At 62.1% G+C, this 57,671-nt stretch carries 51 protein-coding genes and 1 pseudogene (1 of these 52 running past the window's edge); 39 read left to right on the forward strand and 13 right to left on the reverse strand.

Annotated elements, in window-relative coordinates; all coding sequences use genetic code 11:
• Window positions 1–169: 169 nt before the first annotated feature.
• On the reverse strand, window positions 170–355 hold the full coding sequence (locus JFN91_RS19050; protein WP_199390735.1) for a hypothetical protein: 186 nt from the start codon (window positions 353–355) through the stop codon (window positions 170–172).
• A 323-nt stretch (window positions 356–678) separates the two neighbouring features.
• Complete coding sequence (locus tag JFN91_RS19055; RefSeq protein WP_199390736.1) at window positions 679–822, reverse strand: hypothetical protein; 144 nt, start codon at window positions 820–822, stop codon at window positions 679–681.
• 171 nt (window positions 823–993) lie between these two features.
• Here JFN91_RS19055 and mobF point away from each other — a divergent pair, with 171 nt between their 5' ends.
• From mobF to JFN91_RS19070, 3 genes are all read left to right on the forward strand, one after another.
• The gene (gene mobF / locus JFN91_RS19060) at window positions 994–4,188 is read left to right on the forward strand and encodes a MobF family relaxase (protein WP_199390737.1); all 3,195 of its coding nucleotides are present in this window, start codon (window positions 994–996) and stop codon (window positions 4,186–4,188) included.
• A gap of 270 nt (window positions 4,189–4,458) precedes the next feature.
• Window positions 4,459–4,812: a hypothetical protein gene (locus tag JFN91_RS19065; RefSeq protein WP_199390738.1), complete on the forward strand. Its 354-nt coding sequence runs from the start codon at window positions 4,459–4,461 to the stop codon at window positions 4,810–4,812.
• Between the two features lie 2 nt (window positions 4,813–4,814).
• Complete coding sequence (locus tag JFN91_RS19070) at window positions 4,815–5,375, forward strand: hypothetical protein (protein ID WP_199390739.1); 561 nt, start codon at window positions 4,815–4,817, stop codon at window positions 5,373–5,375.
• 36 nt (window positions 5,376–5,411) lie between these two features.
• Here JFN91_RS19070 and yjjJ read toward each other — a convergent pair whose 3' ends face one another.
• From yjjJ to JFN91_RS19090, 4 genes are all read right to left on the reverse strand, one after another.
• Window positions 5,412–6,770 (reverse strand): type II toxin-antitoxin system HipA family toxin YjjJ, encoded by a 1,359-nt coding sequence (yjjJ, locus tag JFN91_RS19075; RefSeq protein WP_199390740.1) that lies wholly within the window; start codon window positions 6,768–6,770, stop codon window positions 5,412–5,414.
• 138 nt (window positions 6,771–6,908) lie between these two features.
• Entirely contained in the window at window positions 6,909–8,150 is a 1,242-nt protein-coding gene (locus JFN91_RS19080) for a tyrosine-type recombinase/integrase (protein WP_199390741.1), read from the reverse strand.
• Between the two features lie 389 nt (window positions 8,151–8,539).
• A complete protein-coding gene (locus tag JFN91_RS22555; RefSeq protein ID WP_456237439.1) occupies window positions 8,540–8,947 on the reverse strand; it encodes a hypothetical protein in 408 nt (135 codons plus the stop codon).
• 18 nt (window positions 8,948–8,965) lie between these two features.
• Window positions 8,966–9,349 (reverse strand): hypothetical protein, encoded by a 384-nt coding sequence (locus tag JFN91_RS19090; RefSeq protein ID WP_199390743.1) that lies wholly within the window; start codon window positions 9,347–9,349, stop codon window positions 8,966–8,968.
• A gap of 827 nt (window positions 9,350–10,176) precedes the next feature.
• Here JFN91_RS19090 and JFN91_RS19095 point away from each other — a divergent pair.
• Window positions 10,177–10,314 carry an entericidin A/B family lipoprotein gene (locus JFN91_RS19095; protein WP_199390744.1) on the forward strand — a complete coding sequence of 46 codons (138 nt, stop codon included), beginning with the start codon at window positions 10,177–10,179 and terminating at the stop codon, window positions 10,312–10,314.
• Between the two features lie 205 nt (window positions 10,315–10,519).
• Here JFN91_RS19095 and JFN91_RS19100 read toward each other — a convergent pair whose 3' ends face one another.
• Window positions 10,520–10,915 carry a hypothetical protein gene (locus JFN91_RS19100; RefSeq protein ID WP_199390745.1) on the reverse strand — a complete coding sequence of 132 codons (396 nt, stop codon included), beginning with the start codon at window positions 10,913–10,915 and terminating at the stop codon, window positions 10,520–10,522.
• Between the two features lie 306 nt (window positions 10,916–11,221).
• Here JFN91_RS19100 and JFN91_RS22115 point away from each other — a divergent pair.
• Together JFN91_RS22115 and JFN91_RS19110 are read left to right on the forward strand one after the other, a co-directional pair.
• Window positions 11,222–11,473: pseudogene (locus JFN91_RS22115) on the forward strand (arsenic resistance protein); the annotation flags it as partial.
• Window positions 11,474–11,582: 109 nt separating this feature from the next.
• Window positions 11,583–12,875 carry a DUF2029 domain-containing protein gene (locus tag JFN91_RS19110; RefSeq protein WP_199390746.1) on the forward strand — a complete coding sequence of 431 codons (1,293 nt, stop codon included), beginning with the start codon at window positions 11,583–11,585 and terminating at the stop codon, window positions 12,873–12,875.
• Between the two features lie 62 nt (window positions 12,876–12,937).
• On the opposite strand, the gene JFN91_RS19115 is transcribed toward JFN91_RS19110, so the two are convergent.
• From JFN91_RS19115 to JFN91_RS19130, 4 genes are all read right to left on the reverse strand, one after another.
• Entirely contained in the window at window positions 12,938–13,216 is a 279-nt protein-coding gene (locus tag JFN91_RS19115) for a hypothetical protein (RefSeq protein WP_199390747.1), read from the reverse strand.
• Between the two features lie 54 nt (window positions 13,217–13,270).
• Entirely contained in the window at window positions 13,271–13,558 is a 288-nt protein-coding gene (locus JFN91_RS19120) for a hypothetical protein (RefSeq protein ID WP_199390748.1), read from the reverse strand.
• A 122-nt stretch (window positions 13,559–13,680) separates the two neighbouring features.
• On the reverse strand, window positions 13,681–14,505 hold the full coding sequence (locus JFN91_RS19125; RefSeq protein ID WP_199390749.1) for a mechanosensitive ion channel family protein: 825 nt from the start codon (window positions 14,503–14,505) through the stop codon (window positions 13,681–13,683).
• Window positions 14,506–14,756: 251 nt separating this feature from the next.
• Window positions 14,757–15,554: an alpha/beta hydrolase family protein gene (locus JFN91_RS19130; protein ID WP_199390750.1), complete on the reverse strand. Its 798-nt coding sequence runs from the start codon at window positions 15,552–15,554 to the stop codon at window positions 14,757–14,759.
• Between the two features lie 370 nt (window positions 15,555–15,924).
• On the opposite strand from JFN91_RS19130, the gene JFN91_RS19135 reads away from it, so the two are divergent.
• A complete protein-coding gene (locus JFN91_RS19135; RefSeq protein ID WP_199390751.1) occupies window positions 15,925–16,155 on the forward strand; it encodes a hypothetical protein in 231 nt (76 codons plus the stop codon).
• A 127-nt stretch (window positions 16,156–16,282) separates the two neighbouring features.
• Complete coding sequence (locus tag JFN91_RS19140; protein ID WP_199390752.1) at window positions 16,283–16,612, forward strand: hypothetical protein; 330 nt, start codon at window positions 16,283–16,285, stop codon at window positions 16,610–16,612.
• Here JFN91_RS19140 and JFN91_RS19145 read toward each other — a convergent pair whose 3' ends face one another.
• Both JFN91_RS19145 and JFN91_RS19150 read right to left on the reverse strand, forming a co-directional pair.
• Window positions 16,613–17,875 (reverse strand): glycerate kinase type-2 family protein, encoded by a 1,263-nt coding sequence (locus tag JFN91_RS19145; RefSeq protein WP_199390753.1) that lies wholly within the window; start codon window positions 17,873–17,875, stop codon window positions 16,613–16,615.
• Between the two features lie 217 nt (window positions 17,876–18,092).
• Window positions 18,093–18,491, reverse strand: a complete 399-nt coding sequence (locus JFN91_RS19150) for a hypothetical protein (RefSeq protein WP_199390754.1) — start codon at window positions 18,489–18,491, stop codon at window positions 18,093–18,095.
• Window positions 18,492–18,766: 275 nt separating this feature from the next.
• Here JFN91_RS19150 and JFN91_RS19155 point away from each other — a divergent pair, with 275 nt between their 5' ends.
• From JFN91_RS19155 to mtnA, 31 genes are all read left to right on the forward strand, one after another.
• Complete coding sequence (locus JFN91_RS19155; RefSeq protein ID WP_199390755.1) at window positions 18,767–20,389, forward strand: methyl-accepting chemotaxis protein; 1,623 nt, start codon at window positions 18,767–18,769, stop codon at window positions 20,387–20,389.
• Window positions 20,390–20,597: 208 nt separating this feature from the next.
• Window positions 20,598–21,362, forward strand: coding sequence for a substrate-binding domain-containing protein (locus JFN91_RS19160; RefSeq protein ID WP_199390756.1), 765 nt, complete (start codon window positions 20,598–20,600; stop codon window positions 21,360–21,362).
• A gap of 68 nt (window positions 21,363–21,430) precedes the next feature.
• Window positions 21,431–22,189, forward strand: a complete 759-nt coding sequence (locus tag JFN91_RS19165) for a substrate-binding domain-containing protein (RefSeq protein ID WP_199390757.1) — start codon at window positions 21,431–21,433, stop codon at window positions 22,187–22,189.
• A gap of 42 nt (window positions 22,190–22,231) precedes the next feature.
• Window positions 22,232–24,682 carry a methyl-accepting chemotaxis protein gene (locus JFN91_RS19170; RefSeq protein ID WP_199390758.1) on the forward strand — a complete coding sequence of 817 codons (2,451 nt, stop codon included), beginning with the start codon at window positions 22,232–22,234 and terminating at the stop codon, window positions 24,680–24,682.
• A gap of 84 nt (window positions 24,683–24,766) precedes the next feature.
• A complete protein-coding gene (locus JFN91_RS19175) occupies window positions 24,767–25,441 on the forward strand; it encodes a heavy metal response regulator transcription factor (RefSeq protein WP_199390759.1) in 675 nt (224 codons plus the stop codon).
• Window positions 25,419–26,858 carry a heavy metal sensor histidine kinase gene (locus JFN91_RS19180; RefSeq protein WP_199390760.1) on the forward strand — a complete coding sequence of 480 codons (1,440 nt, stop codon included), beginning with the start codon at window positions 25,419–25,421 and terminating at the stop codon, window positions 26,856–26,858. Before JFN91_RS19175 ends, JFN91_RS19180 begins: the two co-directional genes overlap by 23 nt.
• Window positions 26,845–29,055 (forward strand): hybrid sensor histidine kinase/response regulator, encoded by a 2,211-nt coding sequence (locus JFN91_RS19185; protein WP_236015252.1) that lies wholly within the window; start codon window positions 26,845–26,847, stop codon window positions 29,053–29,055. The genes JFN91_RS19180 and JFN91_RS19185 overlap by 14 nt, the downstream gene beginning before the upstream one ends.
• A gap of 96 nt (window positions 29,056–29,151) precedes the next feature.
• Window positions 29,152–31,053 carry an LTA synthase family protein gene (locus tag JFN91_RS19190; protein WP_199390761.1) on the forward strand — a complete coding sequence of 634 codons (1,902 nt, stop codon included), beginning with the start codon at window positions 29,152–29,154 and terminating at the stop codon, window positions 31,051–31,053.
• Between the two features lie 391 nt (window positions 31,054–31,444).
• Window positions 31,445–31,732 (forward strand): hypothetical protein, encoded by a 288-nt coding sequence (locus JFN91_RS22120; RefSeq protein ID WP_328747645.1) that lies wholly within the window; start codon window positions 31,445–31,447, stop codon window positions 31,730–31,732.
• Between the two features lie 42 nt (window positions 31,733–31,774).
• The gene (gene larB / locus JFN91_RS19200; RefSeq protein ID WP_199390762.1) at window positions 31,775–32,530 is read left to right on the forward strand and encodes a nickel pincer cofactor biosynthesis protein LarB; all 756 of its coding nucleotides are present in this window, start codon (window positions 31,775–31,777) and stop codon (window positions 32,528–32,530) included.
• On the forward strand, window positions 32,527–33,684 hold the full coding sequence (gene larC / locus JFN91_RS19205) for a nickel pincer cofactor biosynthesis protein LarC (RefSeq protein WP_199390763.1): 1,158 nt from the start codon (window positions 32,527–32,529) through the stop codon (window positions 33,682–33,684). Before larB ends, larC begins: the two co-directional genes overlap by 4 nt.
• Complete coding sequence (locus JFN91_RS19210; RefSeq protein WP_199390764.1) at window positions 33,681–34,130, forward strand: phosphatidylglycerophosphatase A family protein; 450 nt, start codon at window positions 33,681–33,683, stop codon at window positions 34,128–34,130. The genes larC and JFN91_RS19210 overlap by 4 nt, the downstream gene beginning before the upstream one ends.
• Complete coding sequence (locus JFN91_RS19215) at window positions 34,127–35,371, forward strand: competence/damage-inducible protein A (RefSeq protein ID WP_199390765.1); 1,245 nt, start codon at window positions 34,127–34,129, stop codon at window positions 35,369–35,371. Before JFN91_RS19210 ends, JFN91_RS19215 begins: the two co-directional genes overlap by 4 nt.
• A gap of 37 nt (window positions 35,372–35,408) precedes the next feature.
• Window positions 35,409–37,379 (forward strand): ATP-binding protein, encoded by a 1,971-nt coding sequence (locus JFN91_RS19220; RefSeq protein WP_199390766.1) that lies wholly within the window; start codon window positions 35,409–35,411, stop codon window positions 37,377–37,379.
• Between the two features lie 327 nt (window positions 37,380–37,706).
• Window positions 37,707–38,723: a recombinase RecA gene (gene recA, locus JFN91_RS19225; protein ID WP_199390767.1), complete on the forward strand. Its 1,017-nt coding sequence runs from the start codon at window positions 37,707–37,709 to the stop codon at window positions 38,721–38,723.
• A gap of 3 nt (window positions 38,724–38,726) precedes the next feature.
• Window positions 38,727–39,890, forward strand: coding sequence for a type IV pilus twitching motility protein PilT (locus tag JFN91_RS19230; RefSeq protein ID WP_199390768.1), 1,164 nt, complete (start codon window positions 38,727–38,729; stop codon window positions 39,888–39,890).
• A complete protein-coding gene (locus tag JFN91_RS19235) occupies window positions 39,891–40,352 on the forward strand; it encodes a regulatory protein RecX (protein ID WP_199390769.1) in 462 nt (153 codons plus the stop codon).
• 119 nt (window positions 40,353–40,471) lie between these two features.
• On the forward strand, window positions 40,472–43,099 hold the full coding sequence (alaS, locus tag JFN91_RS19240; RefSeq protein ID WP_199390770.1) for an alanine--tRNA ligase: 2,628 nt from the start codon (window positions 40,472–40,474) through the stop codon (window positions 43,097–43,099).
• A gap of 205 nt (window positions 43,100–43,304) precedes the next feature.
• Complete coding sequence (locus JFN91_RS19245; RefSeq protein ID WP_199390771.1) at window positions 43,305–44,444, forward strand: hybrid sensor histidine kinase/response regulator; 1,140 nt, start codon at window positions 43,305–43,307, stop codon at window positions 44,442–44,444.
• 96 nt (window positions 44,445–44,540) lie between these two features.
• A complete protein-coding gene (argB, locus tag JFN91_RS19250; RefSeq protein ID WP_199390772.1) occupies window positions 44,541–45,419 on the forward strand; it encodes an acetylglutamate kinase in 879 nt (292 codons plus the stop codon).
• A 172-nt stretch (window positions 45,420–45,591) separates the two neighbouring features.
• A complete protein-coding gene (locus JFN91_RS19255) occupies window positions 45,592–46,785 on the forward strand; it encodes an acetylornithine transaminase (protein ID WP_199390773.1) in 1,194 nt (397 codons plus the stop codon).
• A 212-nt stretch (window positions 46,786–46,997) separates the two neighbouring features.
• Window positions 46,998–47,909 carry an ornithine carbamoyltransferase gene (gene argF / locus JFN91_RS19260; RefSeq protein ID WP_199390774.1) on the forward strand — a complete coding sequence of 304 codons (912 nt, stop codon included), beginning with the start codon at window positions 46,998–47,000 and terminating at the stop codon, window positions 47,907–47,909.
• 54 nt (window positions 47,910–47,963) lie between these two features.
• Complete coding sequence (locus JFN91_RS19265) at window positions 47,964–49,184, forward strand: argininosuccinate synthase (protein WP_183350261.1); 1,221 nt, start codon at window positions 47,964–47,966, stop codon at window positions 49,182–49,184.
• Between the two features lie 61 nt (window positions 49,185–49,245).
• The gene (locus JFN91_RS19270; protein WP_199390806.1) at window positions 49,246–49,677 is read left to right on the forward strand and encodes an NUDIX domain-containing protein; all 432 of its coding nucleotides are present in this window, start codon (window positions 49,246–49,248) and stop codon (window positions 49,675–49,677) included.
• 215 nt (window positions 49,678–49,892) lie between these two features.
• Window positions 49,893–51,032, forward strand: a complete 1,140-nt coding sequence (locus tag JFN91_RS19275) for a hypothetical protein (protein WP_199390775.1) — start codon at window positions 49,893–49,895, stop codon at window positions 51,030–51,032.
• Between the two features lie 227 nt (window positions 51,033–51,259).
• Window positions 51,260–52,636, forward strand: coding sequence for an argininosuccinate lyase (gene argH / locus JFN91_RS19280; protein ID WP_199390776.1), 1,377 nt, complete (start codon window positions 51,260–51,262; stop codon window positions 52,634–52,636).
• A complete protein-coding gene (locus JFN91_RS19285) occupies window positions 52,637–53,407 on the forward strand; it encodes a fibronectin type III domain-containing protein (protein ID WP_199390777.1) in 771 nt (256 codons plus the stop codon).
• Between the two features lie 90 nt (window positions 53,408–53,497).
• Complete coding sequence (gatC, locus tag JFN91_RS19290; protein ID WP_199390778.1) at window positions 53,498–53,785, forward strand: Asp-tRNA(Asn)/Glu-tRNA(Gln) amidotransferase subunit GatC; 288 nt, start codon at window positions 53,498–53,500, stop codon at window positions 53,783–53,785.
• Between the two features lie 62 nt (window positions 53,786–53,847).
• Window positions 53,848–55,305 carry an Asp-tRNA(Asn)/Glu-tRNA(Gln) amidotransferase subunit GatA gene (gatA, locus tag JFN91_RS19295; protein WP_199390779.1) on the forward strand — a complete coding sequence of 486 codons (1,458 nt, stop codon included), beginning with the start codon at window positions 53,848–53,850 and terminating at the stop codon, window positions 55,303–55,305.
• Window positions 55,306–55,434: 129 nt separating this feature from the next.
• Complete coding sequence (gene gatB / locus JFN91_RS19300; RefSeq protein WP_268898723.1) at window positions 55,435–56,889, forward strand: Asp-tRNA(Asn)/Glu-tRNA(Gln) amidotransferase subunit GatB; 1,455 nt, start codon at window positions 55,435–55,437, stop codon at window positions 56,887–56,889.
• A gap of 161 nt (window positions 56,890–57,050) precedes the next feature.
• On the forward strand, window positions 57,051–57,671 hold the 5' portion of the coding sequence (gene mtnA, locus JFN91_RS19305) for an S-methyl-5-thioribose-1-phosphate isomerase (RefSeq protein WP_199390781.1). Its footprint extends 420 nt past the window's final position; the window shows 621 of its 1,041 coding nt (coding positions 1–621); its start codon is at window positions 57,051–57,053; its stop codon lies off the right edge, out of view.

Genomic DNA, 57,671 nt, shown 5'->3' on the forward strand with positions numbered 1-57,671 from the left:
TTTTCTTGGTCCCACCATCTTTGCCATTTCCGACACCTCCGTTTGGTTGAGGTGTCTACATTAGCGGGGGAGCTTCCGTCCTGGTCTACGCGCTTGGTTGGGACATCTTCTTCCTACTTATCAATTTATCAATGCCCGGCCCCACCTTTCCCCGGTACCACCCGTTAAGTCACCTAAACGTGAGCCACAATTGAATTACTGATGCTCCGGTTTGAACGATAGCAAGAATAACGGCAGCCCAAGTAAGCCGGGTCATGACTATTGACTGCTTATCTGTTGAATTCGTTTGCGCTTCAATTGCTTTTTTCAAGCCAGCCAAAGCACTTAATTGTGGTCCAAGATCAAAATGGCCCATATATCATTCCTTTTTTTACCTAATTTTTATTTTTTGCGACTGCCGTTGAAGGTGCGCTCCAAATAAGCCAACAACGTCAACTACGTTCCTCTAGCACCTTTGTCCAACGAGGTCGGCCATAACCGGCGCGTAGTTATGCATCAAGTTAGTCGTCAATGTATGGTCGCTTGTTTATGATTTGATAAAGGTCTCTTTTTATTCCTTTGCAAAAATGTTGAATATTAAAAAGCAATATCGATATCACTATTAAAATCGCAAATATTGCATACTCCATTGTTTTACCTCCTGTGGTTAATGGGGCAACTTGTTAGCTTTTCTCGTTTTCAGGTAGGGTTCTCCACCGTCTTAAGCCTGACGCCGCGCTCCTCGTCGTAACGATACCGGACGTAGAGCAGCGCAGCGCCGTACTTCTCCACCAGATGCTTCGTCCCTCTCTGCCCGGGCTTGAGGTTCAGGCGCGATTTCATGTCTCCCCCTGGCGGGCGCAGCATAGCACGCAAGGTTAATGAATAACAATAATAATCTACCCCTGCGGCACCCATTGGAATACCCTCGCTGTTTGTTAAAGTTTGCCAATGCCGTATAGGGCTTTGGAGTACACTCTATCAGCTTTTGGAACGGTGGATGGAGATCCAGCGATGATGTCGGTATCACCGGGGATGGCTGCAGGGCAGGCGGGCGGGTACTTCTCCAGGGAGGATTACTACCTGCGGGGCATCGATAACGAGGGGGCGAGCCTCTGGTACGGCCGTGGGGCGCAGGCCCTGGGACTCGACGGCCCGGTCGGGGAACAGGAGTTCCGGGCCCTGTGCCGCGGGGAGGACTTGCAGGGAAACCGCATCGTCGCCCCCAAGCTGACCCGGGACCGGGAGAGCGGTTTGCCCGTCGAGACGCACCGGGCAGGCAACGACTGCACCTTCTCCGCTCCCAAGTCGGTCTCCATCGCCTATGCCGCAGGGGTGAACGGCGTCAGGGAGGCACACGACGCGGCGGTGCTCTCGGTTCTGTCACACATGGAGGAACATTACTCCCATTACCGTAGCCCCGAGGGTATCAGGTGCGGCGGCATGGTGGCGGCCAAGTTCGACCACGCCACCTCCCGTAACGTCGACCCGCAGCTCCACTCCCACGTCTTCGTGGTGAACGCGGTGCACACCGGGGACGGGATCTTCAGGGCAAACGAGCCCAAGGCCATCTTCCAGGACCAGAAGTCCCTGGGGCTCTTGTACCGGCAGGAACTCACCCGCGAACTTTCCGAGCGGGGCTTCGGGGTGGAGGTGCGGGACCGCGCGCAGATGTTCATCGAGTTGAAGGGGATCTCCCCGCAGCTCGTCGAGCACTTCTCCTCCCGGCGTCTCGCCATCGAGGAGCAGGTGGAGCGCTGGAGGACTGCGGGGAGGTTTGCAGAGGTGCCCCACGCACGGCTCTACGAGATGGCGGTTCTGGAGAGCCGGGACCCCAAGCGCAGCATCACCAGGGAGGAAGTGACCCGGATCTTCGAGCGGGGGTTCGAGGAGTGCGGCACCTCTTTTGCCCAGGTGAAGCGGGAGCTGGAACGTGGCCGGGAGCTTGCCATCTCCCGCACCGCTCCCGAAGCCTCGCGCGTGGTGGAGCTCGCGGTCCGGGATCTCACCGAGCGCGAGGCGGTGCTGGACCGGGCGCGCCTTCTGGACCAGGCGGTCCTGATCTCCGGGGGGGAGCACTCCGTTGCCGAGCTGAACCTCGCCATCGACGGCGGGATTCCCGAAGTGCGGCGGCTCGGGCGCGACGCGCGGGGACGGGAGCTCTACACCACGCGGGAGATGCTGCAGCTGGAGTCCCGGAACCTGGAGAGGATCAGGGAATTTCCTCCCTTTCAGAGTGTCGCGCGCGTCCCGGAGGTTGAGGCGTACCTGGAGCTTTGGCAGGAGGAAAGGGGCGTCCGGCTGACGGCCGGACAGAAAGCCGAGGTTCTCCTGGAACTGACCGGGGGCCGCGGCGTCGCCCTCACCATCGGGGATCCGGGGACCGCCAAGACTTCGACCCTGGAGATCGTCGAGCGCTTCAACGAGGAGGTATTGCGCCCGGAGGGGAGGGAGCATCTCTCCGTCAACCTCTCCTACACCGGAAAGGCGGCCCGGGAGTTATCCCTCGCCACCGGGAGGCCCTCCCTCACCATCAACAGTTTCGAAAATGGGAATCCGGCTTCCAAATTTGCCCTGCAGAGGCAAAACGGGGAGCCCCCCATGCTGGACATCTTGGGTGAAAAAATTCTCATCCCTGAAGGGCGGGAGGCACAGGTGGTGCTCCGGGTGGACGAGGCGGGCTTTCTGGGCGCGAGGCAGGCGGAGCGTCTGCTCGACGTGGCGGATGAGCTGCGGCAAAGGGGCCTCAAGGTGAAGCTCCACCTCCTCGGGGACCCGAAGCAGATGCAGGGGATCCAGGCCGGGGACCTGCTCGACCAGGTGCGGGAGCTGGGGCTCAATCGGGAGGTCGACTACGCGCACCTGACCGAGATCCTGAGGCAGCGCGACCCGGGGCTTCTGGAGATCGCCAGGGGACTGAACCGGGAGGACCGCGAGCTTGCCGTGAACGCGAGGGAGGCGCTCCGCTCCCTGGAAAGGCGACAGGAGGTGCTGGAGAACCCCGACCCCGTTGAGCTACGCCGGGCCGCCGTGGAGCACTACCTGGAGGAGAGCCGGAAGCTCTCGCGCATCCCCGAGCGGGCGGCTGTGGGAGAGACGCAGCAGGTGCTCCTGGTGACGACGACCAACGAGGCGCGCAGGGATCTGAACCGCGAGATCCGTCGGGCACGCGTCACGGGACGCGAGATCGAGGAGGGGAGGAGTTTCCCGGTACTGACACCGGTGCGCCAGGGGCTCACCGTCGAGGGGTACCAGCTCGGGGACACGCTGCACTTTTCCGGCGAGCGGACCGGGGACGGGCGGACGGTCGCCTGGGGTGCCCGGTTGCACGCCGAGGGAAAGGTGGTCGGGCTCGACCGGGAGCGCAACCTGGTGCGGGTCGACTTGTCCTTCGAGACCCTGGACCGGCAACGGCGCAAGGTGGTCCGCGAGGTGACCAAGGAGTTCTCCGCCGCAGAGCTGCCGGGACGGACCACCCTGTTACGGGAGGAGGAGCGGAGCTTTTCGATTGGGGACCGGATCGTCACGCTGAAAAACGACCGGGGACTCGGGGTGCAAAACGGCTCGCTCGGGGTGGTACGGGAGATCGATGCCACCGGGCGGATGCGGGTCGACCTGGAGGGGCGCGAGGTGACGCTCGACCTGGACAAGTACCGGCACCTCGATCACGCCTACGCGGTCACCATCCAGAAGAGCCAGGGGGCGACGGTGGAACACTCCATCCTGTACGCACCGGTACGTCCGAGAAAAGGGGTGGAGCTGGAGCCGGGAAACGAGCTCGGGGAATGCTACGGGCGCATGAGCTACAACGCGCTCAACGTCGCCGTCACCCGGGCACGATTCGCGACCCGCGTCTTCACCAACTCCATCGAGGATCTGGAGCTGTCGGTGGAGTTCGTCGACGGCAAGAGTTCCACGCTCGACAAAGCGAGGGAACCGGTGCGGGAGATCACGCGCGCTCAGCATAGGGGCATCGACGGACCGGAGCACGATCTGCACAGGAGCATCGGAGACCTGAAGCGGGTCATGCTGAACCGTGGGGACGGGGTGCGCAAGGCTCCCTCGCTCGAACATGTCGCTGCGCTCGTGCGTGCTCCGGGGCTGAGAATTCCGGAGCAGGTGCTGCAGGTCAGGCAGGTGCAGAAGGTGGTGGAGCGGCAGCTGGAGTTGAAGCTCCCGAAGCTTCCCGGCATGGGCTTTAAGATCTGAGTGCAGGGAGGTTCCGGGGAGCTGCGGTGCGCTTTACCTTCGTGCCGGCAGCGGTCAGGCGGGCCTCGCTTCGCTCGGCTGATTTTCCTTTCACACCACACGCAGCCCTTCGGGCTGCGCCGCGCGTCCGCTTCGCGAAATCCCCTGTGCTTTCGCGCCGGACGGCGTGGGACGCTCTGGCGCCAGAAAGGGTGAAACTGCTGGAAAACCGGGAGTTTGCCTGGCACCACGCCGTCCGCCGTCGTCCGGCGCACAAAGAAGGAGCCCGCCATGGCCAAAACAAGCGTCCGGCTGCCGCCGGAAATCTGTAAAAAACTGGAGAGCGAGGTGCGCAAACTTGGTGAGATCGGAGGCGGGACGGTAACGGTTTCGGAGCTGATCCGGGCGTGCATCGTCGAGCATTTTCCCGAAATTTCCACCCGCGCCCGGAAGGAAAAAACCTCCCTGGCCGAGTTGCGGGACGAGATTTCCCAACTGAAGGATCGCCACATTCTCCTGGCGCGGGATGTGGAAAATCTGGTGCAGACCCTTTCCGAGGTGCTGCCGCTTTTGGCCACGCGCGAGCAGGTCGATTCGCTCACCGACGGCATAGCGGCTGTCCTCAGGTCGGCCAAGGTGAGGTGAACATGGACGGAAAATCCCCCAAGGACAAGTTGCTCGATGCCTGCGGCGTGCACGATACCCGGGTCCCCTCGCCGCCGCCCAAGGATCAGGAGAGCAGGAAATATTACCAGGCCCTGCTGGACCGGGCGGAAAACGCCTCGGCCTGGGCACAACAGGCGCAGGATCAGACCGAGCGGTCCTACCGGAGACTGAACGACTATCTCCTCAAGGACCTGCCACCTCAACTGGTGCGGGCATTTGGAGAAGTGGCGCAACAGGAGATCGCCTGCACCTTGCGCCCTCTCCAGGACAGCCTCGGTAAGGAAGCGGCGCGGATCGATTCCTGCGCGGAAGAACTGGCCCGGATGTCCCTGAACTGGCGCCTCATGCTGGTTGCGGTCGCGGTGGGAATCGCCACCGTTACTCTCGGCGCGGTGATGGTGCGCTACACCCTTTTGGACAGCTATTTCGAGGAGGAAAAGCGCTACGAGATCTGGGGGCGCGACGTGGCGGCCAGGCTGGAAAAGTCTTCGCCCAAGGAGCGGGAACGGATCCTCAAGTGGGTCCGTGGGGGGCCGCTTTGATTCTTTTTCCCAGGTGGTTCACCCCCTCCCGGAAGACTAAACCACCAGACGCGGCCCCGAAGCCAGGGCCTTAAGCTTCTCAAGGTTCGACCGGCAGAAGCCTCGGAACTCTTCCGAAATGCGGGGCTCCTCAACCGTCCGCTCCCAGAAAAGGAGGGCCCGGGCGAGCGCCGAGGCGTAGGCCTCGGGAGCACCGGAAGCGAAGCCGGGAGGGGTAAAAGTGCGGGTAAGCAGCACGCCGTCAAGTGGGCGGTAGAGCATCGGGAGCATGTCATAGGCCGGCGCCAGCCGGAAGCCCCCCGTCTCCACCGGGACCAGGGAGACGTTGCCGAAGTGCTGGTCGGTGTTCGCGATCAAGTCCCCGAAGACGGAGAGCCAGCGGAGGTTGGCCGCGTCCCCTGCGGGGAGTCGACCATCCCCTTCCATCCTCCGGGCGGCCAGGACCCAGCTGTCCTGATGACCGTAGAACTCGTTGTCGACGGCCCTTAGGGAAACCATCGGCAGACGCCCGAACCTGCCGGTCCGGTCGAAGCGCTCCACTTCCAGAAACACCCGGTTATCCGCCTGCAAAAGGTGGGTGCGCGCCGCGGAAATCCCCGTTTCCGAAACGACCTCCAGCGCAAGATGCTCGCAGACTAGGAGGTCGGCCCAACGTCTCCCCTCGAGCGAGTCCAGGGGGGGAGAGAACTTCACCAGGACATGCCGAGCCGCTCCGTCGCGCTCGACAACGGCGGTGAACTTCGGGTGCTCGCCCCCCGCCGATGAGCCTGGCGGCTGTCCTTCCATGGCGAGGCGGGCCATGCCCGGGTAGGCATCCGGGAGCTCGTCGGGGCGAAGCGGCGCCTGAGGTTCCCGGACCGAGCGGAAGTAGCGCTCCAGGGACTCCTCGCCGATGACCAGGTCGCCCATGCAGTCCTCGCCGCGGCGTGCCAGGGCGATGAGCACGTGGTCGTCCTGCCAGTCGTTGCCGCGGGGGGGCAGTGCCAGTTCCTCGTGCAGCCTCATAACGAAGGAGCGTCCCACGAACCCCTCGGGGCGCAGATCAGAGAGGAACCAGGGGAGGCTTTTGTATTGTTCGGGGGGGGCTCCCTCCGGCCGCCACAGGTACTGATCCCTGGCTATGGCGTCGAGGACGCCGAAACGGCGGGCGTTTCCCTCGGCGTCGATCCGGTAGACGGGGAACTCGCCCCCCAGGCCGCGCAGGTCGCGCCGCGTGGTGTAGCGCCGTGAGCGCGCCTGACCGATGGCGACGACGCGGCTCCCGAGGCTCGCGATGAGGCGGGAGACGGTGGGCTGGCTTAGCTCCAGTCGCTTCTGGATCTCCTCCGAGCTGAAGACGCCGGAGGAGAGATAGAGCAGAAGGCGGTCGGTATAGTCTGATCTGGTGCGGGACATGGGTTGCCTGGCCTGGTGAATAGATTTGTGAATAGATTTATCTCACAGATATGACATAAATACAACAGGTTAAGTTGTAAATGTTCGGCTGGATGAATATTAAGAAGGAATTGGTGGCGAGATCGCGCCTCTAGCGGGTCATTCCTGCACCAACCGGGGCTTACGCACGATGGATAGCACCTTCGAGGTGTCGCGACCGGTCGTGATGCTGATCAGCTTGCGCGCCCACGCCTCCAGCGCCGCCTGTTTCTCCCGGTCGTAAGAGTAGCGGTTGTAGACATGCCCCACCCCCTGCTTTTGCCTGGTGATGTGGTTCTGCAGCCGGTCGATCAGCTCCCCCGAGAACCCCATCTCGGCCCAGCAGGTAGCGGCGCTGCGCCTCAGGTCGTGCGGGACGAAGTAGGCTACCTTGAGCCTGTCCTCCGCCCTGCTCTCCGGGGTGTGGGGGAGGCACCCCTTGATCGCGCTGGTAAGTGTCCTTACTTCGAGGGATTTCCCCGGATTGGCCGGCGATGGGAAAACGTACCCTTCGCCCTCTCCGATCAGCTCCTTTGCCAGCGGGGTCAGGAATACCCGGTGCGCCTGCTTGTTCTTGGAGCGTTCCGTCGGAATGGTCCACCAGTCGTCGTTGATCTCCCTGGTGTGCATGCCGATCACCTCTCCCGGACGCTGTCCCGTCACCAGGATCAATTTCAGGCAGCGGCAGACGTTGTCGGACATGCCGGAGGTTTCCAGGTTTTTCCACAAGGTCCGGATCTCCTCCCAGGACAGGGCTCTCTCCCTCGACGTCTCCCGCTCCGGCCGGTCCATGCCCATAAACGGGTTCGTCTCGATCACGTCCCGCTTCACCGCGTAGCTGAACATCTTCCGGGTATACGCGAGCACCCGGTTCGCCATGACCGGCGCCCCACGGTCGGCGATTTCGTCGAGGATCACCACCAGGTCGCGCCGCCTGATGTCACTGATCTTGCGCCTGTCCCACTGGGGCAGCAGGTTGACTTTGAGGGCCCGCTCGATCTCCTTCCACCCCCGGTTATGGAGTTTCGCGTGGCGCTCGATGTACTCTTTGATGAATTCGGCGACGAAGGGGGTGCGCCTGCGGTCGATGGCGTTTTGCATCCGTTCGCCCAGGGGGTCCTTCCCTTCATCCAGCTTCTTCCTCGCGGCCGTCAACCGTTTTCGCGCCTCGGAAAGGGACACAGTCGGATAATCGCCCAGGCGCATAAAGCGGCGCTTGCCGTCGAAACGGTACAAGTAGAAGAAGACCTTGGCCCCGGTGGCAAAGACCCGGATGCCGAAACCCTCGCCTTCACCTTCCCGGACATCTTCCAGGCGTTTCTCGGTTTTCAGGTTGCGGACATAGACATCGGTGAATTTCATGGCCTCTCTCATGCCGATTCGGTTGGTGATCCGCTTAATCCGACTTAGTATGGTCTCTAGTATGGTCTTTATGCAAGCGAAATATGCTGCGAATACCCGTCGTTGCTAGGTTTAGTATGGTCTCTAGTATGGTCTCTATTGGCCTCGCTGGAGCTGAAACGAGTTGAACTGAGCTGAAACGGCAGACGCCTAAAAAATAGGCTAAATATTTGCAATCATTATTGTTTATGAGATATGATGAACCGAATTGAAACGCCCTGAAATGGCTGGAAAGTGGCTAATTTCTGACTCGAAATCAGGTGTACCGAAAGGTACCTAGGGTTCGAATCCCTATCTCTCCGCCATTAATAGAAAGGCCAGTCACAGCGACTGGCCTTTCTTGCGTTTATCTATTTCTCCTCGATCCTCCCCCCACTTAAAAGCTCCTTGCAATGACCCATCCTAATCAAGTTGTTTATTAATCGAAGTTTCAACTTAACTGTGAGTATTATTTTGGTTATAATGAAGAAAGTCGTGTCAGTAGGTATCGCATTATGGGTGAGGTAACTAGAGAATGAAGTGTGGGTCTCGCAGGCCCCAGGAAAGGAGAGTACGATGAAGCGGAAAATAGCTGCTGCTGTAGCCGTTATCCTCGCCTGCATGTGGACCCTTACCGGGTGCCACACGGTCAAAGGCTTTGGCGAGGACCTGCAAAGCGGCGGAAGAGCCCTTGAAAGGGCGTCCGGGAGATAATCCCAAGGCCGGTGCATACCACCGGCCTTTTCTTTTGCCACCGGCCTTGGCAACCTCGTGCTCATGATCCGGGGCTGCTACTGTCAAAACCTTTGCAGCATCGCGATCCCGACAGTAGTGCCGGTTGTGGATGTGTGCCGCACAACCGGCGCCAGCATGTACTTGTCGGTTACTGCGGCGCCAACTGCCGCGCCCACCGTGTGACATGTGACATCCAGCAGGGAGCTTGAAAACGATTCTCCGCCCGCCATCTGTATCCCTTCGCCAATCACGACACTGGCCGTACTGACTATGAAACCGATGAGCGCCCGGTTCTCGGGCCAATATTTGTCTGCTACGGTGGCTGTCACAGCACCGGCAACGAGACCTCCGCCTACAAAATGCGCCGCTTCGCCAACTTCATTGATCGCCAGTGCAGGCGCGGTAAACAGAAGTGAAAATGCAATTACCGCTTTGACTGCTCTCATCGCGCCCCCCCCTGTTTACGGGAATCACACAGTCGCAAAATCTCGCATTCATTCAACCTGCTATTATATTTTCTTGTACAGCTACTTGCCGCTTTGTCAATTGTGGTCTCATTTTGTTCCCCCACCGGTTGCACATCGCAGCCCGGAAGACTGCACGCGTGAACCTCAGTGGACGCATTCAGAAGATTTTGCGCTACGCGACGGTGATGGCGGATGAAAACGATCTCACGGCTCTGGTCAGTTCAGGTGTTGTCATCTACAAGACCAGGAAGAAAGCCCGCAGGACGGCAAAACCCGTTCAGTCCTAAGCTGCACCAGGTGGTAACGACCACCTGATCATCACCAGCTGCACGACAGCCCCAGTTGATAAACTACACCCACTTTTACACCGCCGAAGAGGGACAAGCTATAATGAGAATCTCGGTGTCAATGACTACGACCTGCTTTAAATTGAACAGGACCATGTTTAAAATAACTCTGACCTCATTTAATTTGAACCAGACGAACTTTAAGATAAACATGATCTGACCCATTTATAACTGCGGTCTTACTTTTTTAATCACGACCTCGTAGCGCTTACCTGCCACCCGCTATAAATTCCAACCGGTCAACTCGCGCATAACTGCCTCGTTGCAGATTTCATTGCGACCTCCCGCAATTTACCTACGATGGCGTCCCAATTACATGCCATGCCGCAAAACCTAACGGCACCCCACTTGGCTTCGTTTCCAGAGAGGGTTTGCGATCTTTGTGCGCCCATGATAACATTAGTGGTCACCAATGCAGCAAAGAGGGTGCTTCTGCTAACGGCGGAAAAGGAGGACATCATGAAACGCAAAATCGCAACTGCAGTAATGCTTACTCTGACCAGCATCTGGGCCCTTGCTGGTTGCCACACCGTGAAGGGGGTCGGCCAGGATATGCAAAGCGGCGGCAAGGCCATCGAGAATTCTTCCGGGCGATAGGCGATACGTTGTCTTACACCGAAAAGAAAAGGCCAGTCTCGCGAGACTGGCCTTTTTCTGTAGATCTACTCAACTCAGAGCCCTTCCCCGAAGGGGGGGACTGGCTCCGCCAGGTGCCTGTCCCCTTAGGCTTGGGCAAGGGGGCTGGGCGGATAGAGCGTACCGCTAGAGGGACAGGCACCTACAGGAGCCAGTCCCTTCTGCCTCACTTTTCCACTTCACGCGCGACTCTCCCGCGGATGGCGAAGGCCAGACGGGCCAGACGGCGGTGCGGGTAACTGGGGTCGACGATCGGTATCCCCTCCTTGCAGGTCACCAATCCCTCCTCCTGGGCCCTTTCAAAACAGTCGTGGGCGGCGTTTCGCAGGGTGTCGAAAAAGAAAATGGACGAGATCATGGCATTGTAACAGGTAACGCCCAGCACCTCGTGGGACATGAGCCCGCTGACGTACCCCCCCAGCGCCACCAAGGCGACGTAGGGAGCACTCACCAACGCCGTGTAGAAGATGAGCGTCGCCCGCGCCCGGATCGCTTCCTTGGTGAGCCGCACTCCTTCCCATGGATCCTCTTCGTCGTAATCATAGTAATCGCGTTCGCGCACGGCAGCCTCCTGCGACTCCAAAAGCGGGTCAGTCCGCCCCGGTAGGTTTACGAATTATCTCCAAAGTAAAATTCCCTGTCAATGGGCGGCGGGTGCGCCCGTCGGGCAAGGTCTGCGACAATGGGGAAACTACATAATAAGTTCGCCACTCACCATTCTTGGCGTGGCTGTGATTATCGTCCTGCCACTGCAACATTGACCACATTACGATTCACATATATAGTCGCAGACGTGACTACCGGTCAAGTAGGGAGGCAAAGAGTAAGCGAACATATTTCCAGCAAATTGTCCTTCCTGAACCGTTGACTGACCCTATGGATTTTTGCTGCTATGATCCTGGGGGTGTCCATCGGCTACCTGGTTCCGGGGGGGAATCCTTCATCAACAGCCTGGGTCATCGGGCCGGCACTGATGTTCGTGCTCGCCATCGTCTTCCTCCCGGACAAGCCGGAGTACCTGGTGGGCTTCATCATGATCGGCCTGGCACGCTGCATCGCCATGGTGATCGTGTGGAATGAGTTGGCCAAGGGGAACACGGAGTACGCGGCGGGGCTGGTGGTCCCGCAAGTAGGGATTCCCGGGACTGCAGGGAGTGTACGATCCGCAAGCATCGTGCAATTCTGCCAGTGCCTCCGCAAAGCCTGAACACACTTTGACAGGAGTGGTAATGAAGAGAGTGACATGGGCGCTCATCGCCATAATACTCGTGTGTGGCAGTTACTCGGCGTGGGACAAATACGAAACGTCTATCGCTACCGATTTTTACCAAATGTGGGGGATTGGCAGGGCCATGAAAGCAAGCGACCACTCCTTGCCAACCCCTTATTCTGCAATAAGCCAGTACGGGAAAATTCTTGATGCGATAAGCGAAGCAACTCCAGACGAACGGCTGCAGGTTGCCAATAAAACAAATCACCAACTCTACGACTATGGGTTGGAACCGACGGCCACACCGCTACTCTTTACGCTTTTCGCACTTGCCCCGCAAGGTTATTCCCAGTCCTACGGCATGTTTCTGACTTGCAACCTTGCTCTGTTTGCTTTCTCCATAGTCCTTTTATTCAAGCGGTTTGATTCGTTGTCGACATTTTTGGTCCTGCTATTCGCCATTCTTCTATATGAGCCTTTTCGCTCTGACTTGAACCTTGGCAACCTCAACCTGTTTCAATTCAGTGCTGTTTCCATCGGGCTTTACTACTTCGAAAAGGTCAGATCCCGTGATGCTAGTTTTGCATCCCGTGGCATTTTCCTGGCTTTAATCGCATTTGGCGCCCTCATCAAGCCGAACCTCGCACTGATTGCCATTACCTTTGCGGCACCACTTTTATTACTTAATCGACGAGACGAAACCATCAGATTACTGGCCACATTCGTCACTTCGGTTTTTATATTGTTGGCAACACCCTGTATATATTTCAAATCCTTTAGCGTATGGAGCCATTGGCTGCAATACATCACGACTCCAGGCAAGCTTAATTTCGGCTTATTCAGCGGGAATTTGTCCACTACTGCAGTTATCGCTTTCGTTTCAGGGCAGCCGTCAGACAGCATTAAAATTGTTGCCCTGGTGCTGTGTGCGATATTAGGCATTGTTGCAATGTTCTGCTCCACACACCGGTCACTCCGGTGTCTGCTTGGCTGCTCCGATGCAAGCATCGCAATTGCGATGATAGTGACTTTAGCTATCTCGCCCCTGGTCTGGTGGCATTATTACTTGATACTGTTGGTCCCGATCATTTGGCTCGTTAACGTCAGGCCAAGATTCTCAATACACTCCGCTTTAGCTGTACTGTCGCTGCTGCTGGCTTCTAACATAGTATCGCTCTTCGACAGGAACCTGTACTTGTATAACGTCTACATAGTCCCTAGCTGCTGGATCCCCCTATTGATCGGCGTACTACTGACATGTCGAGCGCAAGCTCAATGCACACAATCTCCCCCGCCTCCCGGAATTTCCTGATGAACCAATAAAAAAGGGGCACCCGGTGGGATGCCCCTTCTCTGCTCTGCCAGGAGAGACGCCTACTTACCGCCGAGCGCCGTCTTCACCTTCTTCAGGGTGTCGATGTTCTTCTGCAGGCCGCTCACGTTCTTCTCCATCTCGGTAATGGTGGTGCCCAGTTGGGCCACGCTGCCGATCACGCCGCCGCTGCCGGTCGCCCGCTGCAGCAGTTCGCTCCCCAGGTCTCCCATCTTGGCGTTGGCCCTGTGCTCGGTAATCGAGCCGCTGAGATACCCTGCCACGAAGACCACGGCAAAGGCCGCGACCCGCAAGCTGTAGACGACGCTTTTCTCTTTCATGTCAGCACCTCCCTGATGGTCCACTCACTGTGCACGGCACGGCCCCTTGCCGGCCTACTTTTTCTTATCCTTCTTCTCCGGCTTGGCGGCACCGTCCTTGGCCTCGATGCTGGCAGCTTTCATGCTGTACATGATGGTAACCTTGCTGCCGACCTTCACATCACCGGTCACCTTGGTGTCCTTGTCCTTGGCGATCTGCCACTTCTCGCTCCCCTTCTGAACTACGATCATGTCGTCCTTTACTTCCAGTACCGGACCGGTCACCTGGTAGGTCTTGGGGGCTGCATAGACAGTACTGGCGGCAAGCAAAGTGATTCCCGTTAAAGCTGCGACAAGTTTCATACTGTTTCCTCCTTGATGGTGGTGAACTCTGGAACGCTAAATTGATAACAGCTTCCCGGGGCAAGTCAAACCGCGACGGCGGCCACACCGATACTCCGCGCCCCTGGGATCGACGTGGGCCATCAGCAGGCAAACTGCTTTTGCAGCATAACCGTCTGTACCGGCATAGGCGCCGGGAAGCCCGCGGCGGCGAGACTCTCCCGGATCATCTTGTTCCCGTCAAAGTAGACCTGCCAGTAATGGTCATTGTGGCAGAAAGGGCGCACCGCCAGCACCGGCCCGAGCAGGGTGAATTCCAGAATTTCCACCTGCACTTGTGGGTCGGGCAGGACGTTGGCTACCTGGGCGAGCTTCTCCCGCAAAAGAAGCATGGCGGCCACGTGATCGGCCTCCCCGGAAAGTTGGCACTTCATTTCGACGCGCCGGAACGCGTTGGTCGAGAAGTTCTGGATGGTATCGCTGAAGATCTTGTTGTTACCGACCATGGCGAGGACGTTGTCCGGCGTGTTGATGGAGGTGATGAACAGCCCGATCTCCTTGATGGTGCCGGTCACCCCTGCGGCGGTGACGAAATCGCCGACCTTGAAAGGATGCAGCACGATGAGAAAGATCCCAGCGGCGAGGTTGGCGAGCAGGCCGCCCCAAGCGGCGCCTATCGCGATGCCGACACCGGCAACCAAGGCTGCAAAAGTGGTGGTCTGAATGCCGCAGTAGCCGAGGATGGCGACCACCAACACGATGTTCAAGGTGACGGAAACGAAGTTGCCGATGTATCGCATCAGGGTTGGGTCGACCTTCTGTCTCTCCAGTACCCCCTGCAGCATGCGTCCGACCATGCCGATGAGCCAACGCCCCACGAGCCAGAACAGGATTACTGCAACAAGTTTCGTTCCGTACTCCGTGGCATAGGTCACGGCGAGTTGCTGATACTGCCCCACGTTGTCCATAGTTCCTCCTTAGAAGCTGTGGCTGCCTCAGTACTTCCACGTTTTATCCGCTGTAACAGCTTAGAAAGCATGTCCAGTTTACACTCTAAGGCCTGTTTTACAACCCGACGTGATTAGTGTTGCTCACCGGCTATGTCAGGGCCATATCTTTTGTGAGAGCGGCAACAGCCATCTTCTGCGATTTAAAACAAGAAGGGGGCAGCGCTCGCGCGGTGCCCCCTTCTCTATCGTTGCTGCCAGGATCTCCCACCTCAGCCTGTGAGGCGCCCACCCTGGTTGTTGTCGTTTTTCCGGAGCCCTTCGAACCAGCCAAAGGCGACCGGGTAACGTATGTCATGCTCGCCGTCGAAGATCTCGAAGAAGAAGCGCTCGGCGCCGACCCGCTCCATTTCCCCGATCAGGCGCCGGCTGTGCCGCCAGGACACCAGGGGGTCGAAACGGCCGTGATGCAGCGAGAGGTTGACTCGGGAAAGCTGCTCGGCCATGTTGATCGCGGAACGTTCCCGGTACTCCCGGTCCACCTCGTCGCTCGCCCCGGGTGCACCGCCGCAGCACGCCTCGATATGGGGTGCGTACTCCTGATTTTCCCCGTGCCATGCGGCAAGGTCGGTGATGGGGACCCATGAGCTGACGCCCTTCCACAACTCCGGCGCTGCGGCCGCCGCAAGGAGAGCCGCCATGCCGCCACCACTGCCGCCCAGAAGGAAGAGATTGCCCCGGTCAATCGGGTAGCGCTTCGCGACCGCCTCTACGCCGTCCAGTATGTCCCGTACCGCCAGGGCCGATCCGGCCGTTTGCCGGGCCCTCCTGTTGGTGACCAGGTTGGGTCCGCGAAACTCGGGCAGGAGCAGAGCCCAACCTCGCTCCCGGCACAAGGGCAGCATGCCCTCCAGCTGGTTGTAGCGGTCGTAGCTCCAGGTGTGCAGTCCTACTACCAGCGGTACCGGTCCGGTGCCGCCGGGGTGGTAGAACAGGGCGGGCTCGCTGCCGCCATCCCCGCTCGAGACAAAGGTGATTTCTATTACGCCATCCGGGAGAGTTGCCTTCATGTCGCACCTGCGTTTTCGGATCATCGCTACTGCGCCGGCTGAGCCGGCTGCACGGAAGAAGGCGGCGCCGCGCTTCCGTCGGGCCGAGCCCGATGTGCGATGTTTGTAACAGTCTACAGAAAAACAGTCAAGAATTATTTTAAAATACAGCGCCACTTCTTTAGTCATACGCCGTTAAATAACAACACCAGGGCCTTCTTACCTCATTTGAGGTACCAGAAGAAGCAAATAAGGCATCTGTTTGTCACCCCGGCGCAACAAGCAAAATACCATCTCCTTTAAAATCGCCCCCTTGGCACCTCCAGCAAAAGCTGGCACGGCTAATGCTATAGAAGGACAGAAGTTCAAATTCCTACTAGGAGATTTTCACATGAAAAAGATCGTTTCTTCCGTAGTTGCTGCTCTCGTTGCTGTTGCTTTCGCTGGTGTTGTTTTCGCTGCTGACGCTGCTCCGGCTGCCGCTCCGGCTGCTGAAGTGAAAAAAGAAGAAAAAGCTCCGGTGAAGAAAGCTGCTAAGAAGAAAAAAGCAAAGAAAGCTGCTAAGAAAGCCGAGAAGAAAGAAGCTGCTCCGGCTGCAGAAGCTGCTCCGGCTGCTAAGTAATTCACTTTTCACCTGTAGCATCAAAAGCCGCCCGTTGGTCGACATCGGGCGGCTTTTTTAGTATCACCTGTAGCACGCTGTAAGGTAGCGACTCGCCCCGCGTCGGGGGGCACCTCAGGGGTGTATCATGCGGAAGTTCCTCAGCACCGGGCAGGGATGGGTAACGGCAGGATATGTGCTGGTCGTGGTGCTGGGCTACGTCGACTACCTGACCGGCGACTATTCCCTATTGCTCTTTTACCTCGCCCCGGTGTCCCTGGTTGCCTGGCAGGGAGGGAGGCGCGGTGCACTGCTGGTATCACTGCTGGCAGGCCTTGCGCGCTACGTCTCCGACTATTACAGCCACTCAGCATTGACCTTCAAGCCCTGGCAATCCATGGAAGACACGGCGCTGATCGTCGCGGTTGCCTTCCTGGTCCTGGTGATGAAGAAACTGATGACCGAGAGCCGGGTGTGATCAACCGGTAATGAGAATGGCCCTGAAATCGTTCACGTTGGTGAGCGTCGGGCCGGTCACCAGCGTTTCACCAAGTGCGGCAAAGAAGCCGTGCCCGTCGTTGTCATCGAGGCTGTTCCTGGGGTTGATCCCCAGTTCCCAGGCCCGCGACAACAGGTCCGGGCTCACAAAGCCCCCCGCCGTCTCTTCCTGTCCGTCCACCCCGTCGGTATCACCCGCCACCGCATAGATTCCCTTTTCACCTTGCAGCGCCAGCGCGAGCGCCAACAGGAACTCCACGTTGGGTCCGCCACGTCCGCTGCCGCGCACCGTCACCGTGGTCTCCCCTCCCGACAACACGACGCAGGGCGCGGCAAAAGGCTGCCGGCGCCGTGCCACCTGCAGTGCCAGCGCCGCCAGCACCTTGGCCACCTCTCTCGATTCACCTTCGATCCGGTCACTGAGAATGTGCGCTGCTATGCCGTTGGCCTGCGCAACCTGCGCCGCCGCTTCCAGCGCCGCCTGCGGCGTGGCGACCAGGCGGAACTGCGCGCCGCCCAGGCGCGGGTCGTCCGGCGACACCGATTCGCCGCGCCCGGACTCCAGACAGTCGCGCAACGAGTCGGGCAGCCGGATGCGGTAACGGTCCACGATGGCGAGTGCATCGGCACAGGTGGTAGGGTCGCCGACCGTGGGGCCGGAGGCGATATCGGCAGGACCATCGCCGGGAACATCGGAGATGGCCAGGGTGAGCACGCGGGCCGGGTGGCAGGCGGCGGCAAGCCTCCCCCCCTTGATGGCGGAGAGGTGGCGGCGGACGCAGTTGATCTCGGAGATGCCGGCTCCGCAGCGCAACAACTCCCGGCTGAGCTCCTGCTTTTGCGCCAGGGTAACGCCCGGCAGGGGGAGCGGCAACAGGGCAGAGCCACCGCCGGAAATGAGACAGATAACGAGGTCGTCGCAGGTGAGACCACGCACCAGTTCCAACATCCTTGCCGCCGCCGCGCATCCCGCCTGGTCCGGGACCGGATGCGCGGCGCTCACCACCTCGATGCGCCGGCAGGGCACCTCGTAGCCGTAGCGCGTTACCACGAGCCCCGCCGAGATCTCACCCTCCCAGGCCTCTTCGAAGGCATGCGCCATGGCTGCCGACGCCTTCCCCGCTCCCACTACGATGAGCCTTCCCCTGGGCGGCGCGGGGAGGTGGCGCGCCAGGCAGTACTCGGGACGCGCCGACAAAACGGCGGCTTCAAACATCTGCTGCAACAGCTTGCGCGGCTCCATGGTTCCTCCCGTACGGTGTTGGTCCCTCGATAGATACAACAGCGAGGCGCTCCGGCGCAACGGGGAATGCGCACCAAACAAAAAGGTTCGGACTGATCTCCCCCTCCCGCAAGGGGAGGGGGGACTCAAAGCAGCTCTCCCCGTAATTCCGGCATGAACCACGAAAAAAGCCCGCGGGATGTCCCGCGGGCCCTTGCGCCACCATCGCTTGCTATCTTTAATACTGCTCCCTCTTGATCCAGCCGTACTTCTCCCCCGCATAGAAGTGACCGTGGCAGGAATAGGGCCCGCTATTGTAGATGTCGACCACCATCACCTCGCCGCACACCGGGCAGGGAGGGGTCGGTTGTTCCCTGTTCTTCGCCTCCGCTCTCAGGTCTGCCAGCTGGCTTTCCAGCATCTCGATGCGCGTGACCAGCTCGCGATCCAGCAGGTGTTCCAGGCACCCCTGCACGCCGCATCGCTGCTCTTTGCCGTCCACCAGCACCGGATGCTGACACTCGGTGCAGCTGCAGTCGACCTGGAAATTGCCACACAGCGGGCAGCGGTTCTCTTTGATCTCCGGCAACGCAAAACACCCCGGAGGATAAATGTAGCTCAGAATGGATCGGGGCATGTCTCTTCCTCCCACTGCCAGCCGGCCGCGGCCGATACTGCTGGCCTAAAAGATGTGGAAACGGCACAACGGTTAAAATCCTGCCATAAAAATCTCATAATGCAAAACAGTACCGGTCAACAACCGGTTGGAAGCGCCACGGAGGAATCTGAGCCGCCGGAACGGGCAACGAGTGGGACAAATCGAAGCCCGCCCTTGGAATTGACAGATCTTGTTCTGACAAACCGCACCGATAAGAAGGGGCAAGCAGCACCAATGAAAGATGAGGAGGAACTATGCTGGCAAATCTCAAAGTGGGAACAAAATTGCTTTCGGCCTTTCTGCTGGTCGCGGTGATGAGCGCGGCGGTCGGCGGCATAGGCATTCTAAAAATCCGTCAGATCGACGACGCCGATACCCATCTCTACGAGGGGATCACCGCGCCATTGGGCGATGTCGCCCAGATGTCCATCGCTTTCCAACGGGTCCGCATCAACCTGCGCGATTTCGTGGAGGCAAAGCAGGAGGGCGAACGGCAGGAAGCGCTGGCAACGATACAGAAGCTGCGCAAGGAGGTCGGGGAGCGTGCGGAAAAGTTCAAAAGGGCCCTCGACAACGACGAGGAAAGCAAGCGCTTCAACGACTTCATTGAGTCGCGCAAGATCTACGGGGGGTACATAGACCAGGTCACCGGCCTGGTCCAGGCAGGCAAGGTCGAGCAGGCGATGGACCTCATGCACGGGGAGGCAAAAAAAGCGGCCCTGCACGAACAGGAGCAGCTCAACAAGCTGATGGAACTGATGGAAGGTCAGGGCAAAGCCGCCTCGCACGAGAACACGAAAGTGGCTAACGCCGCCGTCCTGGTGATGACCGTGCTCGTGATCGCCAGCTTGATCATCGCCATCGCCTGCGGGTTGGTGATCACCAGGATGATTACCAGCCCGCTCCAGGCAGCCGTAGCGGCCGCCAGCGCCATCGGTGCCGGCGACCTCACCGTGACCATCGAGGCCAGCTCCGGCGACGAGACGGGACAGCTCATGAATGCACTGAAGGCGATGGCGGCTAACCTGCGCAGCACCATTGGCAGGGTCGCCGACACCTCGGCCCAGGTCGCCTCCGCGTCCAACCAGTTGCACGCGACCTCGGATCAGATCGCCACCGGTGCCGAGGAGGTGGCGGCCCAGGCCGGCACCGTCGCCACGGCAGGGGAAGAGATGTCGGCAACCTCTTCTGACATAGCGCGCAACTGCCAGATGGCGGCAGAGGGGGCCAAACGCGCCTCCAGGACCGCCGAAAACGGGGCAGAGGTGGTTCAAGGCACGGTAACGGTTATGGACCAGATCGCTGCGAAGGTGCAGGAAACTTCCAGGACCGTCGAGAGTCTGGGCGAGCGCAGCGACCAGATCGGGGCCATCATCGGCACCATAGAGGACATCGCGGACCAGACCAACCTGCTGGCGCTCAATGCCGCCATCGAGGCGGCCCGGGCCGGGGAGCAGGGACGCGGCTTTGCCGTGGTAGCGGACGAGGTGCGCGCCCTGGCGGAAAGGACCACCAAGGCCACCAGGGAGATCGGCGAGATGATCAAGGCGATCCAGAGCGAGACCAGGGGGGCCGTCGTCGCCATGGAAGAAGGGGTGCAGCAGGTGCAAAGCGGCACCGCCGAAGCGGCCAAGTCGGGAAGCGCGCTGCAGGAGATCCTGGAGCAGATCAACGACGTGGCCATGCAGATCCACCAGGTGGCTACGGCAGCCGAAGAACAGACGGCGACCACCAGCGAGATCTCCAGCAACATCGTGCAGATAACCCAGGTCGTGCAGCAGACCTCGCAGGGAGCACAGGAATCCGCCGCTGCGGCAGCACAGTTGCGTACCAACTCCGAGGAACTGCAGCAGCTGGTGCACCAGTTCCGGCTTTAGCTGTCCAGAAAGGAGCCGGGCTTTCCCGGCTCCTCCTCCCGCCCCACACTACTGCCACTGTCTCAAGAAGAACCTCTCCCTGTCACAACCTCGTCACAGTCCACTCAAATATTAACTTTCAAGTTTCGTTACAGCGTGTCGAATAGAGCACTTGCGGTTAACTGACAATGGGCTTTGATACTTCATCTTGAACCTAGGAGGAATAACTATGAGAACAATGCGTGTTGCGGCAGCGATTATTGTGTCCGTACTGGCAGGTATCGCCGCCCAGGCCGGCGCCGAGGAGCTGAAGATCGGAGCAGGGGGCGCGCCCACCGAGAATATCCTGAAGCCGATCCGCACGGCTTTCGAGCAGGCCTCCGGCCTCAAACTCTATATCGTCGCCTCCGGTCCGAAGAACGCTTTCGTGGATCTGCAGAAAGGGGACGTGGACGCCGCCGCGGCAGGGCTCAGCTACCAGGACTGGCTGGCGCTGATGAAGAAAGAAGGAGCGGAGGTGGCACAACCGGCTGCCTTCAACCCCGTCGTCGTCGGCAAGGACAAGATCAAGGTGCTGGTAAACAAGGAGAACAAGGTCAGCCAACTGAGCGCCGAACAGTTGCAGGGGATCTTCTCGGGGGAAATCGCTTCGTGGAAGGAGGTCGGCGGAGAGGATGTGCCGATCCTGGTGGTGGTCGGCAAGCTGACGCCGGGCACGAACAGCATGTTCTTCAAGAAGTTTCTGGGTGACAAGGCGGTCGCCAAGGACGTCATCGACGCCACCACGGCCGAGGACGTCAGGCTCAACGTTGCCTCGAACCCCTCCGCCATCGGCTTCGGCCCCCTCTCCCTGGTGGACGAGTCGGTCAAGGCGGTGCAGGCGCCGGAACTGTCGCGCGACATCACCCTGCTCACCAAGGGAAAGCCCTCGGCCAAGGTGCAAAAGCTGCTCGACTTCATCAACGGCGAGGGGAAAAAGTACATCAAGCAGTAACGCGTCGGTTGCAGCCGACGCTATTTTCCGTCTCGCTAGAGACCCACTAAACCAGGAGGGGACGCAGTATGAAAAGAGGTATCATCTGTCTGGCACTTGTTGCATCGATGGCCTTTGTCAGCACCGCCATGGGCGAAGAGATCAAGGCGGGGGGGGGCGGCGCCCCCATCGACGGCTATCTGAAACCGGTGAAGGAAGCCTTCGAGAAGAGCACCGGCATCACGCTGAACCTCAACTTCAGCAGCGCTACCCTCGCCTTCAAGCAACTGGTGGCCGGGGAGCTGGACCTTTCCACAGCCGGCCTCGCCTACCCCGACCTGGTAAAGACCGCCAAGAAGGAAAACATCGAGGTTGCCGATCCCTCCGCCTACGTCGCCACCGAGATCGGCGCCAGCAAGATCTACACGGTGACCCACAAGGACAACCCGGTCGCCGCCCTAACCATGGACCAGATGAAGGGGATCTTCACCGGCAAGATCACCAACTGGAAGGAGGTGGGAGGCAACGACGCCCCCGTCCTCATCGTGCTTTCCTCGATCAACCCCGCCACCAACGCCGCCTTCAAGAAACTCGCCATGGGTGACGCTCCCTTCGCCACCGACGTGGTCGATGCGGGCAGGTTTGAAGACGTGCGCGAAAAGGTCGCCGCCAACCCGGAGGCCATCGCTTTCGGCCCGGTCACCATGCTGGATGCCACCATCAAGACCGTGAAGACCCCGGACGTGGCGCGGCCGGTGATCGTGGTCACCAAGGGCGCACCCTCTGCCAAGGTGCAGAAGCTGATCTCCTTCATCAAGGGTGAGGGACAGCAATACATAAAGCAGTAAAGAACACCGGTTTCCCCAGCGCCCATAGAGTGGAGTAGATGCATGACTATCAAGACCAAGCTGACCCTGAACGTAATCACCGTGATCCTCATCGTCGCCGGAGTCGCCATCGCCAGCATCGTCGGCATGCGCTTTGTCGACAGCAAGCTCCAGGATCTCACCCAGCGCAGCACCCCGTTCCAGATGAGAACGGTAGAGTTCCAGCGCGAAATCCAGGAGGCAACGGCCGACCTGATCAAGGCCAGCGCATCCCGAAGCCGCACCGAGTTCGAGACAGGGAAAACCGAGGCCGAGAAATCGCTCGCCGTGGTGGAAAAGGGGCAGGGTGCGCTGCAGGCCCTTTCCGGGGACGTGAAGCTCGAAGCGCACCAGGCGCTGACCAGCATCGCCGGCGAGATCTTCACCGTCACCAGGGGAAAACTGCAGGCCGAGGAGGACGCCGCCGCCGCCAACAAGGCCATCACCGAGCGGATGCGCGAGGCCACCACGCGCCTCAAGGAACTGGATGCCAAGATCAAGGGGCTGCAGTCCTCCAGCTCCACCTCTTACAGCAGGTCGGTGACCGAGACCAAGGGGGTCTCGGACCGGGTGCGCAACGTGGAGGCGCTCAAGCTGACCCTGAAGGATTTCCACCTGGGGCTCATGGAGGTGAGCAAGGCACAAGGGAAGAAGGCGGTCCTCATCTCGCTGGCCAAGTGCAACTCGGCGATGAACAAGGCGCTGCAAAACGAGCTGGCGAAAAACTCCGGCAGCATCTCGGCCGACCTCAAGTACCTGAACAGCAAGATCGCACCGTTCGGCAAGGCGCAAGGGGCCGCGGTCGAGCCCGGCGCCACCGACACTTCGGCGCGGGACCAGCTCTTCTCCGAGATCACCCAGAAAATGAACGCGGTGAACCTGGTCCTGGAGCAGGAGGCGGCCATGGCGGCGGACACCCTTGCCTCGGAAAGCCACAAGCAGTCCTCCTATTTCAACAACTCAACCGTGGCCACCTCGGTGATGGCAGGCAATTCCGAGCTCCTCTCGCTCGGGCTCAAGGTGGACGGGCTCGCCTCGCGCCTGTTCACCGCGGGGAGCGCCAAGGACGTCGTCGCCATCGAGGCCGAGCTGAACGGGATCTTCGGGCGCATCGGCCAGGTGGACGCCCAGCTCGCCAAGTCGCTCGCCAGGCTGAACGCGCGGGGCGAGGCGGCGCTGCTGCACCAGGCGGAGGGGGCGCTCTCCGCCATCAAGGGGCTGCTCTTCGTGAAAGACGGCGTTCTCTCCAAGATTCGCAACCGGCTCGACATGGAGGCCAAGGCGGCCGCCGCCATGGGTAAACTGCGCGAGATCGTCAAGCAGCAGGCGGAGAGCGGGCAGAAAACGGTGAGCGTCGCCCAGGTGGACCAGGAAAAGGCGATCACCACCGTGAACAAGATGGTGCGTTTCTCCACGCTGCTCATCGCCGCCATCAGCCTCGGCGCCGTCCTGTTCGGCATCATCTTCGGCATCTGGGTGTACCGCTCCATCTCCAGACCGCTGGCCCAGCTCCTCTCCGTATCGCAGGCGGTGGCCAAGGGGGATCTTGCCGTGCAGATCGACAGCAAGAGCGGCGACGAGGTGGGCAAGGTGCAGCTCGCCATGGGGGAGATGGTGCACAACCTGAGGGGGATGGTGGGCAAGATCAAGGACGCCACCCAAAGCCTGGCCAGCAGTTCCGAGGAGCTCTCGGCGACGGCGGTGGCCCTGGAGCAGGGGGCCGAAGAGCAGACCGCCCGCATCGACCACTCCGCGACCGCCATGACCGAGATGACCCAGACCACCATAGAGGTCGCGCGCAACTCCAGCGACACCTCGGATGCGGCCACCAAGATGAAAGGGATCGCGGAACGCGGCAAGCACGCCATGACCGAAACGGCGCGGGAACTGGACCGCTTCGCCGAATCGGTGCAGCAGGCGGCCCAAAAGGTGGAGTTGCTGGGGAAACAGTCCGAAGAGATATCCGACGTGGTCACCCTGATCAACGACATCGCCAATCAAACCAACCTCCTTGCCCTGAACGCGGCCATCGAGGCGGCGCGGGCCGGCGAGCAGGGGCGCGGCTTCGCCGTGGTCGCCGACAACGTGCGGGAACTGGCCGAGCGGACCGGGACCGCGACCCAGGAGATTGCCCAGACCGTGAAGACCATGCAGAACAGCGTCCGCTCTTCAGTCGAGTACATGCACGAAGAACGGGAGTCGGTGCAGAAGGTCCAGGGGCAGGTGCAGCAGACCCTGGCGGCCATCGGCGAGATCGTGAGCTACGTGGAGCAGGTCGCGGACATGGTGCAAAGGATCGCGGTGGCCGCCGAGGAGCAGTCCTCCACCAGCGGCGAGGTGTCGCAGAACATGGAGGGGGTGCACCAGATCGCCAACGAGCTCAGAAGCTCCTTCACCGACATCAGGCACTCCTCGGGGGGCCTGTCCCAGCTCGCCACCGAATTAAACGGCATGGTGGGATGGTTCAGGGTGTAGACGCTGTTTTTTATTATAGTTATCGCGTCCGGCTCTCCAATGATATATACTCTTGCGGGTAATTCATGAGCAGTGGGGAGTCGGATGCGCATCCTGATCATCGAAGACGAGCACAAGGCCGCCAACTACCTGAAAAAGGGGCTTACCGAGAACGGTTTCAGCGTCGATATCGCCAACGACGGCGAGGACGGCCTGCACCTGGCCATGACCGAGCAGTACGACCTGATCATCCTCGACGTCATGCTCCCCATCAAGGGGGGGTGGGCCATCATTCAGGAGCTCAGGGAGGCGGGCAAGGAAGTCCCCGTGATCTTCCTCTCGGCGCGCGACGCGGTGCACGACCGGGTGCACGGCCTGGAACTTGGCGCCGACGACTACCTGGTGAAACCCTATGCCTTCTCGGAACTGCTGGCGCGGATCAGGATCATCCTGCGCCGGCACCCGCTGCAGCAAAGCGAGCTTTTGAAGCTTGCGGACCTGGAACTGGACCTGGTCCGGCACAAGGCCCGGCGCGGCGGCCAGACCCTCGACCTGACCGTCAAGGAATTCCAGCTGCTGGCCTTGATGCTCAGGCGCCGCGGCGAGGTCCTCTCCCGCACCACCATATCGGAACAGGTATGGGGCATCAACTTCGACAGCGACACCAACGTGGTGGATGTCGCCATCAGGAGGTTGAGGAAAAAAGTGGACGACCCGTTCCCCCTGAAGCTCATCCAAACCATCAGGGGGGTCGGCTATGTCATCGACGAAGCGGTCTGACCTCCCCCGCTCCAACTCGATCACCGCGCGTCTGGTCGGTTTCTACCTGGTCGCCACCCTGCTGATCCTCCTGTGCACCAACTGGTTCCAGTTCAAAGCCCTGTACAAAGACCTCGACTACGAGGACAACGATTTCCTGGTGGAGCGGATCGGGACGCTCAGGGACATCATCGCCCGCCATCCCGATGCCCTGCGGGACCAGATCCCGACCAAGGGGCCGGGGCAGCCGAGCCGGAACCTGGTGCGGGTCCAGGATGCCGAGGGACGCACCCTGATGCAGTCCCCGGAGATGGCGGGGCTGGCGGTCGAGCTGTTCCCTCCGGCGGTGACCAGGGCCGAGAAGATCAGCCGCGGCCGTAAGTACCGCGCTCCCGACAAACGGCACTACCTGCTCAATGCCGCCTGGGCGGAGCGGGACGGCAATCCCCACTACCGGCTGATCCAGATTGCGCTGGAGATCACCGACGAAGACGCCCTGATGTCGAAGTACCTGATCCGGACCGCGGCGGCGGTGGTGACCGGCCTGCTGCTGGCGGCACTTTCCGGCGTCGCGATCGCACGCCGGGGATTGCGGCCGCTACAGGAGATGGCGGAAAAGGTGGCGCACATCACCGAGGCGGACCTGCACCAGCGCATAGGGACCGCGAGCTGGCCGCGCGAACTGGACCAGCTTACCGTGGCGCTGGACGCCATGCTGGGGCGGCTGGAGGAATCCTTCGGCCGACTTTCCGAATTCTCCGCCAACCTGGCCCACGAGCTGCGCACCCCGATCAACAACCTGCGCGGCGAGGCGGAGGTGGCACTCTCCCGGGCGCGCTCGGAGGAGGAGTACCGCCGCATCATCGAGTCGGCCATCGAGGAATACGAGCGCCTGTCGCGCATGGTGGGCGACATCCTTTTCCTGGCGCGTCCCGACCGGACCCACCAGCCGGTGCTGATCGACGCGCGGGTAGAGGTGGAGCGGCTGGCGGAGTACTACGGCAACCTGGCCGAGGAGCAGCACACGGCCATCGTCATCGAGGGGAACGGCAAGGTGAGCGTCGACCCCAACCTGTTCCAGCGCGCCGTGGGCAACCTCATCTCCAACGCCCTGCACTACGGCTCCCGGTTCGGGGAGATCAGGGTGAAGCTGCGGGGCACCGACGACGGGGGGCTGGAAATCGCCGTCGAGGACGACGGCATGGGTGTCGATCCCGCCGAGCTGCCGCGCGTGTTCGACCGGTTCTACCGCTCGCCGCAGGCCCGCCAGATCTACAACCAGGGGAGCGGACTGGGCCTCGCCATCGTACGCTCCATCATGAACCTTCACGGCGGCACCGCCTCGGTCGCCAGCCGCCCCGGCGCGGGAACCGTGGTAACCCTGCGTTTCCCGGCGCCCTCAAACGGGGAGACAGGAGCATCCGTTGCCCAAACATGACCAGGAACCTGCGGGCGCCGCTTCACCCGGAGCCCCGCTGATCCAGAAGCAGGCCGTCCGCATCGTGGCGATCTACGCCATCTTCGGGCTGTCCTGGATCTACGGGTCCGACCACATCATCGACCTGCTCATCGAGGACAAGGGGACGCTGCTGCAGATTGCCGTCGCCAAGGGGTTCGTTTTCATCCTCTGCACCGCCACCCTGCTCTACGTCCTGATCAACCGCCTGCTGGGGCAGCTTGCCGCCGCCGACCGCGGCCGGCGGGAAAGCCTGGAGCGCCTGAGCCAGAAGAACGCGCAGTTGCGCCTGTTCTTCGAGGCCGCGCCCGCTTCCCTGGCCATGTTCGACCGCGACATGCGCTACATGGAGGTGAGCCGTCGCTGGCTGTCCATGTACGGCCTGGGGGATCGCGACATCCTGGGGCTGTCGCACTACCAGGTCTTCCCCGAAATCCCTCAGTACTGGAAAGAGTGCCATCGCCGGGGCCTGGCCGGGGAGACCCTCCGGGCGGAGGCGGACGAGTTCCGGCGCGCGGACGGCTCGCTGCAGTACGTCAGGTGGGAGATCCACCCCTGGTATCAGGCGGCGGGCGAGGTGGGCGGGATCGTCATCTTCACCGAGGACATCACCGAAAGAATGAGGTTCGAGACGGCGCTCCAGGCCAACGAACGGTTTCTGCGCCTTTTGACCGACCACCTGCCGGGGCTGGTAGGCTACTGGAACGCGAACCTGACCTGCGGCTTCGCCAACAGGCCCTACCGCGAGTGGTTCGGCAAGAATTCTGACGAGATCATCGGCACCACCATGCGCGAGCTCCTGGGGGAAGAGCTTTTCGCCCAGAACGAGCCGCACGTGCGCGCGGTCCTGGCGGGAGAGCCCCAGCATTTCCAAAGAACGCTGCAGCGCGACGGGGAGACCGCCTACGTCTGGTCCCACTACATTCCCGACGTGGTGGACGGCACCGTGCGCGGCTTTTACGTGCTGGTATCCGACGTCACCGAGCTGAAACGGGCCGAGGCTGAAAGGCAGAGGCTGGAGCACCAGCTGCAGCAGTCCCAGAAGATGGAGTCGGTCGGTCGGCTGGCCGGAGGCGTCGCGCACGACTTCAACAACCTGCTCACGGTCATCATGGGGCTGGCCCAGCTGGGGATGCGGGAACTGGGACCGGGACACCCGACGCTGGTGCGACTGGAGGGGATCCGCCAGGCCGCGGACAAGTCTGCGGCGCTCACGAGCCAGCTTTTGGGCTTTGCCCGCAAGCAGACCATCGCACCCAAGGTGCTCAACCTGAACGGCGCGGTGGAAGAGATGCTGAAGATGCTCAAGCGCCTGGTGGGAGAGGACATCGACCTCGCCTGGAACCCCGGCAAAGAGCTCTGGAGCGTCTGCATGGATCCCTCGCAGTTGGACCAGATCCTGGCCAACCTCTGCGTCAACGCGCGCGATGCCATCGCCGACGTCGGCAAGATCACCATCGAGACCGGCAACGTCTCCTTCGACGCTAAGTACTGCAACGCCCACTTCGAGTTCGTGCCGGGGGATTACGTCCTGCTGGCGGTAAGCGACGACGGCTGCGGCATGGACCAGGAGACCATGGCCCAGATCTTCGAGCCCTTCTTCTCCACCAAGGAGATCGGGCGGGGAACCGGGCTGGGGCTGGCCACCGTGTACGGCATCGTGAAGCAGAACAACGGCTTCATCAATACCTACAGCGAGCCGGGGAAAGGGACGACCTTCAAGATTTACCTGCCGCGCCACGCCGAACAGGGAGCACGCCCCGTACCGGAGGCCGCCGCGCCGGTCCGTGGCGGCAGCGAAACCATCCTGCTGGTCGAGGACGAACCGAGCATCCTGAACGTCACCGTGTCGCTGTTGGCCCTGCAGGGCTACCATGTGCTGCCGGCATCGAAACCGGGGGATGCGCTGAAGGTGGCGCAGGAGTACGGCGACCGGATCGACCTGGTGATCACCGACGTGGTGATGCCGGACATGAACGGCAGGGAGCTGGTGCGCAGGCTGCTCCCCATCTGTCCCCAGGTCAAGTGTCTCTACATGTCCGGCTATACCGCCAACGTCATCGCACACCACGGCGTGCTGGACCAGGGGGTGAACTTCATCTCCAAACCGTTCACCAGCAACGATCTGGCGGCCAAGGTGCGGGCTGTGCTCGACGCGAAAGGGGAACAGGACGGGTAGTACATGACGCAAATGTCATCTTTTTGCAATGTAACGGCAAGGCGCTTTGCCTTATTATGTGCGTTGTTTTGTCACTAGAACTTAAAGAGGTTAACTATGCCACAACGACGACTGGGTCTGGTCGCCTTCGTCTCCTGTACCTTCCTCGCAGTTTCCACCGCCATCCGCATCATGCTGGCGGCCGCCACCCCGAAAGGGGCCGGCCTCAAACTCTCGCTGCTGCTCAAGGCCGCGGCTGCAGGTTTCTACTTCGACCTGGCCACGCTTGCCTACGCCATCGTGCCGCTGGCGCTGTACCTGATCCTGGTCCCGCGCAAGGTGGCCACGCACCGCTGGCACTTATGGCTGGTGCGCTTCTTGTTTGCCATCTTCGTCGGCGTGCTGATCTTCGACATCTGCGCGGAGTACATCTTCTTTGACGAATTCGGCACCCGCTTCAACTTCATCGCCATCGACTACCTGGTCTACACCCAGGAGGTGGTCGGCAACATCCGCGAGTCCTACCCGCTTTCGGCCATCTTCTCCGGGATCGGCGCGGTCGCGGCGGCGGTCTGCTGGGTGCTGAGAAAGCCGCTGACCCGCGGTGCGGAGCTGACCTTCAACGGCGCCTATCACCGCACCGGGTTCCTGCTCCTGCTCCCCGTGGTGCTCTCCTACGGTGTGGTCAACATCTCCCAGTCGACCATCTCCAAGAACAACTACGCCAACGAGATCGCGGGCAACGGGGTCTACAACCTCTTCGCAGCCTTCATCAACAACGAGCTCCCCTTCACCAGGTTCTACCGCACCCTGCCGCAGAACCAGGTGAACGCGCGGCTGAGAACCCTGGTCGCGGAGCGAAACAACAGCTTCGTCGATCCCAAGTCCGAGCGTTTCACCCGCACCATCCGCGCCGAGGGGCCCGAAAAGCACCTGAACGTGGTGGTGGTGATCGAGGAGAGCCTGTCGGCCGAGTACCTGGGCACCTTCGGCAACAACAAGGGGCTGACCCCGAACCTGGACCGTCTGGCGCCCCAGTCGCTGTTCTTCACCAACCTCTACGCCAACGGCACCCGCACCGTGCGCGGCCTGGAGGCCCTCACCCTCTCGGTGCCCCCGCTCCCCGGCACCTCGATCGTGAAGCGTCCCAACAACGGCGGCTTCCGCTCCTGGGGCGAGATCATGAACGCGAAAGGATACCAGTCCAAGTACATCTACGCCGGACACGGCTACTTCGACAACATGAACGCCTTCTTCTCGGGAAACGGCTACTCCATCGTGGACCGCACCGACTTCGCCAAGGACGAGATCAGCTTCGCCAACGTCTGGGGCGTGTGCGACGAGGACCTGTTCCGCAAGGTGATCAAGGAAGGGGACAAGTCGTTCGCCGCCAAGAAGCCGTTCTTCTCCATGGTGATGACCACCTCCAACCACCGCCCCTTCACCTATCCGGCGGGGAGGATCGACATCCCGGCCAAGAAGGGGCGTAACGGCGGGGTGAAGTACGCCGACTACGCCATCGGCAGGCTGATAGCCGAGGCGAGCAGCAAGCCGTGGTTCAAGGACACCATCTTCGTCATCGTCGCCGACCACTGCGCCGGCAGCGCCGGCAAGACCGACATCCCGATCAAGAAGTACGAGATCCCGCTGCTGGTCTACTCACCGGCACACATCAAGCCGGCCAAGGTCGACAAGATGATGAGCCAGATCGACGTCGCCCCCACCGTGCTGGGCCTGATGAACATGAGCTACCAGAGCGACTTCCTCGGGCATGACGTGTTCAAGGATTCCGGCCAGGCCCCGCGCGCCTTCATCTCGACCTACCAGAAGCTCGGCTACCTCACCGACAACGAGCTCCTGGTGCTGGGGCCGAGGCAGTACGCGGCGCAGTACAAGGTGGACAGGAAAACCGGCGACGCCAAGAGCGAGCCGGTGACGGATAACATGCTGGCGGACATGCTGGCCTACTACCAGGGCGCGGACTACCTGTACCAGCACAGGTTGAACCGGATCCGGTAGGGACGGACGGGCCAGGCGGGGTATACCTGCCGCAACGAGCTACAACGACAAACGGGACGCAGCCCAAGGGCTGCGTCCCGTTTTCTTTTGCCAGCTATTCCCGGGTTCCCAAGCTCAAGCTTGGGAACCCCATATGGTGCAAAGCTCCAGCTATGTATCCGAGGAAGCTGGAGCTTCTGAAAGGCTTTGCGTTCCCAAGGTGGACCTTGGGAACGAGATCAAACGAGATCAAAGGGGGGCCGCCTTGGGTAGGGAGAGGCAAATCCCCCCTGTCCCCCCTTCGCAAAAGGGGGGAACGTAGTGGCTCGTGCAATTCTTCGGAAGCACATCACGCTCACTGCACCTTTGTCCCCGCCAAGCAAACTATAACCATACGCCTGGTTCCGACGTGGTGACTTGGCTGAAAGAAGCGGGCAAAGGGTATCAGACCAGGGCCAACAGGATCCTTCGCACGGTTATGGAAGCACAGCGCAAGAAGGGAATGGCCTCCTCTGCCGGCAGAAAGAGATCCGGCACTCACTCCCCCCCCCTCAAAGGCCTCCTCTACAGGGAGGCTTTTCCTTTATACTCCGGCACGTTGCAAAGCAGTGACACAACCCGCCCCGCCGTCTCTCAGAAAATTTCCTGCTCCTGCCAAAAATCGCATTTTTTAGCAGCGAATCCTCCCTTTGTATGTTAGCCTTAATCCCATTTTCCAACCTCCGGAGGCGGCTTCATATTCATGCAAAACAAGGTCATTGAAAAGGTCCTCCAGGAAGTACGTGAGGGGGCACTCGACGTCCCCCAGGCGCTGGAGAGATTGAAACACCTCCCCTTCGAAGATGTCGGCTGCGCCACGGTAGACCACCACCGCACGTTGCGCCAGGGATTCCCGGAAGTTATCTTCGGGCAGGGCAAGAGCGTGGTCCAGATGCGCACGATAGTCGAGGCGCTCCTCGCCAAGGGCGGCAATGTCCTCGCCACCAGGGTGAACCGTGCCAAGGGTGCGAAACTTAAAGAACTCTTCCCGCAGGCGGTCTACCACGCCGACGCGCGCGCCCTCACCATCGAACAGCACCCGGTCGAGTTGCGCGGCCGGGGCAAGGTGCTGGTGGTCTGCGCCGGCACCTCCGACATCCCGGTGGCGGCCGAGGCGGTCCTCACCGCGCAGATGATGGGCAACGAGGTGGAGAAGGTCTACGATGTGGGCGTGGCCGGCTTGCACCGCCTGCTGGCGCGGCGCGGCACGCTCGCGGAAGCATCGGTTATCATCGTCGTGGCCGGGATGGAAGGGGCGCTCCCGTCCGTCGTGGGCGGCCTGGTGGACAAACCGGTGATCGCGGTGCCGACCTCGGTGGGCTACGGCGCCTCCTTCGGCGGCGTGGCGGCACTGCTCGGCATGCTCAACTCCTGCGCCGCCGGGGTAACGGTGGTGAACATAGACAACGGTTTCGGGGCGGCCTACGCGGCGAGCCTCATGAACAGGATTCACGGATGAAGGTACTGTATTTCGATTGCTTCGCCGGGATCGCAGGCGACATGACCGTGGCCGGCCTGATCGAACTCGGACTCCCGCTGGAGACGCTGCAACAGGAACTTTCCTCGCTGCCGCTGTGCGGCTACACACTGGAAAGCCGCAAAGTCGAGCGCCACGGCGTGGCCGGGACCTCCTTCAAGGTCACCCTCACCGAAGAGGACCAGCCGCACCGCCACTACTCCGGCATCGCCGCGATGATCGAGAAGTCCGCCCTCAAGCCGCGGGTCAAGGAACTCTCCCAGCGCATGTTCCTGAAGCTGGCGCAGGCCGAAGCGAGCGTGCACGGCGTGCCGCTGGAGCGGGTGCACTTCCACGAGGTGGGGGCCGTCGACTCCATCGTGGACATCGTCGGCACCGCCATCGGCCTGGACTACCTGGGCATCGACCGGGTCTGCGCCTCGGGCCTTCCCTACGGCCACGGCTTCGTGAAGACCGCGCACGGCCTCCTTCCCGTCCCGGCGCCCGCCACCGCGAAGCTGATGGAGGGGATCCCGCTCGGCCCCGACGTGGGCCCCGGCGAACGGGTCACGCCGACCGGCGCGGCCATCGTCGCGGCGCTGTCTGACAGCTTCGGTCCTCCCCCGGGGATGACCGTCGCGGGGACCGGCTACGGCGCCGGGGAAAAGGACTTCCCGGAGCTCCCCAACCTGCTCCGGCTGGTACTGGGCGAGAGCGCGGAGGCAAAAGAGGCCCAGGAGGTACTGGTCCTCGAAACCCACATCGACGACATGCCCGCGGAGATCTTTGGTTTCCTCATGGAGAGGCTCATGGAGGCGGGGGCGCTGGACGTCGCCTTCTCGCCGCTGCAGATGAAGAAGAACCGCCCCGGCACCCGGCTCACCGTGATCGCGAAGCCGGGCGACCTGGAGCAACTCTCCGGCATCATCCTGGCGGAATCGAGCGCCATCGGCCTGCGCTACTACCCGGCCGGCCGGATCACCCTCCCCCGCTCGTGCGAGACGCGGGCGACCTCGCTGGGCGAGGTGCGGGTCAAGGTGCTGGGCAACGGGCGGGTGACACCGGAGTACGACTCGTGCCGGGAGATCGCCATCCAGAAGAGGATGCCGCTGGTCGAGGTGTACCGGACGGTGGAGAGGGAGTGCGGCAAGGGATGAAGAAGTTCGTGATAATCACCGCCACCTGGTTCGGCACCGGCTTTTCCCCCTTTGCCTCGGGAACGGTCGGGACCGTCGGCGCCATACCGTTGTTCCTGCTCCTGTCGGGCATGCCGCTGTGGCTTTACCTGGTCACCACGGTCGCTTTCACGCTGTTTGCCTGCTGGAGCGCCGGTTTCGGCGAAGAGCTCTGGGGCGAGCACGACTCGGGCAAGATCGTCATCGACGAGGTGGCCGGCTACCTGGTGACCATGACCGCGGTCCCGGTGACCTGGCAGGGAATCCTGGCGGGCTTCATCATGTTCCGCATCTTCGACATCCTGAAACCGCAGCCGGCGCGCTGGTTCGACCGCTCGCTGAAAAACGGCTACGGCGTGGTGCTGGATGACATCGTCGCCGGCATCTACGCCTGCGCCGCCACGCACCTGGTACTGAGGCTTTTGTGAGGGTCGCCATCCTTTCCATAGGGGACGAACTGCTCACCGGCGAGGTGACCGACACCAACGCGAGCCACATCGCGGGGCGGATCTACGACTGCGGCGCGCGCGTCTTTCGGCACCTGACCGTCCCGGACGACGAGGAGGCGATCGCGCAGGCCCTCACCGAGCTGGCCGCGGCGAGCGACGCGGTCATCGTGACCGGCGGGCTCGGCCCCACCCCCGACGACTACACCGCCCAGGCCGCGGCACGGGCGGCGGGGGTCGAGCTGGAGTTGTCCCAGACGGCGCTGGACCACCTGGCGGAGTTTGAAAAGAGGATCGCCAGGCCGCTGCACCCGGCCAACCGGCGCCAGGCGCTTTTTCCGCACGGGTCCCGGCTCATCCCGAACCCGCTGGGGACCGCCTGCGGCTTCGTGATCGCACTCGAGCAGGCGGAACTCTTCTTCCTCCCGGGGGTCCCGTACGAGATGGAGCGCATGCTGGCGGACACGGTGCTCCCCGAGCTTTCCAAGCGGCTCCCCGCCCCCTGGCGACGCATCACGCTGAAGGTGTTCGGCATCCCCGAGGCGGCCATCGCCGAGCAGTTGCAAGGCGCCTTCCCGGCGGACGCCCCCGTGCAACTCGCCTACTGCGTGAAGTACCCCGAGATCCACGTGATCCTGCGCGCGGCCGCGGAAAATGCACGCCCCCTGGAGCAGGCGGCCGCCGAGGTGAGAAGGAGGCTGGCCCGGTACCTGTTCGCGGAGGACGACGACACGATGGACGAGGTGCTGGCACGGCTGTTCCGGGAGAGCGGGCTGACCCTGGCGCTGGCCGAGTCCTGCACCGGCGGCATGATCGCCGCGCGCATCACCGCCATGGCCGGCAGCTCCGCCTACTTCCTGGAAGGGAACGTGACCTACAGCAACGCCGCCAAGAGCCGGATGATCGCGGTCCCCCCGGAGCTGATCGAACGCCACGGGGCGGTCAGCGCCGAGGTCGCCCGCGCCATGGCCGAAGGTACCCGCAAGACCTGCGGCAGCGACCTGGCCCTGTCGGTGACCGGCATCGCCGGGCCGGACGGCGGCACGCCGGATAAGCCGGTGGGCACGGTGTACGTCGCCCTGGCCGACGCCGCGTCCTGCCGGGTCGAACGCTGCAATTTCCAGGGAGACCGGGCCCGGGTCCGCTCCATAACCTGCTTTACCGCGCTGAACTGGCTGCGCGAACACCTCCTCACCCGCCATGGAGCAGCGGTCCCCGAATGACGGGGCCATAACAAATGCTGGTACAGGGGAAACGACCTTGCACTTTGCGCCGCTGTTACTCATTGTCGCCTGCGAACTGCTGCTCCTTCTGATCGAGCAGTACGCGCCGCTGCCCGGATGGCTGCACTTCGGCGTGTCCGTCTCGCTGGCGGCCGTGCTGCTATGCTTCGTGGCGCTCTTCAAGCAGCGCCAGGAGACCATGGTGGACGGCCTGCGGCGCGAGATCGGGGAGATGCAGCAGGAGGCGGCCAAGAGCGCGCGGCGTTACAAGAGCCTGCTGGAAGGGGCCGGCAACGCTATCTTCATCTTCAAGGTCGAGACCGCCGAACTCGAGGAGGAAAACCGCCTGGGGCGCGAGCTGTTCGGCTTCACCAAGGACGAACTCTCCACCATGGTGGTGCGCGACCTGCTCGATGCCAGCGAGCACGAACGGCTGCGCACCTTCCTGTACCAGTTGGTGCGCAATGGCAAGGCCGACTGGGACGAGGTTCAGCTCAAACGCAAGGACGGTTCCTCGTTCCTGGGCGAGATCAACGCCCGGCTCATCGACCTCGGCGACGAGCAGGTGGCCCACTGCCTTTTGCGCGATATCACCGACAAGCGCCGCACCGAGCGGGAGATCTGGCAGAGAAACCGCGAACTCTCCATCCTCAACAACATGCTGACCAGCATGAACCTGGGCAAGGACCTGAAGACGGTGCAGGAAGGGACCCTGCGCCAGCTGATGGAACTGCTCCAGGCCGGAGCCGGCACCCTCCACCTCTTCCCCCCCGACACATCCTCCCCTACCCTGTGCGCCTCGCAACACGCCTCACCCGACCTGGAACAGGTGCTGGGGGAAACGCTGAGCAACCCCGACCGCCTGCGCGCGGTATGCGTCGTCCCCTTGGGCAGTGCCGGCGCAGGATGGGGCAGCCTCACCTCCATCCCGGTCAGTTCACAGGAGCGCGTGCTCGGAGTGATGCACCTCATCCACCGCGAGCCCCACAGCTATACCCTCGAAGAGATGCGCTTCCTGGAAACGGTCGGCAAGCAGATGGGCAACATCATCGAGCAGATCCGGCTCTTCACCGAGCTCACCTGGAAGAGCGACGAACTGCTGCGCTCGCACCGGCTGCTGGAGAAGAGCAGCCTGAGCCTCTCCGTCTCCGAAGCCAAGCTGAAGCAGAACCTGGCCCTGGTGGAGCGGGCGCACCTGGAGCAGGTCCGGCTGGACCGGATGAAGAACCAGTTCCTGGGCATGGTCTCCCACGAGTTCAACACCCCGCTCACCAGCATCATTTCCGGTGTGGATCACCTGCTGCAGCAGGGGTGGAATTCGCAGGAGGACGCCTGCCGGGTCATGGAGATGGTGCGCGACGGCGGGCTCAGGTTGAAGGCGCTGGTCGCGGACCTCTTGAAGCTGATCCGGCTGGAGTCGCGCCGGGAGGGTCTGGAGACCTCCGCCATCCACCTGAGGATGCTCCTGGAAAACCTCCTGGACCAGCTCCACCCTCTGTTCGAGGAGCGCGGCCAGGTGGTGACGCTGCGCGACCTGGACCACCTCCCCTTCTTCCAGGGGGACTGCGGCTACCTGGAACGGGTCTTCTACGAGCTCCTTCTGAACGCCATCCGCTTCAGCCCCGAGGGGGGCGAGATCGTGGTCAACGGCCGGGTGGTCCAGCAGGACGACCTGCACCAGCGCGCCCACACGCTGCAGCGCTTCAATCCCGATTTCCTCAGGCGCTGCGGCGAGCGCTGCTACCTGGAAGTCGAGGTGCGCGACTGCGGCATCGGCATTCCGCTGCAGGAGCAGCAGGGGATCTTCGAGATCTTCTACGAAGTGGGCGAGATCCGGCACCACTCCAGCGGCAGGCGCCAGGGCAAAGGCGCGGGATTGGGGCTCGCCATCGTCAAGGGGATGGTCGAGGCCCACGGCGGCATGGTCTGGGTGGAAAGCAGCGAGGGGAGTTCCTTCTTCCTGGTGCTGCCGCTGGAGCAGGAGGCGATCCAGCCGGCGCTGTTTTAACGGACGTTCAACGTTCAACGTTCGACGTTAACCCCGATCATCCGAAGTGGCGCCGGAGCCGTAGCGGCTCCCATTCATCGGGCGACAGTCCAACCTCGAACCTTGAACGTTGAACCTTGAACGGCATCCGCCCCTCTCGAAGTGGCACGGGAGCCGTAGCAGAGCGTGTTCATCGGGCGACCGTCAAATCTTGAACCTTGAACGTTGAACGTTTTCCCGTTTTGAACATTGAACGTTGAACCTTGAACTGTTTTTATGTTATGTGTGATTGGTTCCGGAACCAGACCCCAAAAATAGCGCCTGACAAGGCTAAGGAGATATAAAACGATGCTCGATAAGGAAAAAGCGGAAAAAGCCCTAGACCTGGCCATGAGCCAGATCGAGAAACAGTTCGGCAAAGGGGCCATCATGAGGCTCGGTAACGAGGAGGCGCTGCCGGACGTGGCGTCCATCCCGACCGGCTCCCTCTCCCTGGACCTGGCGCTCGGGGTCGGGGGCGTACCCCGCGGCCGCGTCATCGAGATCTTCGGACCGGAATCCTCCGGTAAAACCACCCTCGCCCTGCACGTGATCGCCGAGGCCCAGAAACTGGGCGGCATCGCGGCCTTCGTCGACGCCGAGCACGCCCTCGACATCGGCTACGCCAGGAAACTGGGCGTCAAGACCGACGACCTGCTGGTCTCCCAGCCGGACACCGGCGAGCAGGCGCTCGAGATCGCCGAGACCCTGGTGCGCTCCGGCGCCATCGACGTGCTCGTGGTCGACTCCGTCGCCGCCCTGGTCCCCAAGGCGGAGATCGAAGGCGACATGGGCGACTCGCACATGGGCCTGCAGGCACGCCTCATGTCCCAGGCGCTCAGGAAACTGACCGGCATCATCTCCAAGAGCAACTGCTGCGTCATCTTCATCAACCAGATCAGGATGAAGATCGGCGTCATGTTCGGCAACCCGGAGACCACCACCGGCGGTAACGCGCTCAAGTTCTACGCCTCGGTGCGCATGGACATCAGGAAGATCGCCGCGCTCAAGCAGGGCAACGACATGATCGGCTCCCGCACCCGCGTCAAGGTGGTCAAGAACAAGGTGGCCCCCCCGTTCAAGGAAGTGGAGTTCGACATCCTCTACGGCGAAGGGATCTCCAAGGAAGGGGACGTCCTCGACCTGGCCGTCGAGCGCAACGTGGTCGAGAAGAGCGGCGCCTGGTTCTCCTACGGCAAGGAGCGCATCGGCCAGGGACGCGAAAACTCCCGGCTGTTCCTCAAAGAGCACCCGGAGATCACCGAAGAGATCAGGGCTAAACTCACCGCTCCAGAACAAGACGCCCAAGCACCCGGCGCAGCCTAAAGCATGCAACTTAACGAGATCCTCGCTATAGCCATGAAGGCGAAGGGGTCGGACATCCACCTGAAGGCGGGGCTTCCCCCCATCGTCAGGATCGACGGCTCCCTCCGCGCCATCCCCAACGCGGAACGGCTCTCGAGTGAGGCGGTCAGGAACATGGCCTTCTCCATCATGAACGAGCGCCAGAAGCGGATTTTCGAGGAGAACTACGAGACCGACCTCTCCTACGGCGTTCCGGGTCTCGGTCGCTTCCGCGTCAACGCCTTCGCCCAGCGCGGGACGGTGGCCATGGTACTGCGTGCGATCCCGATCGCCATCCCGACCCTGGAGACGCTGAACCTGCCGCCGGTCCTCAAAAAACTGGCGCTGGAGCAGCGCGGCCTGATCCTCGTTACCGGCACCACCGGTTCCGGCAAGTCCACGACGCTGGCCTCCATCATCGACTACATCAACGAACACCGGACCTGCAACATCATCACCATCGAGGACCCGGTCGAGTACCTGCACAAGGACAAGAAGAGCCTGATCAGCCAGCGCGAGGTCGGCTTCGACACGCTCACCTTCGGCAAGGCGCTCACCTCGGCCCTCAGGCAGGACCCGGACGTCATCCTGGTCGGCGAGATGCGCGACTACGAGACCATCGAGACCGCGCTCACCGCGGCCGAGACCGGCCACCTGGTGCTTTCCACCCTGCACACCCTGGATGCCGCCGAGACCATCAACCGTGTCATCTCGGTCTTCCCTCCTTTCCACCAGCGCCAGGTAAGGATGCAGCTGGCCGGCATCCTCAGGGGGGTCATCTCCCAGCGACTGGTGCCGCGCATGGACGGCAAGGGGCGCGTTCCCGCCGTCGAGGTCATGATCGGCACCGCCCGCATCAGGGACTGCATCGACGACAAGGAAAAGACCAAGCAGATTCCGGACGCCATCGCCCAGGGTCACACCAGCTACGGCATGCAGACCTTCGACCAGTCGCTCATGCAGCTTTTGAGCAAGAAGCTGATCACCTACGAAGAGGCCCTGCGCCAGTCCAGCAACCCCGACGACTTCGCGCTCAAGGTTTCCGGCATCTCCTCCACCTCGGATTCCAGCTGGGACAACTTCACCGAGGAACCGGAAGCACCGGCCCAGGAAGGCAACGGAGCGGACCTGGTTATCGAGAAGTACTAGGTGCAGCGGGGCACGGCGCTGGAGTGCTGCCTGCGGGTGCTCACCCTGCGCGACCACTCCGAAGGGGAACTGAGGAAGAAGCTTGCCGGCAAGGGCTACCAGGACGGCGAAATCGAGGCGGCGGTCGGCCGGATGAAGGAGCTTGGCTACCTCGACGACCTGCGCTTCGCCCGCAGTTTCGCCTCCTCCGCGTTGAGAAACGGCAAGGGGGTCGGGCCGAGGCTGAAGCTGGAACTCTCCCGCCGCGGCGTCGCGGGGTCCATCGTGAGCCAGGTGCTCGATGAGTTGTCCCAGGAGTTCAGCGAGGCCGAGTTGCTGGCGCAGCTTATGGAGCGGCGCTACCCGGGGTTCGATGCGGCAACCGCCTCCGACAAGGAGAAGCGGCGCATCGTCGGGTACCTGCAGAGGAAGGGATTTTCGCTCTCCGCCATCTTCCGGGAGTTGAAGGCGCACGAGGATTGAAGGCGGGCGAATGATTATTCGCCCCCCACATCAGCCCCGGGAAAAGATGCACCCAGCACGCCCCGTGCAACGCACAACCGATTCAAGGTTTAGATATTCCATTCTATTGAGGTTTTTTTATGACAGGCAAAGAGATCCGGGCGCAGTTCTTCAACTTCTTTCAGAAAAAGGGTCACACCCTGGTGGAGAGCTCGAACCTCATCCCGAAAAACGACCCCACCCTGCTGTTCACCAACGCAGGCATGAACCAGTTCAAGGACGTGTTCCTGGGCCTTGAGAAGCGCGACTACATCCGCGCCGTCACCTCGCAGAAATGCGTCCGCGCCGGCGGCAAGCACAACGACCTCGAGAACGTGGGCCGCACCGCGCGCCACCACACCTTCTTCGAGATGCTGGGCAACTTCTCCTTCGGTGATTACTTCAAGAAGGAAGCCATCGCTTACGCCTGGGAGCTGCTCACCGTCGACCTCGGCCTCTCCAAGGACCGCCTCTACGTCACCGTGTACAACGACGACGACGAAGCCGCCGACATCTGGCACAACCAGGAAGGGGTGCCCCGCGAGCGCATCTACCGCTTCGGCGAGAAGGACAACTTCTGGTCCATGGGCGACACCGGCCCCTGCGGCCCCTGCTCCGAGATCTTCTGGGACAACGGCCCGGGCACCGGCTGCGGCTCCCCGGACTGCGCCGTCGGCTGCGACTGCGACCGCTACATGGAGATCTGGAACAACGTCTTCATGCAGTTCAACCGCGACAAGGACGGCACGCTGACCCCGCTCCCCAAACCCTCCGTCGATACCGGCATGGGCCTGGAGCGCATCTCCGCCGTCATGCAGGGCGTCACCTCCAACTACGACACCGACCTGATCCAGGGGATCATCCGCCACATCGAGACGATCTGCGGCAAGAAGTACCGCGCCGACGAGAAGGACGACGTCTCCATGCGCGTCATCGCGGACCACTCCCGCGCCACCACCTTCCTGATCTGCGACGGCGTGCTCCCCTCCAACGAGGGGCGCGGCTACGTGCTGCGCCGCATCATGCGCCGCGCCGCCCGCCACGCCAAGATGCTGGGCGTTTCCGAGCCGATGCTCTACAAGGTGGTCGATGCCGTCAACATGATGATGGGCGACGCCTACCCGGAACTGCTCGAGCGCGAGCACTACGTGAAGAAGGTGATCAAGGCGGAAGAGGAGCGCTTCATCGAGACCCTGGATCGCGGCCTCGCCATCCTCAACGAGGAGACCGCAGCGCTGAAGGCCAAGGGTGAGACGGTGCTCTCCGGCGAAGTGATCTTCAAGCTCTACGATACCTTCGGTTTCCCGGTCGACCTCACCGCCGACATCGTCGAGGCGGAAGGGCTCACCCTGGACGAGGACGGCTTCGCCCTGTGCATGGAGAAGCAGCGCGTCAAGGCGAGGGAGAACTGGAAAGGCTCCGGCGAGCAGGGCCTTGCCGCCATCTACAAGGAACTGCACGGCTCCGGCATCACCAGCGAATTCGTGGGCTACGCCGAGCAGACCGCCTACTCCACCGTGAGCGCCATCGTGAAGGCGGGCGTCCTGGTCGAAGAGGCCAACGCCGGGGACGAGGTTGAAATCGTCACCGCCAAGACCCCCTTCTACGGCGAGTCCGGCGGCCAGGCAGGCGACACCGGCACCATCTCCACCGGCGCCGCGCACGTCGAAGTGGAAAGCACCAGCCGCCCCTTCACCGACCTCATCGTGCACCGCGGCAAGGTGGTCTCCGGCAACATCCGTAACGGCGAGGCCGTCGACCTGAAGGTCGCCTCCGCGAACCGCTCCGCGACCGCGAGAAACCACACCGCGACCCACCTCTTGCAGGCGGCGCTGCGCGAAGTGCTGGGCGACCACGTCAAGCAGGCCGGCTCCCTGGTCACCCCGGACCGCCTGCGCTTCGACTTCACCCACTTCAGCCCGATGACCGCCGAGGAGATCCGCAGGGTCGAAACCCTGGTCAACGGCCACATCATGCAGAACGACTCCGTTGACGCCCGCGAGATGCCGGCTGCCGAGGCCCTGGCCGCAGGCGCCACCGCCCTCTTCGGCGAGAAGTACGGCGACGTGGTACGCGTGGTGCGCGTGGGCGACGTCTCCTCCGAACTGTGCGGCGGCACCCACGTGCACGGCGCCGGCGAGATCGGCTTCTTCAAGATCATCTCCGAGGCGGGCATCGCTGCCGGGGTGAGGCGCATCGAGGCCCAGACCGGGCACGGGGCGCTGGCCGTGGTGCACCAGATGGAAGACGAGCAGAGAAGCATCGCCACCCTTTTGAAGGCCGAAGGGGTCAGCACCCTCGATCGCGTGGAGAAACTCCTGGCCGGCCAGCGCGAACTGCAGAAGGAACTCGACGCGCTGCAGGCAAAGCTCAATGCCAGCAAGTCCGCCGACTTGATGCAGCAGGTGCGCGAGCAAAACGGCGTCAAGGTGCTGGCCGTCAAGGTCGACGGCGACGCCAAGGGGCTGCGCGAGCTCTCCGACACGCTCAAGGAGCGCATCGGCTCCGGCATCATCGTGCTGGGCGCGGGCGACGCCGCCAAGGCCAACCTCCTGGTTGCGGTCACAAGCGACCTCACCTCGCGTTGGAAGGCAGGCGACATCATCAAGGCCATCGCACCCATCGTGGGCGGCAACGGCGGCGGCAAGCCCGAGCTGGCCCAGGCCGGCGGCTCCAAGCCGGAGAACCTCGCCGAGGCACTCGAGGCCGTGTACCGCATCGTAGGGTAACAGTGCCGTAGAACAAAACTTCCCCCCTCCCAACCTCCCCCCTCCGGGGGGAGGAGCTATGGGCACCACCTCCGAAGTCCTCCCCAGAGAGGGTGAGGGATTAGCACCCAATATCCCCTCCCCCGGAGGGGGAGGGTCAGGGAGGGGGAAGAAGTTAACTCATACTTGCAACAGGCAGATAATTCAGCACCACCGGGACATGCCTATGCTCGAACTGACCGCCAACCACACCCAGGAACTCCTGCAGGACAGGGACACGAAAACCGTCCTCATCGTGGACGATGAAGGGGTGATCCGCGACCTGTGCAAGCGGGTGCTCAACGACTATCACATCGTCGAGGCGGGGGACGGGCAGGAGGCCTACGAGATCTTCCTGCGCGGCGGCATCGACGTCATCCTGACCGACGTGATGATGCCTCGCATGGACGGCATCGAGCTGCTGAAAAAGCTCAAAGAACGCGAGCCCACCATGGTGGTCATCATCATGACCGGCTTCGCCGACAAGGACCTGATCCTCAAGGCCCTGAAGGCCGACGCGGACGACTTCATCACCAAGCCGCTCAACCTCTTGCAGCTGAAGAGCGCCATCAGCAAGGCGCTGGTGAAAAAGGCCCTCAAGGAAGAGATCGCCAACCTCAGGAACCTGGACCGGTTCAAGACCGTGTTCCTGTCGCTCATCTCCCACAAGTTCAGAACCCCCATCACCTCCATCTCGCTGTTCCTGCAGAACCTTGCCGCAGGCGTCATCGATCCGGCCGACGAGGGTGCCAAGGAACACATCAATCTGATCTACAACGAGGCATGCTACCTGGGCAACCTGGTCACCGACCTGCTCACCTTCTCCTCGGTCATGGACAGCGGCGCCGGCCTGCACCTGGAGCCCTGCACCCTCAACCTGCTGCTTCCGAAACTTTTGCAGGAGGCACAGGAGGTCGCCGCCCGCCCCGGCGTCACCGCCCACATCACACAGGACACCGTTCCGGCGCTGATGCTGGACCGCGACAAGGTAAGCTTCGCCGTGCGCCAGGTGATCGACAACGCCATAAAGTTCTCCAAGGAAACCGGCGTGGTCTGCGTCACGCTGAGAAACCTCGCGGACCAGTGCGAGATCACGGTCCAGGACGACGGCATCGGCATCTCGCCGGAGCAGCTTCCCAAGCTGTTCGAGAAGTTCTACCAAGTCGATGCCGACCACACCGGCCAGGTGCGCGGCTTCGGGCTCGGGCTGTTCTACGTGCGCGAGTTCATCCGGATGCACGGCGGCACCGTCAGCATCGACAGCGAGGAAAATGTCGGCACCCGCGTCGTCATCACCCTCCCCAACAAAGCCAGCCAAAGCCCCTGATAACTCTGGGCTTAGCCCCTCTTTGAAGTTGATTATTTCCCCCTATCTGCTATATTACGTCTTTCTCTGCCCTAATTAACGCAATAAGAGGCACTTATGCAGCATCTCATAGAAAAAGCCAGTACTCTCATGGAGGCCCTCCCCTATATCAGACGCTTCTCGGGGAAGACCATCGTCATCAAGTACGGCGGGCACGCCATGGCAGAAGAGAAACTGAGAAAGTCTTTTGCCCTTGACATCATCCTGCTCAAATACATCGGCATCAACACCGTGGTAGTGCACGGCGGCGGTCCCCAGATCAACGAGACGCTGAAGCGCTACGGCATAGTGTCCGAGTTCGTCAAAGGGATGCGCGTCACCGATGCCGAGACCATGGGCGTAGTCGAGATGGTACTGACCGGCCAGGTGAACCGCGAGGTGGTCGGCTACATCAACCAGCATGGCGGCCGCGCGGCCGGTCTTTCCGGCAAGGACGGGAGTCTCTTGCTCTGCGAGAAGCTGCTCCAGGAAGTCCGACGAGAGGACGGCGGGGTCGAGATGGTCGACATCGGCTTCGTGGGCGACGTCGTCGAAGTGAACCCCGCCATTTTGCAGGCATTGGAGAAGGGTGGTTTCATCCCGGTGATCGCGCCGGTAGGCGTGGGACGTGACGGGCAGAGCTACAACATCAATGCGGACGTGGTGGCCGGCAAGGTTGCCGCCGCGCTGGGTGCGGAGAAGCTGATCCTTTTGACCGACGTCTCCGGCGTCAAGGACAAGGAAGGGGAGTTGCTGTCCAGCATCCCGCTCGCCGACGTCCCCGCGTTGATCGACAACGGCACCGTCACCGGCGGCATGATCCCGAAAGTGACCTGCTGCACCGACGCGCTTGCCGCGGGTGTCAAGAAGGCCCACATCGTGGACGGCCGCATCGAGCACGCCATCCTTCTGGAGATCTTCACCAACGTGGGGATTGGGACTGAAATTCAGGCCTAACGGCCTCAACGGCCGTTCAACGTTCAACGTTCAAGGTTCGACATGGGTCTTGCCCATGGCCAACCGACCGGTACGGCGCCGTCACGGTGAAAGTGCCGGGAAGGAAGTCCTCCCTCGAACGTTGAACATTGAACGTTGAACCGGTTTTCGTTGAACCGGTTTTGGAGGTTTTATGAATTCATCTGCCTGGATAGAAAAGGCCGACAAATACATCATGAAGACGTACGGGCGGTACCCGCTGGTGCCGGTGAAGGGCGAGGGTTGCTACCTCTGGGATGCGGACGGCAAGCGCTACCTCGACTTCCTGGCCGGGGTCGCCGTCAACAACCTGGGGCACTGCCACCCGAAGGTCACCGCGGCACTCGCCAAGCAGGCGGCGGAACTGATCCACTGCTCGAACTACTACCACATCCCGACCCAGATCGAGCTGGCGGAGCTTCTGTGCAACCTCTCCTTCGCCAACAAGGCCTTCTTCTGCAACTCGGGCGCCGAGGCGAACGAGGCCGCCATCAAGCTGGCCAGGAAGTACAGCCGCGAGAAGTACGGCCTCGACCGCTACGAGATCATCACCGCCATCTCCTCGTTCCACGGCCGCACCATGGCCACCGTTTCGGCCACCGGCCAGGAGAAGGTGCAGAAGTTCTTCGATCCACTCCTGCACGGCTTCCGCCACATCCCCTTCAACGACGCCCAGGCGCTCAGGGATGCCATCGGCCCCGGCACCTGCGCCGTGATGCTGGAACCGATCCAGGGCGAGGGGGGCGTGGTCGTTCCCGACGCCTCCTACTTCCAGGAAGTGCGCAAGATCTGCGACGAGAACAACCTGATCCTGATCTTCGACGAGGTCCAGGTCGGCATGGGGCGCACCGGCAAGATGTTCGCCCACGAGCACTTCGGCATCACCCCGGACATCATGACCCTCGCCAAGGCGCTGGCCGGCGGCGCGCCCATCGGCACCATGCTCGCCACCGACAAGCTGGCGGAATCCTTCACCCCGGGCACCCACGGCTCCACCTTCGGGGGCAACCCGCTGGTGACCGCGGCTGCCGTAGCCACCGTACGCGCCATCCAGGAAGAAGGGATCCTGAACCACACCGAGGAGATCGGCGAGTACCTGATGGGTGAGCTGGAGGCGCTGGGCAGGAAGTTCCCGAGCCTGATCACCGAGGTGCGCGGCATCGGCCTCATGATCGGCGTGGAGCTCGCCATCCCCGGCGGCGACATCGTCAAGACCGCCCTCTCCCGCGGCCTGTTGCTGAACTGCGCCCAGGAGAAGGTGCTCCGCTTCGTCCCGCCGCTCATCGTCGGCAAGAAGGAAGTGGACGAGATGATCGCCACGCTGACGGAGATCCTGGCCGAACTGTAAGCGCCGACCTCCCTCGCCGTCCACCCACCTCCCCCCGGAGGGGGGAGGCCGGGAGGGGGGAAGGTTTCGCACCAACAACTACCCCCTCCCCAGCCCTCCCCCTCCGGGGGCGGGAGTCGTGCTCTCCTCTCCCGGGGGGCGAGGGAGTGGGACACAAAGCGTAGCAAAGCCGCATTGCCGGCTATCAACTTTGGAAGCGAGAACCAGCGAATATGAAAAAAGACTTCCTGGCGCTGAGCCAGTTCAGCAAAGCCGAACTGGACGCCATGTTTGCCCTGTGCAAGGACCTCAAAGCAAAGACCAAGAACCGCGAGGAGCACCACCTCCTCAAGGGCAAGACGCTGGCCATGATCTTCGAGAAATCCTCGACCCGCACCAGGATCTCCTTCGAGGTCGGCATGTACCAGCTGGGGGGGCACCCGCTCTTCATCTCCAGCAAGGACTCGCAGATGGGCCGCGGCGAGCCGATCAAGGACACCGCCCGCGTCATGGCGCGCTACTGCGACGGCGTCATGATCCGCACCTTCGCCCAGGAGACCGTCGAGGAGTTCGCCAAATACGCCTCCATCCCGGTCATCAACGGCCTCACCGACCTGCACCACCCCTGCCAGATCATGGCCGACGTGTTCACCGTGATCGAGCACAAGGGGAGCTACGACGGGCTCAAGTTCGCCTGGATCGGCGACGGCAACAACATGGCCAACTCCTGGATCGAGGCGGCCGCCATCTTCGGCTTCGACCTGACCCTCGCCTGCCCGGAAGGGTACGACCCCAACCCGCAGGTGCTCGCCTGGGCCAAGGCGAACGGCTCCGCGAAGATCGTGATCACCCGTGACCCGAAGGAAGCCGCCAAGGACGCCGACGTCTTGAACACCGACGTCTGGGCCAGCATGGGGCAGGAAGAGGAGCAGAAGGTCCGCGAGAAGGCCTTCGCCGGCTACCAGTTGGACGAGCAGCTGCTCGCCCTGGCCAAGAAGGACGCCCTCGTGCTGCACTGCCTCCCGGCGCACCGCGGCGAGGAGATCAGCGACGGCGTCATCGAAGGCCCCAACTCTGTGGTCTGGGACGAAGCGGAAAACCGCCTGCACGTGCAGAAGGCCATCATGGCCACGCTGATGAAATAATCCGACCGGCCGGCTTTCGGGACGGCCAGAGCGATCAACGACAAAGGAGAACCCATGGCAAAGAAAGAAGTGAAAAAGATCGTCCTCGCCTACTCGGGCGGGCTTGACACCTCCATCATCCTCAAGTGGCTCAAAAACGAGTACGGCTGCGAGGTGGTGACGTTCTCCGCAGACCTCGGCCAGGGCGACGAGCTGGAGCCGGTACGCGAGAAGGCATTCAAGACCGGCGCTGACAAGGTGTACATCGACGACCTGCGCGAAGAGTTCGTGCGCGACTTCGTGTACCCGATGTTCCGCGCCAACGCGATCTACGAGGGCTCCTACCTCTTGGGCACCTCCATCGCGCGCCCGCTCATCGCCAAGCGCCAGATGGAAATCGCCAAGATCGAGGGGTGCGACGCGGTCTCCCACGGCGCCACCGGCAAGGGCAACGACCAGGTCCGCTTCGAGCTCGCCTACTACCACTTCAACCCGGCCATCACCGTGGTCGCCCCGTGGAGGGAGTGGAAGCTGAACTCCCGCCAGGCGCTGATCAACTACGCCAAGCGTAACGACATCCCGATCCCGATCACCAAGAAGCGCCCCTGGTCTTCCGACCGCAACCTGCTGCACATCTCCTTCGAAGGGGGCATCCTGGAGGATACCTGGCTCGAGCCGCCCGAGAACATGTTCGTGCTCACCAAGGCCCCGGAGAAGGCACCCAACAAGCCGCAGTACGTCGAGATCGAGTTCGAGAAGGGCAATGCAGTCGCCGTTGACGGCGTGCGCATGACCCCGGCCCAGCTGCTGGCGCACCTGAACACCATCGGCGGCGAGCACGGCATCGGCCGCGTCGACCTGCTGGAAAACCGCTCCGTAGGCATGAAGTCCCGCGGCGTGTACGAGACCCCGGGCGGCACCATCCTGCGCGAGGCCCACATGGCGGTCGAGCAGATCACCATGGACCGCGAGGTCATGCACCTGCGTGACTCCCTGATTCCGCGCTACGCCGAGATGATCTACAACGGCTACTGGTTCTCCCCGGAGCGCGAGATGATGCAGTGCCTGATCGACGACTCCCAGAAGACCGTGAACGGCGTCGCCCGCCTCAAGCTCTACAAAGGGCACGTGCGCACCGTGGGCAGGAAGTCCGAGAGCGACTCCCTGTTCAACCTCGACTTCGCGACCTTCGAGAAGGACCAGGTCTACAACCAGGCGGACGCCGAAGGCTTCATCAAGCTGAACTCGCTGAGGCTCAGGATCCGTTCCCTGATGATGGCCAACAAGAACAAGTAGTTGAGCTGGCAGTAAAGGAGGGTCATAGGGGCACGAGGCTTTCGTGCCCCTATCCGCTTATATGGAGCAAAACGATTTCAAGGCCAGCCACATAGTAACGTCGGTGGTCGCCGTCATCATCGATAGCGATGGCCGGGTGCTCCTCACCAAGAGGAATATCCCTCCCTTCCAGGGGGAGTGGGTGATGCCGGGGGGCAAGATTGACCTCGGCGAACCGATTGTGGCGGCGCTCAAACGCGAGGTCTGGGAAGAGGTCGGCCTCGAGGTGGAAGTGGGCAATCTCATCGACGTGTTCGAGCACGTGACGCCCGGTGAGGACAACTACCACTTCATCATCATCTACTACCGCTGCACGCCGCTTTACTGCGACGTGAACCACAACAAGGACGAGGTGGCCGAGGCCCGCTGGGTCGAACCCGAGGAGTTGCCGAACTACAAGATCCCCGCCGGCGCCCGCTTTATCCTGAGTAAGATCTTTACAGCTGGTGACTGACCGCGGCTTTACGCCTTATTGCGTACAGGCTTTAAAGGCGTTTGTTAACGCAAAGACGCAAGGGCGCAAAGTGGAAAACCGGTAATTTTCTCTTAAAAGATTTTCTTGGTTTCTTTGCGGCTTCGCGTCTTTGCGTTAAATATCAAGGTTTGATTTGCAGTCCGCTGTTCATTGTCAATTGTGCATTGTCCATCGTCAATTGGGGTTTCCCGCCAATGGTCAAGATCGTCGAGAAACATGTCCAGCTCGATTTCCCTCTGGGTCATCACCTGCACTGCCTCATCGCGCAGATCCCGAACCGACTGCAGCGGCGCGACCACCTGTTCCTGCTGGCCAACCCGGAGGAGCAGTGGCACATGGTGCGCAGCGTGCTCGACCTGGTGTCGGACGGCGCGGGGAACCTGAAGCGGCTGCACTTCCTGATGTTCCCGGAAACATCGGTCCCGGTCTCCCACTTCGACGACCTGCTGGACGTGATCGCCGAGCGCTTCCGCCCCAACACGGTGACCATGTTCGGCATGGAACAGATCCGGCTGGAGCAGTACCGCGCGCTGCTGAACCGCTTCCAGGACGACAACGCGGAGGCACTGGAGTGTGTCGAGCGCGACATCGACTCGGGTGACATCCTCGGCATGCCGGTCAACTGGTGCTGCATCGCCATCAAGGAGACAAGCGGCCGCCTGCGGGTCTTCCTGGAGGCCAAGACGCACCCCTTTCGCGGCGAGGAGTTCCTGGACAAGGACCACGACCTGTACCGCGGGCGCCATTTCTACCTGTTCCGCGGCGAGCCGGCATGTTTCAACTTCATGACGATCATCTGCCTTGATTACCTCTACCGGGACCTCTACTCCTCCAACATCAAGCAGATCATCGATCACTCCAACCGGCTCTTCTTCACCATGAGGCAGTCGCTGGACGCCCTCTTCGTGATCCAGTGCAACCCCAAGCCCGAGCACAGTGCCTACCGGGACGTGCTGACCGGCTTTTACGGTGAGCACCTGGAGGACACCCCGGGGGTGCGCGAGACGGTGACCGTGTTCGGCAACTGCTCGGACGAAAGCGAGATCGAGGGGGTGCGCTGCCAGGGGTGCTACGGGGTTTCCTTCGTGGCCATCAGCGCGCGCCACAAGATGTCCCCGGTCCAGGAGCGGGAGTTCACCAGCGACGACTTCGGCGGCGCGCCGGTGTGCCGCTTGCGGTTCGGTACCGGGACCAGGCTTTTCTATTTCAACCTGCCGCTCTACCACGAACTCGATCCGAGGAGTTCCCGGGTGCCGCTCAAAGTGCACACGGTGCAGCGCTGGACCGATGACGGCTGGATCAAGGCGAGCGGCGGGGAGGAGCAGGTGCTTTAAAAGCCTTTGATCTCGTTCCCAAGGTCCACCTTGGGAACGCAAAGCCTCTCGGAAGCTCCAGCTTCCCTCGGATGCAAAGCTGGAAGTTTGCGCCTGGGGTTCCCAAGCTGGAGCTTGGGAACCAGGAAAAAAACCTAAGGCTTTTCCTTTGCGGCTTCGCGCCTTGGCGCCTTTGCGTTAAAGAAGTTGCAGTTCTACAAAAAACCAGCAGCAGGAGATCGAAAGACATGTCCAAAGACAAACTGTGGGGTGGCCGTTTCACCCAGCCCACCGACAAGTTCGTAGAAGAGTTCACCGCCTCCATCAACTTCGATAAGCGCCTGTACCACCAGGACATCCGCGGTTCCATCGCCCATGCCACCATGCTGGGCAAGCAGGGAATCATCCCGGTACAGGACGTCGAGCAGATCGTGCACGGCCTCCGGGAAATCCTGGACAAGATCGAAGCGGGCGAGTTCGACTTCTCGGTCTCACTGGAAGACATCCACATGAACATCGAGGCGCGCCTCTCCGAGAAGATCGGCGACGCCGGTAAAAGGCTCCACACCGGCCGCTCCAGGAACGACCAGGTGGCGCTGGACATCCGCCTCTACCTGCGCGACGAACTGGTGGAGATCTCCGCCTACATCGACCTCCTCATCGACGCGCTCATCTACCAGGCGGAGCAGAACCTGGGCATCATGATGCCGGGCTTCACCCACCTGCAGACCGCGCAGCCCATCCTCTTCTCGCACCACATGATGGCCTACCACGAGATGCTCAAGCGCGACAAGGGGCGCATGGAAGACTGCCTCAAGCGCACCAACGTGATGCCGCTGGGCGCCGGCGCGCTGGCCGGGACCACCTTCCCCATCGATCGCGAATACGTGGCCGAACTGCTCGACTTCCCCGAGGTGACCAGGAACTCGCTCGACTCGGTCTCCGACCGCGACTTCGCCGTCGAGTTCTGCGCGGCCTCCTCGATCCTGATGATGCACCTGTCCCGCTTCGCCGAGGAGCTGATCCTCTGGTCCACCAGCGAATTCAAGTTCGTCGACCTCTCCGACTCCTTCTGCACCGGCTCCTCCATCATGCCGCAGAAGAAGAACCCCGACGTCCCGGAACTGGTGCGCGGCAAGACCGGCCGGGTCTACGGCAACCTGATGGCGCTCCTTACCCTGATGAAGTCGCTCCCCTTGGCCTACAACAAGGACATGCAGGAGGACAAGGAGCCGCTGTTCGACACCATCGACACCGTGAAAGGATCGCTCAAGATCTTCGCGGACATGGTGCGCGAGATGAAGGTGAACGAGGCGCGCATGAAGACCGCCGCTGCCGCAGGGTTCTCCACCGCGACCGACGTCGCCGACTACCTGGTCAGGAAGGGGATCCCGTTCCGCGACGCCCACGAGATCGTCGGCAAGGCGGTGCGCTACTGCATCGAGAACGAGATGGACATCCCGGAACTGTCGCTGGCCGAGTGGCAGATCTTCTCCCCCCGCATCGAGGACGACATCTTCGGCTCCATCACCCTGGAAGCTTCCGTCAACGCACGCCGCGCGACCGGCGGCACCGCGCTCGAGCGGGTCAAGGCCGAGATCGCCCGCGCCAAGGAAGGGCGTTAAGTGGCGGCCGCGCGTCGACTGCTGCCGGCCCTGTTCCTGGCCGCCGCGCTCTCGCTTTTTTCCGGCTGCGGCAAGAAAGGGGTGCTGATCCCGCCCGAGGCGCTGGTCCCGGCCCCGATCGCGACGCTGGCCGTGGCACAGAAGGGTGCCGAGTTCCAGGTAAGCTGGACCGGACCGGGCAAGCAGGAGAAGGGTGGCAAGCTGGAAGACCTGGCCGGCTTCCTGCTCTACCGGCGCAACGTGCTCCCTCCCGCTCAGGACTGCGAGGAGTGCCCGAGCGCGTACAGGCAGCTGGCGCTGGTCGATCTCGACCTCCCCGAAGCGGTGCGCCAGGTCGGGGGGCTCTGGGTCTACGACGACTTGGACCTGAAAAAGGGGCAGACCTACCAGTACAAGGTGCGCTCCTTCACCAGGAGCGGCGCGCAGAGCAAGGACTCCAACAAGGTCCGGCGCACCGCGGTCACGCCTCCCCTCCCCCCGGTGCTGGAAGCGGCGGGCTCGCCCAACGAGGTGACGCTGAACTTCGTAGGGCTCCCCCCGGAGCAGGGGACGGCGGCCGGCTACAACGTGTACCGGAGCAAAAAGGGTGAGCCGATGCCGCTTGCCCCGCTCAACAAGACGCCGCTGACCGGGAACACCTACCAGGACCAGAACGTGATCCTGGGGATAACCTACAGCTACGCAGTGACCAGTGTCGCCACCGCCGAAGGGCAGAACGTCGAGAGCGCGCCCTCCAACACCGTCGAAGCCGGACTGGTGCTTCCCGATTAGGCCCCGTTGCCTTTTCAGCCCTTTCATGATAAAAACCGGGAACATTTTCTAACATCACGACGCCCCACCGGGGGCGCATTTGGAGCAGGTATGAAGATCACGAGAAGTGAGGTGGAGCACGTAGCCAGGCTCGCCCGCCTGGAGCTTTCCGACAGCGAGCTGGACACCTTCACCGGACAGATGGACGGCATCCTCGCCTACGTGGAGAAGCTGAACGCACTGGACACCGAGGGGATCGTACCGACCTCGCACGCGGTGCCGATGGAGAACGCCTTCCGCCCCGACCAGCCCGCCGATTCCATCGGCGTGGAGGCCGCCCTCGCCAACGCGCCGCTGCGCGCGGAGAGCTTTTTCAGGGTGCCCAAGGTCATAGAGTAACGCGTCGCAGCAGTATCCCCTCCCCCGGAGGGGGAGGGAGCAATCTTCGATCGGAGTGTTTAATGGAAATTATCGACCTTACCATACACGAGCTGCACGAGAAGCTTAAGGCGAAGGAGGTCTCCTCCGTGGAGGCGACCCGCGCCATGCTGGATCGCATCGAGGCGGTGGACGGCCAGGTGAACGCCTACATCACCGTTACACCGGAGCAGGCGCTCGTCGAGGCGGAAGCGGCCGACAAGCGCATCGCCGCCGGCGACATCGCGCCTCTTACCGGCATCCCCGTCGGCCTCAAGGACATCTTCGTCACCAAGGGGATCCGCACCACCTGCGGCTCCCGCATCCTGGAGAACTTCGTCCCCCCCTACGACGGCACCGCGGTCGCCAAGCTCAAGGAGCAGGGCGCGGTCATCGTAGGCAAGCTGAACCAGGACGAGTTCGCCATGGGAAGCTCCAACGAGTCCTCTTACTTCGGACCGGTGAAGAACCCCTGGAACCTCGAGTGCACCCCGGGTGGCTCCTCCGGCGGTTCCGCCGCCGCCATCGCCGCGCGCACCGCGACCGCGACCCTCGGCACCGACACCGGCGGCTCCATCCGCCAGCCCGCCTCGCACTGCTCCTGCGTCGGCCTGAAGCCGACCTACGGCAGGGTCTCCCGCTACGGCGTTATCGCCTACGCCTCGTCGCTGGACCAGGTCGGCCCGCTCACCCGTGACGTCACCGATGCCGCGCTCCTTTTGGGTGCCATCGCCGGGCACGACCCGAAGGATTCCACCTCGGTCAACACCACGGTCCCCGATTACGTCGCCGGCCTTGCCACGGGCGTCAAGGGGCTGAAGATCGGTCTCCCCAAGCAGTACTTCATCGAGGGTCTCGACCCGGACGTGAAGCGCGCCATGGACGAGGCGATCGCCCTCTACAAGAGCCTGGGCGCCGAGATGCGCGAGGTGAGCCTGCCGCACACCGAGTACGCCGTGGCCACCTACTACCTGATCGCCACCGCCGAGGCATCCTCCAACCTGGCGCGCTACGACGGCGTCCGTTTCGGGCACCGTGCCGCGGATGCCCGGGGGCTGAAGGAGATGTTTGCCAAGACCCGCGCCGAGGGCTTCGGCTCCGAGGTGAAGCGAAGGATCATGCTCGGCACCTACGCGTTGTCCTCCGGCTACTACGACGCCTACTATGTCAAGGCCCAGAAGGTCAGGACCCTGATCATGCAGGACTTCCTGAACGCCTTCAACGAGGTGGACGTGCTGCTGACCCCGATCGCGCCGACGCCCCCCTTCAAGATCGGGGAGAAGCTGGCCGACCCGCTGCAGATGTACCTCTCCGACATCTTCACCATTCCGGTGAACCTGGCGGGAACCTGCGGCATCAGCATCCCGGCCGGTTTCAGCGCCGCCGGTCTGCCCATCGGTCTGCAGCTGATAGGCAAGCCCTTCGGCGAAGCCACCATCCTCTCCACCGCCTACGCGTTCGAGAAGGAGACCCAGTGGCACCTCAAGAAGGCGCCGCTTTAGCCTTTTCCCCCTCCCCAGCCCTCCCCCTCCGGGGGAGGGAGTAGCAACTCCCACGCTTGGGCGAGAGTTAACTCCTCCCCCAGGAGGGGGGAGGTCGGGAGGGGGGGCAGCATCACACAGAAAACAACTCTGTCGGAGCTATCTATGAAATATCAGGTTGTCATCGGGCTTGAGGTGCACACCCAGCTCACCACCAACACCAAGATCTTCTGCGGCTGCTCGACCCGCTTCGGAGCCGAGCCGAACTCCCAGACCTGCCCGGTCTGCCTCGGCTTCCCCGGGGCGCTGCCGGTCCTCAACAAGCAGGTGGTGGAAAACGCCATCCGCGCCGGACTCGCCACCAACTGCTCCATCACGCAGCGAAACGTCTTCGCCCGCAAGAACTACTTCTACCCGGACCTCCCCAAGGGTTACCAGATCAGCCAGTTCGACCTCCCCATCTGCCAGCACGGCCACCTGGACATCGAGGTGGACGGGGAAACGAAACGGATCGGCATCACCCGCATCCACATGGAGGAGGACGCCGGCAAGCTGGTGCACGCCGACATCCCGGGGGTGGACGATTCCTGCGTCGACCTGAACCGCGCCTGCACGCCGCTTTTGGAGATCGTCTCCGAGCCGGACATGCGCTCGCCGGACGAGGCCATCGCATACCTCAAGAAGCTGCACCAGATCGTCATGTACCTGGGCATCTGCGACGGCAACCTCGAGGAAGGTAGCTTCCGCTGCGACGCCAACGTCTCGCTCATGCCGGTCGGCTCCACCGTCTTCGGAACCCGCGCCGAACTGAAGAACATCAACTCCTTCAAGTTCATCAAGCAGGCCATCGAGTACGAGATCGAGCGCCAGGCCGAGATCCTCGACGACGGCGGCAAGGTGATCCAGGAAACCCGCCTGTTCGACCCGAACACCGGCACCACCCGCTCCATGCGCGGCAAGGAAGAGGCCCACGACTACCGCTACTTCCCGGACCCGGACCTGGTTCCGGTGCTGATCCCGGACCAGTGGATCGAGGACGTGCGCGCCACCCTGCCGGAGCTCCCGGAGGCGAAGCGGGCCCGCTACGTCGCCGAACTGGGCCTTCCCGAGTACGACGCCGAGGTGCTGGTGTCGAGCCGCGAGCTGGCGCAGTACTACGAGGAGACCGTCGCCCTGTTCCCGCAGGCGAAGACCGTTTCCAATTGGGTTATGGGTGAAGTCTCCCGTGCGCTCAACGAGGACAACAACCGCTCCATCACCGACTGCCCGGTGACGCCGGCGCTTTTGGCCGACATGCTGAAGCTGATGGAGAAAGGGACCATCTCCGGCAAGATCGCCAAGACCGTGTTCGACGAGATGTACAAGACCGGCAAGGCGCCGGAGAAGATCGTCGAAGAGAAAGGGCTGGTGCAGGTTTCCGACACCGGCGCCATCGAGGCGATGGTCGACGAAGTGCTAAAGAACAACCCGGCACAGGTCGAACAGTACCGGGGCGGCAAGGAGACCGTCTTCGGCTTCTTCGTGGGTCAGGTGATGCGCGCCTCCAAAGGCAAGGCCAACCCCGCCGTGGTGAACGATCTGCTGCTGAAGAAGTTGAAGGGATAAAAACAAAGTCAACGGCATCGCACGCGGATTGAACGGAAAAAACGGAAAATGCAGAATCAATCGTTTTTGGTTTAACCCAAAATCGTTTTTGAAGTACCCGCCTTTATCTGCACGTTTCCGTCAAATCCGTGTGCGATGGTGTTGTTTTTTCGAGGTAATAAATGTCTTTCAGAACCATAGAGTGGCGCGACAACAAGGTGATCATGATCGACCAGACCCGGCTCCCGGCCGAGGAGGTCTACAACGAGTACACGGACTTCCAGGGGGTCGCCGAGGCGATCCGCGGCATGGTGGTCCGCGGCGCTCCGGCCATCGGCATCGCCGCCGCCATGGGGGTGGCCCTCGGCGCCCGCGAGATCATCGCTGACAGCTTCGACACCTTCTACCGGCAGCTCGAAAACGTCTGCGACGTCCTCGGCCGCACCCGCCCCACTGCGGTCAACCTCTTCTGGGGACTGGAGCGCATGAAACGGGTGGCGCTGCAGCACAAGGAACTCGACCTGCACTCCATTCGCGAAATCCTCAAGGCCGAGGCGATCAGCGTCGAGGCGGAAGACCTCGCCATCTGCAAGGAAATCGGCCGCCACGGCGGCGCACTGGTCAAGGAGGGGGCCTCCATCCTCACCCACTGCAACGCGGGAGGGCTGGCCACCGCCGGCTACGGCACCGCGCTGGGCGTGATCCGCGGCGCACACGAGGCGGGCAAGAACATCCGCGTCTTCGCCGACGAAACCCGTCCCTGGCTCCAGGGCGCACGCCTCACCGCCTGGGAACTGATGAAG

The sequence above is a fragment of the Geomonas anaerohicana genome (assembly GCF_016458305.1).
Taxonomy (GTDB): Bacteria; Desulfobacterota; Desulfuromonadia; order Geobacterales; family Geobacteraceae; genus Geomonas; species Geomonas anaerohicana.

What these genes read in the sequence shown, in the direction of transcription:
- JFN91_RS19050 (WP_199390735.1), bottom strand. Translation starts at nt 355, where the DNA reads ATGGGCCATTTTGATCTTGGACCACAATTAAGTGCTTTGGCTGGCTTG.
- JFN91_RS19055 (WP_199390736.1), bottom strand. Translation starts at nt 822, where the DNA reads ATGAAATCGCGCCTGAACCTCAAGCCCGGGCAGAGAGGGACGAAGCAT.
- mobF (WP_199390737.1), top strand. Translation starts at nt 994, where the DNA reads ATGATGTCGGTATCACCGGGGATGGCTGCAGGGCAGGCGGGCGGGTAC.
- JFN91_RS19065 (WP_199390738.1), top strand. Translation starts at nt 4,459, where the DNA reads ATGGCCAAAACAAGCGTCCGGCTGCCGCCGGAAATCTGTAAAAAACTG.
- JFN91_RS19070 (WP_199390739.1), top strand. Translation starts at nt 4,815, where the DNA reads ATGGACGGAAAATCCCCCAAGGACAAGTTGCTCGATGCCTGCGGCGTG.
- yjjJ (WP_199390740.1), bottom strand. Translation starts at nt 6,770, where the DNA reads ATGTCCCGCACCAGATCAGACTATACCGACCGCCTTCTGCTCTATCTC.
- JFN91_RS19080 (WP_199390741.1), bottom strand. Translation starts at nt 8,150, where the DNA reads ATGAAATTCACCGATGTCTATGTCCGCAACCTGAAAACCGAGAAACGC.
- JFN91_RS22555 (WP_456237439.1), bottom strand. Translation starts at nt 8,947, where the DNA reads ATGAGCACGAGGTTGCCAAGGCCGGTGGCAAAAGAAAAGGCCGGTGGT.
- JFN91_RS19090 (WP_199390743.1), bottom strand. Translation starts at nt 9,349, where the DNA reads ATGAGAGCAGTCAAAGCGGTAATTGCATTTTCACTTCTGTTTACCGCG.
- JFN91_RS19095 (WP_199390744.1), top strand. Translation starts at nt 10,177, where the DNA reads ATGAAACGCAAAATCGCAACTGCAGTAATGCTTACTCTGACCAGCATC.
- JFN91_RS19110 (WP_199390746.1), top strand. Translation starts at nt 11,583, where the DNA reads ATGAAGAGAGTGACATGGGCGCTCATCGCCATAATACTCGTGTGTGGC.
- JFN91_RS19115 (WP_199390747.1), bottom strand. Translation starts at nt 13,216, where the DNA reads ATGAAAGAGAAAAGCGTCGTCTACAGCTTGCGGGTCGCGGCCTTTGCC.
- JFN91_RS19120 (WP_199390748.1), bottom strand. Translation starts at nt 13,558, where the DNA reads ATGAAACTTGTCGCAGCTTTAACGGGAATCACTTTGCTTGCCGCCAGT.
- JFN91_RS19125 (WP_199390749.1), bottom strand. Translation starts at nt 14,505, where the DNA reads ATGGACAACGTGGGGCAGTATCAGCAACTCGCCGTGACCTATGCCACG.
- JFN91_RS19130 (WP_199390750.1), bottom strand. Translation starts at nt 15,554, where the DNA reads ATGAAGGCAACTCTCCCGGATGGCGTAATAGAAATCACCTTTGTCTCG.
- JFN91_RS19135 (WP_199390751.1), top strand. Translation starts at nt 15,925, where the DNA reads ATGAAAAAGATCGTTTCTTCCGTAGTTGCTGCTCTCGTTGCTGTTGCT.
- JFN91_RS19140 (WP_199390752.1), top strand. Translation starts at nt 16,283, where the DNA reads ATGCGGAAGTTCCTCAGCACCGGGCAGGGATGGGTAACGGCAGGATAT.
- JFN91_RS19145 (WP_199390753.1), bottom strand. Translation starts at nt 17,875, where the DNA reads ATGGAGCCGCGCAAGCTGTTGCAGCAGATGTTTGAAGCCGCCGTTTTG.
- JFN91_RS19150 (WP_199390754.1), bottom strand. Translation starts at nt 18,491, where the DNA reads ATGCCCCGATCCATTCTGAGCTACATTTATCCTCCGGGGTGTTTTGCG.
- JFN91_RS19155 (WP_199390755.1), top strand. Translation starts at nt 18,767, where the DNA reads ATGCTGGCAAATCTCAAAGTGGGAACAAAATTGCTTTCGGCCTTTCTG.
- JFN91_RS19160 (WP_199390756.1), top strand. Translation starts at nt 20,598, where the DNA reads ATGAGAACAATGCGTGTTGCGGCAGCGATTATTGTGTCCGTACTGGCA.
- JFN91_RS19165 (WP_199390757.1), top strand. Translation starts at nt 21,431, where the DNA reads ATGAAAAGAGGTATCATCTGTCTGGCACTTGTTGCATCGATGGCCTTT.
- JFN91_RS19170 (WP_199390758.1), top strand. Translation starts at nt 22,232, where the DNA reads ATGACTATCAAGACCAAGCTGACCCTGAACGTAATCACCGTGATCCTC.
- JFN91_RS19175 (WP_199390759.1), top strand. Translation starts at nt 24,767, where the DNA reads ATGCGCATCCTGATCATCGAAGACGAGCACAAGGCCGCCAACTACCTG.
- JFN91_RS19180 (WP_199390760.1), top strand. Translation starts at nt 25,419, where the DNA reads ATGTCATCGACGAAGCGGTCTGACCTCCCCCGCTCCAACTCGATCACC.
- JFN91_RS19190 (WP_199390761.1), top strand. Translation starts at nt 29,152, where the DNA reads ATGCCACAACGACGACTGGGTCTGGTCGCCTTCGTCTCCTGTACCTTC.
- larB (WP_199390762.1), top strand. Translation starts at nt 31,775, where the DNA reads ATGCAAAACAAGGTCATTGAAAAGGTCCTCCAGGAAGTACGTGAGGGG.
- larC (WP_199390763.1), top strand. Translation starts at nt 32,527, where the DNA reads ATGAAGGTACTGTATTTCGATTGCTTCGCCGGGATCGCAGGCGACATG.
- JFN91_RS19210 (WP_199390764.1), top strand. Translation starts at nt 33,681, where the DNA reads ATGAAGAAGTTCGTGATAATCACCGCCACCTGGTTCGGCACCGGCTTT.
- recA (WP_199390767.1), top strand. Translation starts at nt 37,707, where the DNA reads ATGCTCGATAAGGAAAAAGCGGAAAAAGCCCTAGACCTGGCCATGAGC.
- JFN91_RS19230 (WP_199390768.1), top strand. Translation starts at nt 38,727, where the DNA reads ATGCAACTTAACGAGATCCTCGCTATAGCCATGAAGGCGAAGGGGTCG.
- alaS (WP_199390770.1), top strand. Translation starts at nt 40,472, where the DNA reads ATGACAGGCAAAGAGATCCGGGCGCAGTTCTTCAACTTCTTTCAGAAA.
- JFN91_RS19245 (WP_199390771.1), top strand. Translation starts at nt 43,305, where the DNA reads ATGCTCGAACTGACCGCCAACCACACCCAGGAACTCCTGCAGGACAGG.
- argB (WP_199390772.1), top strand. Translation starts at nt 44,541, where the DNA reads ATGCAGCATCTCATAGAAAAAGCCAGTACTCTCATGGAGGCCCTCCCC.
- JFN91_RS19255 (WP_199390773.1), top strand. Translation starts at nt 45,592, where the DNA reads ATGAATTCATCTGCCTGGATAGAAAAGGCCGACAAATACATCATGAAG.
- argF (WP_199390774.1), top strand. Translation starts at nt 46,998, where the DNA reads ATGAAAAAAGACTTCCTGGCGCTGAGCCAGTTCAGCAAAGCCGAACTG.
- JFN91_RS19265 (WP_183350261.1), top strand. Translation starts at nt 47,964, where the DNA reads ATGGCAAAGAAAGAAGTGAAAAAGATCGTCCTCGCCTACTCGGGCGGG.
- JFN91_RS19270 (WP_199390806.1), top strand. Translation starts at nt 49,246, where the DNA reads ATGGAGCAAAACGATTTCAAGGCCAGCCACATAGTAACGTCGGTGGTC.
- JFN91_RS19275 (WP_199390775.1), top strand. Translation starts at nt 49,893, where the DNA reads ATGGTCAAGATCGTCGAGAAACATGTCCAGCTCGATTTCCCTCTGGGT.
- argH (WP_199390776.1), top strand. Translation starts at nt 51,260, where the DNA reads ATGTCCAAAGACAAACTGTGGGGTGGCCGTTTCACCCAGCCCACCGAC.
- gatC (WP_199390778.1), top strand. Translation starts at nt 53,498, where the DNA reads ATGAAGATCACGAGAAGTGAGGTGGAGCACGTAGCCAGGCTCGCCCGC.
- gatA (WP_199390779.1), top strand. Translation starts at nt 53,848, where the DNA reads ATGGAAATTATCGACCTTACCATACACGAGCTGCACGAGAAGCTTAAG.